The sequence below is a fragment of the Micromonospora sp. NPDC049101 genome (assembly GCF_040648675.1).
Lineage (GTDB): Bacteria > Actinomycetota > Actinomycetes > Mycobacteriales > Micromonosporaceae > Micromonospora.
Genome location: NZ_JBEZED010000011.1, coordinates 1 through 54860, shown reverse-complemented (window position 1 = coordinate 54860; position 54860 = coordinate 1). Strand labels below are relative to the sequence as shown.

Sequence of the window (54860 nt, the reverse complement as noted above, 5' to 3'; positions counted from 1 at the left end):
GCGGCGGCGACGGCACCGTGATGTCCTGCGTCAGCGGGCTTGTCGGCACCGACGTAGCCCTCGCCGTGCTGCCGCAGGGCACCGGCAACCTGCTCGCCGCCAACCTTGGCCTCTCCACCGACCTGGCCGCCGGGCTCCAGGTCGCCGTCGAGCGGGGCCGACGACTGCTCGACGTCGGCGCCGTCGAGGACAAATACTTCACAGTCATGGCCGGCATGGGCTTCGACGCCCAGATGCTCGAGGCCACCAACGAGACCACCAAGGCCCGCATCGGCTGGCCCGCGTACGTGGTGGGCGCCGCCCGGCACCTGCGCGACCGGCCGATGCGGGTGCAGATCCGCATCGACGACCGCCCGCTGCTGCGCCGCCGGGCCCGCTCCGTCCTGATCGCCAACGTGGGCCGACTCCAGGGCGGCGTCACCCTGCTGACCGAGGCCGAGCCGGACGACGGCTGGCTCGACGTCGCGGTGCTCACCCCGCGCAGCCTGCGGCACTGGCTCGCGCTCGGTTGGGCGGTGATCCGCCGCAGCGGCCAGGTGCCCCGGATGGAGGTGTTCCGGGCCCGACGCGTGGTGATCACCAGCAACCGGGCTCAACCCCGGCAGCTGGACGGCGACCTCATCTCCCCGGACCGGCAACTGGAGGCAGAAGTCCGGCCCCAGGCGCTCTGGCTCTGCGTCCCCCAACCCGAGGACGCCCCCGACCTGGCCGACGATGCGCGAAGCGCCGGGAAGCGGGGCGAGCAGCTGATCGAGGAAGCACGCCGTGAGTAGCACCCGGATCGTGCCGGAGACCCGGCTGATGGCCGACGAGGAGCTGTCCGCCGACGACGCCTGGCACACACTGCGGCGGCAGAACACCTGGCACCTGCTGCGGGACGCCTTCATCCGGTTCCGCTACGGCGACGGGTTCAGCCACTCCCGGGCCTTCGCCCTGCAACTCTGCCTCGCCGTGGTGCCGTTCCTGATCGCCCTCACCGGCCTGATCAGCGAGCTGGGCGTCGAGGAGGGCGGTCAGGTCGTCGCCGACACCGTCCTGGCGCTCACCCCCGGCCAGAGCGCGCAGATGGTCGGCGAGCTGCTGGGCGAGGGCGAACGCGTCGAGGACGCGGGCGAGCTGGCACTCACCCTCGGTCTGCTGACCGGCCTGTTCGCGCTGACCACCACCATGGCCCAGATCGAACGGGGGGCCAACCGCATCTACGGCGTCGAACGGGACCGCCCCGCGCTGCGCAAGTACCTCCGCGCCGCGGTGCTGGCCGTCACCGCCGGCCTGCCCGCGCTCGCCGGCTTCCTGATCCTGGTCGGTGGTGGCGCGATGGGCGACTCGGTACGCAAGCACTACGAGTGGGGCGCGTTCGCCAACGGCATCTGGGACGTGGTCCGCTTCCCCCTGAGCCTCGGGCTGACCGTCCTCGCCGTCGCCGTGCTGTTCCGGCACGCGCCACGACGCAACCAGCCCGGCCTGTCCTGGTTGTTCTTCGGTGCCGGCATCGCCACGGTCCTGTGGTGGCTGGCCAGCCTGCTGCTCGCCGCGTACGTGCGCTTCAGCGACGGTTTCGGGCAGACCTACGGCGCGTTGACCGGCATGATGGCGCTGCTGCTCTGGGCCAACCTGACCGGCATGGCGCTCTTCGGAGGGCTGTCCTTCGCCGCCCAACTGGAGGCGCTGCGCATCGGGGTGCGGGAGCCGGCCCAACCAGACCTGTGGGAGCCCGACACGGACCGCGTCGAGCTGCTCGACACCGGGGACATGTCGGCGCTCTAACGGCACCGGCGTGTACGACGAACGCGGATCGGGTAAAGCGGCCCCGCCAGAGCCGAACAAGGAGGTGCGGGGTGACCGCGGTCAAGGAGATGGCGCGACGTCCGATCGGTCACTTCGCCGAGCGGAGCATCGCGGGTCTGGCGGCCGTCACCGGCGCCGGGGTGGCCTTCGGGCTGCTGTTGCTGCTCGTGCGGGTGCGGTGGAGCCCGTTGCAGGACGCCGACCACGCCGTCGCCGAGTGGTTCAACGGGCTCGTCGCCCCGCACCACGCCCTGGTCACCGTCCTGCAGGCGGTGACCGACCTGGGCGGCCGACCGATCTACATCTGGTTGGTCACCGTCGCCGTGGTCGGGCTGCTGATCCGCAAACAGCCACGGCTGGCCGTCTACCTCATCGTCACCGGGGTCGGTGGTCTGATCCTCGACCCGTCGCTGAAGACGCTTGTTGGTCGACTCCGTCCGGTGGTGGACGTGCCGATCGCCAGCGCACCGGGCAACAGCTTCCCGAGCGGGCACGCGCTGGGTTCGATCGTCGCGTACGGGGCCCTGCTGCTGGTGTTCCTGCCGGCCATGGCGCCGCGCTGGCGCAAGCCCGCGATCGTCGGCTTCAGCGTGCTGGTGGCGGTGATCGGCCTGACCCGGATCGCGTTGGGCGTGCACTACATCTCGGATGTGCTGGCCGGCTGGCTGCTCGGCGCGGCCTGGTTGGGCGTCACCGCGTACGCCTTCCGGCTGTGGCGTCGTGAGCGTGGGCGACCGGTGCCGTCGCTGAGCGAGGGCCTGGAGCCGGAGGCCGGGCACGACATCGCCGCCGCCCCGGCCGAGGAGCACGTGCTGGCCCACCCCCGCTCGGCGCTGGCCGAGCTGCTGGTCGGCTGGGTGCTCGTGTTCGGGGCGCTGTACGCCTTTGGCACGTACGTCAGCTACCACGCCAAGGGCACCCTCTTCGACACTCTCGACACCGAGGTGCCGCGCTGGTTCGCCGAGCGGCACACGGACGTGTTGACCGACGTGAGCTGGTGGTGGAGCAAGTTCGGCGACACCCACGCGATCCTGATCATCTCGCTGGTGTTCTGCCCACTGGTGCTGGCGGTCTGGCGGCGCTGGCGTCCGGTGCTCTTCCTGGCGTTGGCGATGGTGGGTGAGTTGACCCTGTTCCTCGCCTCGGCCCGCGCCGTCGACCGACCGCGCCCGCCGGTGGAGAACCTCGACGGGCAGATGCCCACCTCGTCGTTCCCGTCCGGGCACATCGCGGCCACCATCTGCGTCTGGCTGGCGATCACCGTCATCGTGTTCCCGCGTACCGACAGGTGGTGGCGGTGGCTCTTCGTGGCGCTGGCCGTGGTCATGCCGGTCGGGGTCGCCACCTCCCGGATGTACCGGGGGATGCACCACCCGACCGACTTCATGGGCGCGATCCTGCTCTCCGCGCTCTGGATCGGGCTGCTCTACCTCGTCATCCGCCCGAACGCCGACCTGAGGGAAGGCAACCAACCGGCCATCGAGTCGGAGGACGTGGACACCCTCGACGACGAGCTGGCGCGGGCCGGCCGAGCCGACTGAGCGCCCGCCGTGTTGCGGGTGCTGACCTGGAACATCCGCACCGGCGGTCGGGATCGCGGCGGCGCCGATCGGCTGGATCAGGTGGTCCGGGTCGTCGACGAGCAGGCGCCGGACGTGCTGGCCCTCCAGGAGCTGCGCGGCTTCGACCGCGACGGGCTGATGGCCACCGTGGCGGGTCGGGTGGGGATGACGCCGCACCTGGCCCGGTCCTGCCTCGGGCAGCCGGTGGCGGTGCTGGTCCGGCCGCCGTACCAGGTCCTCGACGCGGGGACGCTGCGCCGGCCGTTCCACCACGCCGCCGTCCGCGTCGTGGTGGCGACCACCGCGGGCCCGCTCACCGTGCTCGGCACCCACCTCTACCCGTACTCCGGTGGGCGGCGGCGGATGGAGGCCGACTGGCTGGTCCGGGCGGTGCGGCGGGCCCGGGGCCCGTTGACGGTCGTCACCGGTGACCTCAACTCGCTCGACCCGGGCGTGGACCACACCGAGCGGCTGGCCGGGATGCCGACCCGCTACCGGCGGCGACACCTGCGCCGGGGCGGTGGCGACGTGGACACCCGCGCGATCGCCCGGCTGCTCGACGCCGACCTGGTCGACCTCTGGCCGTCGGTCAACGCCGCGGCGGCCGAGGCCGAGGGCCTGACCGTGCCCACCCGCCTCGGTGGGGCCGAGTTCGCCGGGATGCGACTGGACTACCTGCTCGGCACCCACGCGGTGGCGCGGCGGACGCGGGAGTGCCGGGTCATCCGGGGCGCGACGGCGGACACCGCCTCGGACCACTATCCGCTGCTGACCACGCTCGACCTCGGCCCGGCCGCGACCGACACCTGAGACCTGGCACGGGCCGGCTACCGTGCCCACCGTGACCGACCCCCTGCCGGCCCGCGCGCCGCTGCCCGGCCCGCCGAGCGGGCACCCGGCCACTCCGGCCGCGAACACGGCAGAACCGGCCGCCGTCGCGCTCCCGCTCGTCGCGGCCGTCGCGCGGGGTGTGGCGTTGGTCGTGGTGCTGCCGGTACGCCTGCTCTGGGAGCTGATCGCGGCTGCCGGCCGGCTGGTGTACCGAAGCCTGCTCACCCCCGCCGGCCGGTTCCTGCGCCGCTGGCTGCTGTCCCCGCTGGCCTGGGCGCTGCACCGACTGCTCTGGCTCCCGCTGGTGTGGTGCGCCCGCACCCTGCTCTGGGTTCCGGTGCGCTGGGCGGCCCGAACCCTCGTCTGGCTTCCGCTGCTCTGGCTGGGGCGGGGCCTCGCGTGGGTGGCCCGCACGCTGATCTGGTCTCCGCTGGTGTGGCTCGCCCACCTGGTCCTGCGGCCGCTGCGCTGGCTGGGCGTGGCGCTCGCCCCGGCCGGCCGGCTGCTGTGGCGTGGCGTCAGCGCGCTCGCCGGGGCGGTGAACGCCGCGCTCGCCGGGTTGGGCCGGGGGATCCGGTGGGTCGTCGTGGGGTTCGGCCGGCTGCTCGTCGCCGCGGTGGTCGGTGCGTGGTGGGTGGCCGGACGGGTGCTGCGGCTGCTCTACCGCCTGCTGCTGCGCCCGCTCGGGCAGGGGCTGCGCTGGGTGTGGCGGCACGGCGTGCACCCGCTGCTGCGGGGAGCCCGATGGGTCCTGTCGGTGACTGTCGTACCGGTGGCGCGCGGCGTCCGGGCGACCTGGCGGGCCACCGTCGTGCCCGCGGCCCGGTGGACCCGCCGGGCGGTGCTCGACCCGGCCCGGCTGGTCTCCCGGGAGGTGCTCAACACCCTGGGCCTGCGTCGCTGACCGTGCCGTCGAGGCGAGTACGCCTCAGAGCAGCAGGTTGAGGAGCACGGTGAGCACCACCGAGGCGACGATCGAGAAGAGGATCATCAGGAGGCAGCCGACGCCACCGCCGAGTGGGCGGATCTCCGTGTTACCGAAGCGCATGATGATCACCTGTCCGTGAGCGCGGATCGGGGAGCGAGCAGATGACGGATCGCGGCGGCGACCGCCACCGGTTGGGTCGTCGCCACGTTGTGCGGGCCGCCCGGCACGACCACGAGGTCCGCCTCCGGCACCAGCCGGGTCACCTGGTCCCGCCACCGTGCCGGCGCGATCGGGTCGCGCCCCCCGGCCAGTATCAGGGTCGGCGCGGTGATCCGGACCAGATCCGCCTCGATCGCGTTGCGTACCGAGTGCGACAGCGTCGCGAGGACCCGCCACGGCCGGGCGTTCCAGATGTCCCGGCCCAGCACCGGCGCCTGTAGCGGCGCCTCGCCCAGGGTGTCCAGCAGCCACCTGCCGAACTGGGCCCGACGGGACCGGGCCGCCGGATCGCTGGTCGGCCCGGCCAGCACCAGGGCGCGTACCGCGTCCGGGTGGTTCGCGGCGAGCGAGGCGGCCACCTCGGCACCGAACGAGTGCCCGAGCAGGCAGACCGGCGGCAGCCGGTACGCGGCCAGCCAGGCGGCCAGGTGTTCGGCGTGCCCGCGGACGTCGTACGCGCCCACCGGGTGTTCGGTCAGCCCGAAGCCGGGCAGGTCCGGCACGTACACCGGATGGGTGGCGGACAGCGCGACGGCCAGCGGGGTGAGGTAGCGGTGCGAGACGGCCAGGCCGTGCACCAGCACCACGGGCGGCGCCCCGACCTGCGGGCCCGTGCTGCGCCGGGTGTGGGTGCGCAGCCCGTCGACGAGCCGCCACTCGCTGGTCAGCCCGGCGGCCGGCCGGGGCGCGGCCATGGCGAGCCGCAGCTGCGCCGGGCCGAAGCGGCCGCCGGGCCTCGGCCTCACAACGCCCGCAGCCGGGGCAGCAACTGCTCCTGCGCCCAGTCCAGGAACATCGGCTGGCTCTCCCCGCCGACCTGGATGATCGCCACGTGGGTGAAGCCGGCGTCGACGAACCTGCGGAACGCCTCGACGTGCGCGTCGACGTCCGGGCCACAGGGGACGCCCTCGGCGACGTCCTCCTCCCGGACGAACTGGGTGGCGGCGGCGAAGGACTCCGGGCCGGGCAGGTCGGCGTTGACCTTCCAACCCATGCCGAACCAGCGGAACTGGTCGTGCACGATCTTGCGGCACTCCGCCTCGTCGGGGCCGTAGCAGATGGCCACCTGCCCGTAGCGGGGCTGGCCCGCGCCACCGGCGTCGTCGTACATCTCGATGATCTGCCGGTCGGGCTCGGTGGAGATGATGCCGTTGCCGTACTCGGCGGCCAGCGTCGCGGACTGCCGGCCGGACGCGGCGACGGCCATCGGCACCGGCCGTTGCGGGCGGTCCCAGATGTACGCGTCGGGCACGTCGAAGTGATTGCCGGAGAACGTCAGCGTCTCCCCGTTGAGCAGCGGCCGGATGATCTGCAACGCCTCCTCGAACATCTCGTGCCGCTGCTGCACGTGTGGCCAGCCACCGACCACGTGTTCGTTGAGGTTCTCCCCGGCACCCAGGCCGAGGGTGAACCGGCCGTCCGAGAGCGCCCCGATGGTGCTGGCCTTCTGCGCGACCACGGCCGGGTGGTAACGGCGGATCGGGCAGGTCACGAACGACATCAACTGGGCGCGGGAGGTGGCATGGGCGACCGCGCCGAGCACCGACCAGGCGTACGGGGAGTGGCCCTGCGAGTCCAGCCAGGGATAGTAGTGGTCGGACATCACCAGCTGGTCGAAGCCGGCGGCCTCGGCGCGGACCGCGTGGTCGACCAACTGTTTGGGACCGGCCTGTTCGCCCATCAGGGTGTAGCCGACGCTGACCATCCTGGTTTCCCCTTTCACCGACTGATCGTTCCCGGGATACCCCGTTCGGCCCGGGTCAACCCTCCCGTCCGATTCGCGGAAGGCATTGCTTGACGGATGACGGTGACCTGCCTACCGTCGGTCTTAACCGGTTAAGAGCCGGAGGTGGCGCACATCCTTGTGGTGGGGATGACCGCCCCGCAACGGCCCGTGTCCGCGCGGGCCGTTGCGGCTGTCCGGAGCTCGGGCGTGTCAACTGAACCGGTTGCGAGGGCCAATCCATCGCCCTACGCTGATGCGTGCGCGCCGGGGGTCGGGCGCGGCTGCCGGGCTGCAGCCGCAACCCCCTGTCACGTCCCACCCCTGTCGGGCACCGGGGGTCCCCCCTGAGGGAAGGCCATGAAGACTCGACTCACCGCCGCCGGCGCGGCCCTGCTCGCGTTGCTCGTCGCCGTCCTGGCGATCGGCCAGCCGGCGCACGCCGCGGCTGGTTTCTCCGTCGCGGGCGGCACGTTGTACGACGCTAACGGCACCGAATTCATCATGCGGGGCGTCAACCACGCGCACACCTGGTATCCGCAGCAGACCAGCTCGTTCGCCGACGTCAAGGCGCTCGGTGCGAACACCGTGCGGGTGGTGCTCGCCAGCGGCGACCGGTGGACCCGCAACACCAACGCCGACGTCGCCAACGTCATCTCGGTCTGCAAGGCCAACCGGCTGATCTGTGTGCTCGAGGTACACGACACCACCGGGTACGGCGAGCAGGCTGGGGCCATCACCCTGGACCGGGCCGTCGACTACTGGCTCAGCCTCGCCGACGTTCTCGTCGGCCAGGAACGGTACGTCATCGTCAACATCGGCAACGAGCCGTACGGCAACCAGAACTACGGCTCCTGGGCCACCGACAACGCCAACGCGATCAAACGCCTCCGCGCCGGCGGGTTCACCCACACGATCATGGTGGACGCGCCGAACTGGGGTCAGGACTGGTCCTTCACCATGCGGGACAACGCCGCGTCGGTCTTCGCCGCCGACCCGGCCCGCAACACCGTCTTCTCCATCCACATGTACGGCGTGTTCGACACCGCCGCCGAGATCAGCGACTACCTGGGTCGTTTCCGCGCCGCGGGGCTGCCCATCGTGGTCGGTGAGTTCGGCTTCAACCACTCCGACGGGGACCCGGACGAGGACACCATCCTCGCCTACAGCCAGGCCAACGGGATCGGCTGGCTGGGCTGGTCGTGGAGCGGCAACGGCGGCGGCGTGGAATATCTCGACCTCGCCACCACCTTCAACCCGGCCAACCTGACCACCTGGGGTCAGCGGCTCTTCAATGGCGCCAACGGCATCCGGCAGACCGCCCGGGAGGCCAGCGTCTTCGGCGGCACCCCGCCGCCGACCACGACGCCCCCGCCCACCACGCCCCCTCCGACCACGCCGCCACCGACCACGCCCCCGCCCGCGGGGGGTTGCACGGCGACCTACACGGTGACCAACCAGTGGCAGGGCGGTTTCCAGGGCGAGGTACGGGTAACCGCGGGCGGCGCGGCGGTCACCGGGTGGACCACCCGTTGGACCCTCGCCAACGGTCAGAGCGTCACCCAGTCCTGGAACGCCGCCCTGACCAGCAGCGGGGCGGCGGTGACCGCGCGCAACCTGGACTACAACGGCCGGTTGGCCGCCGGTGCCAGCGTCAGCTTCGGATTCCTGGGCGGCTGGACCGGCAGCAACCCCAAACCGGAGGTGAGCTGTACGGCAGGCTGACCGACGCCAGGTGGCCGGGCCCGCACCGGGGCCGGCCACCGCGCCCGGCTGCGGTCAGTGCTCCCCGGTCAGGTTCACGATGACCACCCCCGCGATGATCAGAGCGATGCCGGCGAGCTTGACCAGCCCGACCGACTCGCCCAGGAACACCGCGCCGATCGCCACGATCGCCGCGGTCCCCAGACCGGACCAGAGGGCGTAGGCGACACCGACCGGTATCTCCTTCACGGCCTGGGCCAACAGGAGGAACGCCAGCGCGTACCCGGCGAGGCAACCCAGCGTCGGCCAGAGACGGCTGAACCCGGCGGTGCTCTTGATCAGGCTGGTCGCCAGCACCTCGGCGAGGATGGCGATCCCCAGCAGCACGTACGCCATGTGTTCCCCCTGGTCGTCGATGAGCTATGAATGCGTCGGGCCGGGTAGATCTTGGACACTTTCCGTTCCGCGCTGACGGAAAGTGTCCAAGATTGCCAGTTAGACCGGGTCATCACGGAGATCGACGGGCTCGGCGGCGAGGCGGGCTGCCCGCATCGTCAGATAGCGCTGTTCGGGCAGGCTGCTCGTGTGGGCGGCGGCGGCCCGGTAGTCGACGATCGCCCGCTCCCGGTCGCCGGCCATCTCGTGCAGGTGGGCGCGGGCGGCGGGCAGCCGGTGGTGCCCGCCCAGTCGGGGGTCGTCGGCCAGCGAGTCGAGGGCGGCCAGTCCGGCCGCCGGTCCGTGCACCATGGCGGTCGCCACGGCCCGGTTGAGCGCCACCACCGGGCTGTCGACGAGCAGCCCCAGCACCTCGTAGAGCGCCAGGACCTGCGGCCAGTCGGTCTGCTCGGTGCTCGGCGCCTCGTCGTGCACGGCGGCGATGGCTGCCTGCACCTGGTACGGGCCGATGGGCCCGCGCGGCAGCGCACGGGTGACAAGTGCGACGCCCTCGGCGATCGCCGCCGCGTCCCAGCGGCTGCGGTCCTGGTCGGCCAGGGAGATCAGCTCACCGGACGGCCCGGTCCGTGCCGGGCCGCGCGCCTCGGTGAGCAGCATCAACGCCAGCAGCCCCGCCGTCTCGCTGTCCTCGGGCAGCAGCGCGTGCAACGCACGGGCCAGCCGGATCGCCTCCGCCGCGAGGTCGATGCGGCGCAGGTCCGGGCCGGCGGTGCTGGTGTGCCCCTCCGTGAAGATCAGATAGAGCACCTGCCGGACGGCGACCAGCCGCTCGGCCCGCTCCGCCTCCTCGGGCATCCGGAACGGCAACCCGGATGCCCGGATGCGCTGCTTGGCTCGGCTGATCCGCTGCGCCATCGTCGCCTCGGGCACCAGGAACGCGCGGGCGATCTCGGCGGTGTTCAGCCCGCCGACGGCGCGCAGGGTCAACGCCACGGCCGACGTCGGGGCGAGCGCCGGATGGCAGCAGAGCATCAGCAGGACCAGGGTGTCGTCCCGCTCGGCGGTCAACTCCTCGTCCGCGGCCGGGGCGTACCGCTGGTCGTCGGGGTTCCGGCGGGCGACCAGATCCTCCCGGCGCCGCCGGGCCTGCTCACCGCGGACCAGCTCGATCATTCGGCGGTAACCGACCTGGACCAGCCAGCCGCGCGGGTTCGCCGGCAACCCTTCGGTCGGCCACTGGGTGGCGGCGGCCAGCAGGGCCTCCTGCACGGCGTCCTCGGCGGTGGCGAAGTCACCGAAACGGCGGGCGAGCACGCCGAGGACCTGCGGCGCCAGCTCGCGCAGCAGGTCCTCGACGCGGGGATCGGTAGTCAGCCCTCACAGCTCCTGCGGTGGGGCGGACATCACCGGGTGCACCTCGATGGGCATGTTCAGCGGACGGCCGCCGGGGCCGGGTGCGGTGGAGATGTACGCGGCCAACTCCACCGCCCGCTGCGGGCTGTCGCAGTCGACGATCCAGAAGCCGGCCAGGAACTCCTTCGTCTCGGCGAACGGCCCCTCGGTGACCACCGGCGCACCGCCCTCGCCGGCGCGGACGATCCGGGCCTGCTGCGGACCACCGAGGCCCTGCGCGTCGACCCACTCTCCGGCGGCGGTGAGCTTGTCGTTGACCTCGCCCATGAAGGCGATGTGCGCCCGGACCTCGTCCTGGGTCCAGGTGTCGATGCTCGGGAAGTCGGTCCCGGCGGCGCTGAACTGCATCAGCAGCATGTATTTCATGGTTCGCTCCTCACACCCGCGCACCGTCGTCGGTGCTCTCACCCTGAGGTAGAAGCCGGCAGCGCCGTTCTCGACACTCCGGCGGAAGAATTTCTAGCCGACCGCGTCGACCTCCAGCACCAGGCTCTGCTCCGGGTGCAACGCGGGCAGTTGCACACCCACCCGGGCCAGTGCCGCCCCGCTGAGGGTGACACCGGAGGCCAGCCACGGTGGCGCGGACCGCTCGATGGTCGCCGGGGCGGGTACGTCCGCCACCTGTCGCACCCGGTACCGCCGGGCCGGGTCGAGGCCGGGCAGCCGGACCGCGCCCGGGGTCTGCGCCACCGAGGTGGCCAGTCGGGCCACCGCGTACACCGCTCGGGTCTTGTCGCCCGCGATCACGCCGTGCGCCCAGACGGCCGGGTCCGGGTGGTCGACCCGGACCATCCGACCGGAGTGCAGCAACGGCCGCAGCCGTTTGTGCAGTGCCACCCAGGCGGCCAACTCGGTCTGCTCGGCGGCGCTGATCGAGGCGATGTCCCACTCGATGCCGTGGTGGCCGAAGAGCGCGGTGGCCGCCCGGAAGCCCAGGTCGTGGACGCGGTGGGTGGTGTGTGAGCGCTCCGGGCCGATGTGCGTGCCGATCAGCTCCGGTGGCAGCAGCAGCCCGGTCCAGCGCTGGATGCTGAGCCGTTCCAGGGCGTCGTTGCAGTCGCTGGCCCAGGCCCGGTCGGTGCGGGCCAGGATGGCCAGGTCCACCCGGGCACCGCCGGACGAGCAGCTCTCGATCTCCACGCCGGGGTGCCGGCGGCGCACCTCGTCGAGGAGCCGGTAGACCGCCAGGGTCTGCCGGTGCACCCCGGGACGGCCGTGGTGCCCGGCCTCGGTGAGGTCCCGGTTCTGGTCCCACTTCAGGTAGCTGATGCCGGGATGGTCGGTGAGCAGCGCGTCGAGGCGTTCCAGCAGGTAGCCGTAGGTCTCCGGGCGGCCCAGGTCGAGCGCCTGCTGGTTGCGCCACGCCGGCGGCAGCCGGCCCGGCACGGCCAGCAGCCAGTCCGGGTGCGCCCGGAACAGGTCGGAGTCGGGGTTGACCATCTCCGGTTCGACCCACAGACCGAACTGCAGGCCCTGTCCGGTCACGTGGTCGATGAGCGGTTGCAGGCCCTCGGGCCAGACGCCCTCGTCGACGTACCAGTCACCGAGGCCGGCGGTGTCGTCGCGCCGGCCGCGGAACCAGCCGTCGTCGAGCACGAACCGCTCCACGCCGATCTGCGCGGCCCGGTCGGCGAGGGCCCGCAGCCGGTCCAGGTCGTGGTCGAAGTAGACGGCCTCCCAGACGTTCAGGGTCACCGGTCGGGGGGAGCGCGGGTGGCCGGGCCGGGCCCGCAGGTGCGAGTGCAGTACGTCGCTGAGCCCGTCCAGCCCGGCGTCGGACCAGACGGCGTAGAGCAGGGGAGTCTCGTAGGACTCGCCGGGGCCGAGCCGGATCTCACCGGGGGCCAACAACTCGCCGCCGCCGAGGGTGGCCTCCCCGGTGGGGCGGCGCTCGGCGACGGTGACGTGGTCGCCGCTCCACGCGGTGTGCACCGCCCAGACCTCACCGTGCCCGAAGCCGAACCCGGCGGTGCCGGCCACCAGCAGCAGCGTGGCGTCGTGCCCGGTCCGTCCGTGTCGGCCCTCGCGGACCCAGGCGCCGTGCGGCCACGGGTGCCGCTGCGGGGACCGTTCCCGGCACCACCGGCCGGTCAGGTCGAGCAGCTCGGTGGCGACCGCCGGCACCGGCAGCACCGGCGTCAGCTCCCGCAGCTCGTACACGCTGTCGCCGTCGTTGCGCAGCCGGTGCGCAATGGTCAGCAACCCGTGCCGGTCCAGCGTGATCTCGCAGGTCAGGGTCAGCCCGGCGGCCGGGTCCGACGCCCGCACGGTCAGCAGCGCCGCGCCGGGCCCGTCGTGCCCACCGTCGGCCGGGAGTACGCTCACCGCCTCCCCACCCGCAGCCGGGTGCCCGGGGTCGGGGTCCTCGTGCAGGTCCAACCCATCGAGGCGGAACGCGGTGGACCAGTCCCGTCCGTCGCGGTGCCCGGCCAGTCCCGGCCGGCCGCCCCAGCCGGCACTCGCCTCCGGCAGGAGGGACAGCAGTGGCGGCTCGTCGAAGCTGCTCGGCACCACCGGCGGCACCGTCGCTTCGGCGAGCTGGCGCAGGGCGTCGTCGTCGAGGTCGCCGACGTCGCCGCCCCAGTGCACGACCCGGGGCAGCCCCGGGCCGCGCGCGTCGAGCACCAGGCTGGTCCGCCCGCGGCGCAGGTGCAGGATCGTCATCCCTTCGAGGCCCCCAAGGTCAGGTGACCGTGAGCACCTATCGGGATCCACCAAGAATCCACATTGGTCAACACGATCGGCCAGTGGGGCCTCAAGTTACCCCTCGGTCAGGCGCTGTACAAGAGGGCAGTTCGCGTCCGGTAACCAGTGGTGATACGCCCGTTACCCGGTAGGCGTGGAAAACGAATCGATGTTGGAATCTGTTGACTTGCCTGGCGCGCGAGGTGCACCCTCAGCTCTCATGCGGCAATGGCACGGAAACGGCATCTCCTTCGGCGGCGACTACAACCCGGAGCAGTGGCCCGAGCAGACCTGGTCCGAGGACGTCGAGTTGATGCGCCGAGCCGGGGTCAACCTGGTCTCGGTCGGCATCTTCTCCTGGGCCCTGCTGGAGCCCAGCCCGGGTCGATTCGAGTTCGATTGGCTGGACCGGGTGCTCGACCTCCTGCACGACGGCGGGATTCAGGTCGACCTGGCCACCGCCACCGCCAGCCCGCCGCCGTGGCTGGCCCGCGCGCACCCGGAGACGCTGCCCCGACAGGCCGACGGCACGATCCTCTGGCCGGGCGGCCGACAGGCGTACTGCCCCAGCTCCCCGGTGTTCCGCGAGCGATCGCTGGAGTTGGTGCGGGCGGTCGCCGGCCGGTACGCCGAACACCCCGCCGTGGTGATGTGGCACGTCTCCAACGAGCTGGGCTGTCACAACTCGCACTGCTACTGCGACGTCAGCGCCGAGGCGTTCCGCCGGTGGCTGCGGGAGCGCTACGGCGACCTGGCCCGGCTCAACGACGCCTGGGGCACCGCGTTCTGGAGTCAGCGCTACGGCGACTGGGCCGAGATCAACCCGCCCCGCACGGTGACGGCCTTCGCCAACCCCACCCAGCAGCTGGATTTCCTGCGGTTCTCCTCCGACGAGCTGCGTGCCCAACTGCGCGCCGAACGCGAGGTGCTGAAGACCCTGGTCCGCCAGCCGATCACCACCAACTTCATGATCGGCATGGGTGTCAAGGACATGGACTACCAGTCCTGGGCCGACGATGTGGACCTGGTGTCCAACGACCACTACCTGACCGCCGCCGACCCGCAGGCGCACCTCGGGTTGGCGCTCGCCGCCGACCACACCCGGGGCGTCGCCGGCGGCGATCCGTGGCTGCTGATGGAGCACTCCACAAGCGCCGTCCAATGGCAGCCGCGCAACGTGGCCAAGCTGCCCGGTCAACTGCGCCGCAACAGTCTGGCGCACGTCGCCCGCGGCGCCGACGGCGTGCTGTTCTTCCAGTGGCGCGCGTCCCGGTTCGGCGCCGAGAAGTTCCACTCCGCGCTGGTGCCGCACGCCGGGCCGGACACCAAGGTGTTCCGCGAGGTCTGCCAACTCGGCGCGGACCTCAAGGCCCTCGCGGAGGTACGCGGCAGTCGGGTGGACGCCGACGTGGCGATCCTGTTCGACTGGGAGGCATGGTGGGGCCTCGAACTGGACTCGCACCCCAGCGTCGACGTCACCTACGCCGACCGACTGAACGCCCTCTACCGCGCGCTCTGGAAGGCCGGGGTGACCGCCGACGTGATCCACCCGTCGGCCGACCTGAGCGGCTACCGGCTGGTTCTGGTGCCGACCCTCTACCTGGTCCGGGACGCCGATGTCGCGGCACTGCACCGCTTCGTCGAGGGCGGCGGCACCGCGGCGGTCACCTACTTCAGTGGCATCGTCGACGCCAACGACCACATCCGCCTCGGCGGCTACCCCGGCGCGTTCCGGGAGCTGCTCGGCGTACGGACCGAGGAGTTCTTCCCGCTGCGCGAGGGCGAGCAGGTCCACCTGGACGACGGCAGCACCGCCGACGTGTGGACCGAGTGGCTGCACCCGGACGGCGCGCAGGTGCTCGCGTCGTACACCGATGGGCCCCTGCCGGGCGTGCCGGCGCTGACCCGGCACCCGGTGGGCGACGGCGCCGCCTGGTATGTCGGCACCCGGCTGGACGAGCCGGCCACCGATCGGCTGGTCGCCCGGCTCGTCGACGAGGCCGGCGTGCGCCCGGCGGCGCCGACGCCGCCCGGGGTGGAGGCGGTACGGCGGCGCGACGGCGAGCGCACCTGGCTGTTCGTCATCAACCACACCGAGGCGGAGACCCGGCTCCCGGCGACCGGTGTCGAACTGTTGACCGGTGCGCGGTGTGCCGGTGAGCTGAGGGTGCCGGCCGGTGCGGTGGCGGTCGTCCGTGAGGATCGGACCTGACGCTGACGACAGTCCACGGCGCGAAGGAGCGTTCCCCATGCTCGCCCAGCAGCGGCAGACCGCCATCCTCGATCTGATCCGTCAGCGTGGCGGCGTACGGGTGAGCGACCTGGTCAGCCGGTTCGGCGTGTCCGACATGACGATCCGCCGCGACCTGGAGGCGCTGGCCGAGCGCGGCCTGGTGGACAAGGTGCACGGCGGCGCGACACTCGCCGGCCCGGGTTCGGCCGAGGAGCCCGGCTTCGCGGCGAAGTCGATCCGGCAGCAGGCCGAGAAGCGGGCCATCGCCGAGCGGGCGGCGACGATGGTGGAGCCGGGGATGGCCATCGCGCTGTCCGCCGGCACCACCACCGCGGCGCTGGCCACCCTGCTCTCCGACGTCCGGGGGCTGACCGTGGTCACCAACTCGATCCCGGTGGCCGACGCGCTCTACCAGGACCCGCGCGCCGTCCAGACGGTGGTGTTGACCGGCGGCATCCGCACCCCGTCGGACGCGTTGACCGGGCCGGTGGCCGAGGCGGCGATCAGCGCGCTCAACGTCGACCTGCTCTTCCTCGGCGTGCACGGGCTCAGCCCACGCACCGGGTTCACCACACCCAACCTGCTGGAGGCCGGGGTCAACAGGTGCCTGATCGGCGCCGCCCGCCGACTCGTGGTGCTCGCCGACCACACCAAGTGGGAGACCATCGGCATCGCCACCATCGCCCCACTGGAGGCCGCCGACATCCTGATCACCGACCGTGGGCTGCCGGCCGAGGCCCGCACCACGATCGACGAACAGGTAGGCGAACTGGTCATCGTCGAGGTCGGTTAGGCGCCCGCCGCCGGCGCTTGATCGACTCGGCTTCCTGAAAACCGGGGGGTCCCGGTCACCCGGACACCGCAGTATCCAGAAACCCGAGTCGATCTAGGGATCGTCTACGGGCGAGCAGGCTTCGTCGTGGTCGGCCTGCCGCGCGCAGCGGCGGCGATCGGGCAAGATTCGGTCGCAGAAGACCCACTGTCGTACGTGCTGCGCGTCCTCCGCCGAGACCGTGATGCCGCCGACGTCGACCTGCGGCGTCCGAGCCAGAGAACCGGCGAGAGCACGGGCCATGGCCAGCGCCCCGGCCAGGTCGGCGACCGCCACCGGCAGGTGGATCACGTGTCGGGGCGGCGGTTCGGTCGACTCGGTGAACGCCAGCACGGCGGCCCGAGGCAGCGGCACGAAGATTCCGCCCGGCGGCTCGTACGGCGGGGTCACGGCCGACGCCCGTTGGGCCCGGCGCCGTGCCAGGCACGCAGCGCCCGCTTCACCCGGGCGTTCTCCGCGCTGAGCAGCGCCAGATCCTGGTGCAGCACGGTCAGGTCGAGCGCGACCCGGTGCAGGAACCGCCGTACCTCCGCCGGATCGAGGCCCCGCCGGCCGAAGCCGACGGTGGCGAAGTGGTGGTCGCGGACGTGCCGCGGATGCAGCCTGCTGCCGTCGTACCGCGTGCTTCTGCTCATGTGTCACCTCTCGACGGTCGATGGGTGAGTCAGGGTCGCGACGGCGCCCCTTCCCGTGGTAGGTATTTCTTCAAGTCGGTTCGGAGCCGGGAGTCGCACCTCCCGACGCTCTAGTGGAGACCCGACGAGATCCGGTATGCGACTGCCACTCGCGAGGCCGTCTCTCGTCACCTTCTCGGCTGTTGGCACAGCCGCGGTTGCCGTGTTTGCACCGGGCTTCCCCGGGGGCCGGCGATCACCCTCACCCGAAGGCCACGTTTCCAGTCGCTTGCAACTGGAGCAATGGTTCCTACACGGGCCTCGCCAACAGATTGAGAGGTGAACCATGCCGCACAAGCCGTTCATCCGGACACTTCGCGCGCAATGGCTGGGTCAGCAGTTGCGGGCTCTGCGCGAGGAGCGAGGAATGACGTTGAAGTTGGTCGCTGAGCATCTGCAACGCGACATGTCCGCGCTTGGTCGCTACGAACGCGCGGACTGGCCGATCCGCAAGGGCGATGTGATCGCGCTACTGGATCTCTACGGATTTCACCACGCAGCCGAGCGAGCGCGTCTGCTGGCGCTTGCCGAGGAGGTGTGGCGCACGGACCGGTGGGACGAGGACTATGGCGACGTCGTGGACGCGTCCTTCATCGAATATCCCTGGCTGGAAGGTCGCGCTGAGCAGGTCTGCTGCTTCCATCTCACCCTGGTGCCGGGGCTGCTCCAGATCCGGGAGTACGCCGAGGCCGTGATCCGTAACGCGGCAGAACCGGGGGTTTCCGAGGCAACGATCAACCGCTGGGTCGAACTTCGGATGACCCGCCAGGAGGTCCTGAGACGACGCCGCCCACTCACGATTTCCGCGGTGATCGACGAAGCGGCGCTGCGTCGGATGGTCGGCGGGCCGGAGGTTTTACGCCAACAACTACGCCACCTCGCGCAGGCGCAACGGCTGGGCAACGTGGCAATCAGGGTCATGCCCTTCGGTGTGGCTCTGCACCAGGGGCTCGACGGCACGTTCTGGATATTCCGACTGCCGGAGCCGTATCCTGCGGTTGCCTATGTGGAGTCATTGGGCGGGCGGCTCTACCTGGAGTCGCCGAAGGCTGAGCGCTTCGTTCGTACCTTCGGTCGTCTGCTGGATTCTGCGCTCAGCGAGAGCGAGTCAACGAAATTGATCACGAGCATCGCGGAGGAGTTGTGATGAGCGAGGACATGTCCGAGGTCGCCTGGCACATCAGCAGTAGGAGTGACAGCAACGGTGGTAGCTGTGTCGAGGCGGGGCCTGTTCTCGATGGTTCTGGTCGGGTGGCGGTGCGCGACAGCAAGGACCGCGCGGCGGCGACCCTCGTCTACGGCGCCCCCGGCTGGACGGCGTTTGTCAACGGGGTCAAGGACGGCACGTTTGCCCGCACCGATCCGTGATCGACTCCGGTTCGCTGATGCGGGGGTGTCCCGGTCGGGCTGATACCCCGATATCGGCGAGGTGGAGTTGATCAGAATTGGGTGGCGGCAGCTACCGGCCGGCGCGCACTCTTCCGGTCGTGCAGACGCACGAGGTGGCGGAGTTGTTCGACCGGGCGGTGCAGCGGCTGCGTCGCGTCGTCGACTCGGGCGGCTCCGACGACTCCGACGACGGGTCCGACCTGCTTCGACACGCGGCCGGCTCGGGCGCTGTCGCCGCGCGGTTGGCGGTCGCGCACCTGGCCGACGCGGACCGTGTGGTGCGCGCGGCGGCGTGCGACCTGCTCGGCTTCGCGAGTAACGTGCACGGGGACGACCTGCGCAGCGACGCCGCGACGGCCCTGATCGCGTTGGCCGACACCGAAGTCGATCCTGAGGTGCACTGGTCGATCGCCCGCGCCCAGGGCGCGACCTGCGATCCCCGTGCCCTGCCCACCCTGGTCGCCCTCGCCGGCAGCCCCGACAGTGATGTGCGGTTCCAGGTCGCGGCCGCGCTGCCGATGGTGCTGATCGACGATCACCCTCCCGAGGACGGTGTGGCAGCGCTGATCGTCCTGAGCGCCGACGCCGACCCCGAGGTGCGCGAGTGGGCCACGTTCTCCCTCGGATGGTTGAGCACCGCGGACGGGAACGCCGTCCGGCAGGCGCTGTGGGACCGCACCCGCGACGTCGAGCCGGGGGTACGGGAGGAGGGCGCCCGAGGGCTGGCGCGGCGGCGGGACGCGCGGGCACTTCCCCTGGTACGCGAACTGCTCGCGCAGGAGGAGGTGCACACGTTCACCTTCCAGGCCGCCGCGTACCTGGCGGACGAGTCGCTGTTGCCGCTGCTGGACGGGTTCGATCCCACCGCCGACGGTGTCTCCGACGCCCTGCGGGAGTGTGACCCGGTGCGCCGTGTCCAGCGCGACGAGTCGGCGTGGCAGATCCTGACCGCCCTGCATCAGCTCCGACCCGATCTGCCGGTCGCGGTCTTCGGCGAGCGGTGCGACCTCGGCCTGTACCTCGACGTCAGCGCCGGTTCCGACATCTCCGGCCACTGGTTTCTGGACGGGTTGCTCAACCGGGCCGGGCACGATCCGGCTCGTGCGGCCGAGCTGGCGATCGCGGATCTCAAGCGCTGATCGACTCGGGTTCACGGAAGTCGGGGTGTCCCGGTCGCGGCGACGCCCCGACTTTCAGGAAATCGAGTCGATCAAGCGGCGGGCGCTTCACAGCCATCTCACAGGGGTGCTGGATAAGGTGCCGGTCGAGTCAACGTCCGACTCCAGCGGAGGAGCGGTCGGCGTCGCACAGGAGTTCCGATGGTCTTCAAGAAGATGTTGAGCGCGTTCGGTGTGGGCGGTCCCAGTGTGGACACTGTGCTGACCAACCCCAACACCCGGCCCGGCCTGACCCTCGACGGGCAGGTCAACCTCGTCGGCGGTGACGCCGAGGCGGCCATCGAGCAGGTGGTGATCGGCCTGGTGACCCGGGTGGAGGTCGAGGGGCACGACGCCGAATACTCCGGCACCCTGGAGTTTCACCGGATGGCGGTCAGCGGCGCGTTCGTGCTCGCCCCGAAGCAGCAGCTCTCCATCCCGTTCCAGCTCCCGGTGCCGTGGGAGACCCCGATCACCGACGTGTACGGCCAGCGCCTACACGGCATGACGATGGGCCTGCGCACCGAGTTGGCGATCGCCCGCGCGGTCGACAAGAGCGACCTGGACCAGGTCGCGGTGCACCCGTTGCCGGTGCACGAGCGGATCCTGGAGGCGTTCCAGCGGCTCGGCTTCCGGTTCAAGCACGCCGACCTGGAGCGCGGTCACATCCGGGGCGTCCAGCAGACGCTGCCGTTCTACCAGGAGATCGAGTTCTTTGCCGCTCCGCAGTACGCGGGCACGATCAACGAGGTCGAGCTGACCTTCGTGACCAGTCAGCGCGGCGTCGAGGTCATCCTGGAGTGCGACAAGCGGGGCGGCTTCCTCAGCGCCGGGCACGACGCGTTCGGTCGCTTCCAGGTGGCGCACACCGACGTCGACCGGGTGGACTGGGCGCAGGTCGTCGACGGTTGGCTGCGCGAGACCACGTCCCGCTACGGCAGCCTCCGCTCCCAGTACGGTGCGAGCCGCGGTCACGGTCATGGCCGTGGGCCCGGAATGGGCGGCATGGTGGCCGGTGCGGCGCTCGGCGTCGCCGGCGGCATGGTCGCCGGCGAGATGATCGAGGATGCGTTCGAGGGCGACTTCGGTGGTGACTTCGGCGGCGACGAGTAGTCGGTACGAACACCACGGCGGCCTCCGGGAGAAGTCTCCCGGAGGCCGCCGTCGACCGTGAACCGGTCAGTGCCGAGCCTTGCGCTCCTCGCTGCTGCGCCAGTTACTGCCGGCCTTCGAGAGGCCACGGCTACCGAGGTAGCCAAGCGTCAGCAGGGTGATCAGGAACCAGGCGTTGTCGGCCCGGAAGATGTCCACCCCAGCGGAGTTCTGACCAACGACCTGCGACGCGCCCAGTACGGCGGCCACCGCGATCAGGTAGATCCAGAACTCGGTGGTCTTGAACGCCTGCTTGGTCTCCGTACCGGGTGCCTGCATGTCGTTGCGACGCCCGTCGTGCATGACCGGCATCTGCTGGGTCGGCATGTCCCGCATCGACGCGGGATTCTGCGGGTCGTTCATGGGCCGGTTCATCGGCCGGGTGGAAGCAGCCTGCGTGCTCATCTGGTCCTCCTCAGGATGCGATGAGTCGTACCTGCATTCCCTCGCCCCGCTACCGCGTGTCGGCCACGGCACGGTTCGCTTGCACGGCGGGGACAACCCCCGACTACCCGAGGCCACGGAGCAGGTAACACCGATCGCCGGCCGGAAAAATCCGGCCGGCGATCGGGTGGACGACTGGGTCAGCGCAGGCCGTTGCGCCTGGCCACGCTCACCAACAGGTCCGGGTCGTCGGTGATGATGCCGTCGACGCCGAGGTCGATGACCCGCTGCATCACCGTCGCGTCATCGACGGTGTACGGGATCACCTTCAGTCCGTCGCGGGCCTGAAGCGTGCGGACGTCCGGTCCGTGGAAGTATGCCGGGTTCTCCCGCAGGTACCAGTCGTCCGAGGCGACAGTGCCCTGCTTCGGGTCGTGCACCTGCCAGTTGGCCGACACCGTGCCCGCACCGGCGGCCCGGGTCAGCTTGCCCAGGTCCTGGTACTTCCACCAGTCCAGTCCACCGGTCCACGGGCTCTTCACCGCCGGGTTGCCGTACACCGCCTGCAACGAGCACTCGTCGGCGAGCGTCGCGCACTCGGCCGGGCCGTACTGCCAGACCAGCGCGACGGTGCCGATCCGCCGGTCGAGCTGCCGGGCGTACGTGATGGTGCGCCAGTCGAACGACTGGATGGTGGCCCGGTTGGTGAAGCCGGCGCGCTGGATGGCGTCGACGAGCTTGCGGGTGAAGCTGCGGTACGGCTCGGTGTCGTTCACCACCGGGCTGATCTTCGTCTCGATGTTCATTCCGATGTCGGCGCGGCCACTCGCCTTCACCAGGGCGAAGACCTCGTCCAGGGTCGGGATCCGGGCACCCGGTGCGGGCACCTGTGCGGGCAGTTCGGGCAGCGTCTTCGTGCCGCAGTCGACGGTCTTGAGCTGCGCCAGGGTCAGGTCGTGCACCGGCTTGCCCACGTACGGGAACTTCGGGTCGCCGTGGCGCACCGGGCGGGTGTCGACGCAGTGCGACCCGTTGACGGTGCGGTCGTGCAGCACCACGAGCTTGCCGTCGGCGGTCACGCCGGTGTCCAGCTCCAGCGTGGAGATGGCCCGGTTGGACAACGCGTTCGCGAAGGCCGGCAGGGTGTTCTCCGGCCGGGTGGCCCGGCCGCCGCGGTGCGCCTGGATGTCGAACGGCGCCGAGTACGCCTTCGGCAGCCGGTAGCCGCGCTGCGCCAGCAGGCCCCGCAGCCGGTCCGGGTAGTCGGTGATCAGGCCGTCCACGCCGTCGTCGATCAGCTTGGCCATGGTCGGCAGGTCGTCGACAGTCCACGGGATCACCTTGATCCCGTAGCGGTGCGCCCGGGCGACCATCTCCTTGGTGACGTACGGCTGGTAGCCGGGGTCGGTGACCGTGCCGTTCTGCGGCATGCCGTGCACCGGCGAGAAGGCGCTGGCGCCGAAGCTGCGGATCGCCCTGATCGGGTCGCCGCCGAAGTCGTCGATGTCCAGCCCGCCCAGCCACGGCGAGGCACCCGGCTGACCGGTCTGGAGGAAGTCGTAGTTGGTCAGGGCGACAAGCGGCAGCTTCGGCTCGACCTGACGCATGCGCATCAGCGCACCCCAGTCGAAGCTCTGGATGGTGACCTGCCTGAGCAGCCCGGCGGCACGGATCTCGGCAGCGGTGACCCGGACGAACTGCTCGCGCGGCGCGGTCTCGGTCGGCGCGCCGGCCTCGACCTTGGTCTCGACGTTGAGCGTCACGTCCTTCGCCCGGTAGCGGTTGACAAGCGCGAAGACCTCACGCAGCAGCGGCATCCGGGCACCGGGGACGGCGAGCTGGCCGGGCTTGTCCGACAGCGTCTTCGAGCCGCAGTCGAGCGAGCGCACCTGGGCCAGGCTGAGCGTGTTGACGTACTTCCCGACGTACGGGAACTCCGGGTCGCCGGGCGTCACCGGGGCGGTGTCGACGCACTTGGCGCCACTGACCTTGCGGTCGTGGGTGACGACCGCCTGACCGTCCTCGGTGATCTGCACGTCCAGTTCGAGGGTGCTCACCCCGAGTTGCAGGGCGTTGCCGAAGGAGGCCAGGGTGTTCTCCACCCGCAGCCCGAGGCCGCCCCGGTGGGCCTGCACGTCGAATGTCCGGTCCGGTCGCGGTTTCGCCTGGGCGGGCACCGCGAGCCCGGTCGTCACCGTCGCGGCCACCAGGGCCGCGACGGCGGTACGGCGTACTGTGCGCACGCTGTCATCCCCTCCTGCCGGCGGGCATCTCCCCCCGGTCGCGGGACAGCATGGACATCTCGGACTGCGGGCAGGCGGCCAGTGGGCGGCGCGACGGTGAACCGCGGTGGACGACCTCCCGGTCAGGCCGGGTTTGGTCGGCCGGTGGCCGGGCACGCAGTCAGTTCCACAGCTTCTGCGAGGTGATGAGCGTGCGTGAGGACGACATGCGGCAGGACGCCGCCCGCGAGGCCGAGGATCGGATCGCCGGCGGCGTGTACGGCAAGGGCGCCCTCGACGAGGTGACGGTGCCCCGCACCGATGTGGACAGTCAGATCCAGCGCGATGACCCGTTCGATCCGGCGAAGGAACGGATTGACCCACAGGTGCTGCGCGACGGTGGCCCGGTGGGCGGGCAGGGCGCGGTGACCACCACCGGTGGCACCGCCGGGCCGGCGAGCGTACGCCGGGTGGCCCGTCAGCCGGAGCGGCACTGGGGCAAGGTGGCCCCGACGACGACCGGCGACGCGACCACCGGCGGCCTGAGTACGCCGATGAGCGGCAACACCAGCGACCAGTCCACGTCGGCACCGGAGCCGGCGAAGACTGTCCAAGACCGCTCCGTTACTGACTAACCGCGATCATGAGGTTGACGTGGCTGTGGAACACCACAGTCCACGTCAACCTCATGATCAACTCAGCGGGCGGCGGTGGGGCGCAGGACGCCCAGGCGCTGGGTGGCGCGGGTCAGGGCCACGTACAGGTCGCTGCGACCACGGGGGGACTCGGCCACCATCCGGTCCGGGTCGACGACCAGCACCGAGTCGAACTCCAGCCCCTTGGCCTGCGCGACTGTCAACACCACCACCCGGCTCTCCAGCTCCGGGTGCTCACCCACGGCGGCCTCCGGCAGCGCGCCGGTCACCGCGGCGCCCAACTCGCCCACCCGGCCGGCCGGCACGAGCACACCGAGCCGACCCTCGGTCAGCGCCGCCGCCTCCCGGGTGGCCTCCGCGACGAGTTCCGCCGCCAACCGCTCGTCGGGCACCGTGCGGTCCCACGGGGGTACGCCACTCTCCCGTACCGAGCGCGGCGGACGCAGCGCCGGGTCGATCTGCGCCAGGACGTCGGCGGCGACAGTCATGATCTCGGCGGGCGTGCGGTAGCTGACCGTCAACTCGGTCAGCCGCCACCGCTGCGCCACGTACGGGGCGAGAGCGTCCGCCCACGAGGGTGTGCCGCTGAGCGCACCGGTCTGTGCGACGTCCCCGACGATCGTCATCGACCGACTCGGGCAGCGGCGCATCAGCAGCCGCCACGCCATCGGGCTCAGCTCCTGCGCCTCGTCCACAATCACGTGGCCGAACGCCCAACTCCGGTCGGCGGCGGCCCGCTGCGCGGTGGTGAGACGGTCGGCCTCCTCCTGCCGTTCCAGCAGCCGGTCCGCGTCGATCAGGTCGGTCACGCCGAGGATCTCACCGCCCTCGGCCTCGTCCTCCACGTCGATCGAGCGGGAACCCCGGGCGATCTCGAGCACGCCCTCGGCGTACTCCCGTTCCATCATCCGGATCCGGTCCCGGCGGGCGGCGGCGGCCCGCTCGTCCTCGCCGAGCAGCTCGGCGGCCTCGTCCAACAGCGGTACGTCGGCCGGCGTCCAACCGCCCGGCTCCCGCCGGAGCAGCGCCCGCTCCTCATCGGTGAGCATCGGCGCGGCGGCGGCGATCCGGTCCGGGTCGGCGTACAGGTCGGCGAGCAGTCGCTGCGGGGTGAGCACCGGCCACAGCCGGTCCAGCGCGGCCTGGATCTCCGTTTCCTCGCGCAGCTCGCGGCGGATCTCGGCCCGGTCCGCCTCGTCGAGCAGGTTGTCCCCGCCCAGCGGGTCGGCGCCGATCCGTTCGGCCACCTGATCGGCGAGCGCGTGCACGACCTCCGTGTCGAACAGCGTCCGGGCCAGGTTGTGCGGCCGGCCGACGCGGCGCACCCGGTCCCGCGCGGCCCGCACGATCTCCGGGTCGAGGGTCAGCGTCTCCCGCTCGACCTCGATCTCCAGCGGCTCGTCCGGCACCCACTGCCGGTCCCGGACGGCCAACGCCAGGACCTCGGCCAACACGGCCCGCCCCTTGAGCGCCGCGGTCTCGGCCGGTTCGGTCCGCTGGGCGCTCACCCCGGGAAAAAGATCACCCTGGGTACGCAGCAGCACGCCGGTCTCGGCCAGCGTCGGCAGCACCTGGGAGATGTAGCGCAGGAATGTCGCGTTCGGGCCGACCAGCAGCACGCCCCGGCTGGAGAGTTCGCGGCGGTGCGTGTAGAGCAGGTACGCCGCCCGGTGCAGCGCGACGGCGGTCTTGCCGGTGCCGGGGCCGCCCTGGACCACCATGACGCCCGGCAGTTCGGCGCGGATGATCTCGTCCTGTTCGGCCTGGATGGTCTCGACGATGTCGCGCATCCGGCCGGTCCGGCCCGCGTTGAGGGCCGCGAGCAGCGACGCCTCGCCGGTCAGCTCCTCGTGGCCGCCGGGGGAGGCGGTGTCGATGTCCAGCACCTCGTCGTTGAGGCCGGTCAACTTGCGCTGCCGGGTGCGCAGGTGCCGGCGGCGGCGGACGCCCTGCGGGTTGGCGGCGGTGGCGAGGTAGAAGGCGCGGGCGGCGGGGGCGCGCCAGTCCATCAGCAGCGGGTCGTAGTCACCGCTGCTGTCGAAGATGCCGATCCTGCCGATGTAGTGGCGGGAGTCGTCGTCACCGTCGAGTCGGCCAAAGCAGAGCCCGTTCTCCACGGCGGAGAACTGCTCGACCTGATCGGCGTACATCGCTACCGAGCTGTCGCGCTGGGAGCGGTCCTGGAGGGTGCCGCCGGTGTTGCGCAGCTCGGCGGTGAGCCGCTGGGCGGCCTGCTCACGCAGCCCGTCCAGCCGGTCGTAGAGCATCGAGACGTACTCCTGCTCGCGACCGATCTCGTCGTCGAGCGGCAATTCGCCGGAACCGCCGGAGTGCCTTGACAAGCCGTCTCCCTAAAGATTAGAATCGCTTGCAGGAACGGCTTTTAGCCGTTCTTTTTTGTGTCCTCGAACTGTTGAAGATAGCGCGTTCCGGCGGTTCTCACCAAGCCAGGCGAGCCGGCGCGCCGGTGATCGCGAGGTGGCGTCGGATGATCCTGCGGGCCGGGCAACGGGTGGTCTTCATCGGCGACAGCATCACCGATTGTGGCCGACGCGACGTCGCCGCGCCCTACGGCTCCGGATATGTGAGCCTCGTCCGTGCGTTTGTCGACGCGCGGCACCCGGAGCTGGAGCTGGCGTGGGTCAACCGGGGTGTGGGCGGCGACACCGTCCGGGACCTGGCCGCCCGCTGGGACGACGACGCGATCGCCGAGCGCCCCGACTGGCTGTCGGTGCTGATCGGCATCAACGACATCTGGCGGCACTACGGCGATCGCCCGCACGAGGCCGTCGGCATCGACGAGTACGAGCGCACCCTGCGCGACCTGCTGCGTCGGGCGGTCGCCGCCACCGGTTGCCGGTTGATCCTCGGTGACCCGTTCCTCATCGAGGCGGACCGCGACGTCCCGCAGCGCGCCGACACCGACCGGTACGCGGCCGTGGTGGCGGGGCTGGCCAGCGAGTTCGACGCGGTGCACGTGCCCAACCAGGCGGCGTTCGACCGGGTGCTGGCGGTCAGCCCGTCGGCGCGCTGGGCCGACGACCGCGTCCACCCGTACCTGCCCGGCCACGCGGTCCTCGCCGACGCCTACCTGAGCGCCCTCGGCGCCTCCTGACCCGGGGCCGCACCGCGAAGCGCCGGGCCGACCGTCAGGTCGACCCGGCGCGAACACCGCTGGATCAGCCGCGAGCAGCCTGGTAGAGCCGCTCCGGAGTGACCGCGCCGGCGAGGACCCGGCCGTCGTCGGTGAGCAGCACACTGAACAGCTTGCCGGTGAGCAGACGACCGCTACCCCAGTCGCCCTTGACCGCCGTCAGGCTGCCGAGCAGCTTCGACACGTCCAGGTCCGGTGCGGCGCCGGCCGATGGCACGGCCGGCTTCGCGTCGGCCGGCTTGCCGCCGAGAGCCCCGTCGAGGCGGGCGACGAGCACCGTCGTCCAGCCGGTGCCCACCGCGCGGACCTGCGGATCGCCCGCCGGCTTGGCGTGGTCGGGCTTGCCCGCACCCGGCCGCTCGGCCTTCTCCTCGGTGACCGTCACACCGGGCGGCGGGTTGAAGGTGAACTGGTCGTCGGCGGGCCGACGGTAGTCGATCTGGGTGAAGGCCATCTCGAACGCCGGCTGGTCGCTGCCCTTCGCGAGCACCTCGAAGCGCAGCGGCACGTGCTGCTTGGCGTCGATGGCGATCCGCAGCTGGTGCACCAGGGAGTCCTTGTCGCGCGGCTGGAGCACCAACTCGTACGCGTCCTGGCCGGCCACCGTCGCCGAGCGGCCGACGTTGACCTCGGTGCTCGGGTCGATCGCGGCCAACGCGAGGTCGGCGGCCTGCTGCGGAGTGGCCGGCAGGCTCGGCCGCGCCTCGGGAGCGGCCTTCGCGGCCTCGGCGTCGCCGAGCGTGCGATGGCGGGCCGTGTTGCTGCGGCTCTCCCAGGTCCAGACGTCCCGGCCGTTGCGGATCACGTCCTGCTCGCCGAGGGTGTCCAGCAACGCGACCCGCTGCCGCTCCGGGCCGGAATACCAGACCCGCAGGGTGTGGGTGCCGGTCAACATGCTGGTCAGCTCGTTGCCGGGGGCCAGCCCGACGATCGGCGGCAGGCCGAGGTCGGCGCGCTGCACGACGGTCCCGGAGACCCCCTCCAGCCGGGAGGTCTGCAGATCGACCAGGAGCTGGGCGGCGGTACGCGGCGGCAGGCTCGGCTCGGCCTCGGCGGCGAACGTGCCGATCGCCGCTCCACCGCCGATGACGGCGACGGCGGCGGTGGCCGGGACCAGCCAACGCAGGACGGGACGGCTTCTCAGAACGGACATGGTGGCACCTCCTGCGACCATCCTCCCCCCTCGGCCCTGAGAACGAGCTGAGGACGCCGAACCGCCGTCGGTTGACCCGGGTGGCACCCTTGAACTGTGCGGTTGCTGGTGGTGGAGGACGAGGCCCGGTTGGCGGCTGCCCTACAACGGGGCCTGGCGGCGGAGGGGTTCGCGGTGGACGTGGCGCGGACCGGCCCGGCCGGGCTGGACGCGGCCCGGCACGGCGAGTACGACGCCATGATCCTCGACGTGATGCTCCCCGGCCTCTCCGGCTACGAGCTGGTCCGCCAACTGCGAGCGGAGCAGCACTGGTTGCCGGTGCTGATGCTCTCCGCCAAGGACGGCGAGTACGACCAGGCCGACGGCCTCGACTGTGGCGCGGACGACTACCTGACCAAACCCTTCTCGTACGTGGTGCTGCTGGCCCGGCTGCGGGCGCTGCTGCGCCGCGGCGCGCCGGAGCGCCCGACGGTGCTGGAGGTCGGTGACCTGCGGCTGGACCCGGCCCGCCGACGGGTGACCCGGGCCGACACCGAGGTGACGCTGACCGCGCGGGAGTTCGCGCTGCTGAACTACCTGATGCGCCGGCCCGGCCAGGTCATCTCCAAGATCGAGTTGCTGGACCACGTGTGGAACGCGAGCCTGGAGACCGCGCCGAACATCGTCGAGGTGTACGTCGGCTACCTGCGCCGCAAGCTCGGCCGGGACCGGCTGGAGACGGTCCGGGGCGTCGGTTACCGGCTGGCGATGTGACAGCCGACGCTCCGGTGCCCGCCCGCCGGGGGTGGGCCGGCTGGCTGCCGGTGCTGGGGCTGCGGGGGCGGCTCATGGCGCTCGGCGTGCTCGGCCTCACCATCGGGCTGGCCCTGGGCGGGGTGGTGCTGCTCGGCGCGCTCGGCTTCGTGCTCCAACGAACTGTCGACACCGAGGCGTTCCGGACCGCCGACGCGGTCGCGCTGCTCGCCGCCGAGGACGCGTTGCCCGACCCGCTTCCGGTGGCCGGCGGGCAGGTCCGCGTCCAGGTCGTCGACGGGCAGGGGCGGATCCGGGCCGCCTCGATCGACGCCGACCGGCTGGTCCCGATGGTCCGCCCCGAGCGGCTGGAGCACGACGGTCGGCAGCGGCTGGAGGTGCCGGCGGAGCGGGTCGGGCTCGTCGGCCCGGTCCGGGTGGTCGCCGTACCCGCCGGCACCGCTGCCGACCCGCTGACCGTGCTGGTCGCCCGGTCGATGGCCGACGTGCGACACAGCACCCACGCGGTCCGGGTCATCCTGCTGGTGGCGTTCCCACTGCTGGTGGCCGTGCTGGCCGGGGTGGCGTGGCGGGTGGTGGGCGCGACTCTGCGGCCGGTCGAGGCGCTCCGTCGGGGCGCCGAGGAGATCACCGGGCGGGCCGGTACCGGTCGGCTGCCGGTGCCCGCGTCGGCCGACGAGATCCACCGGTTGGCGGTCACCCTCAACGGCATGCTGGACCGGCTGGAATCCGGTCGGGTGCGGCAACGGGCGTTCGTCTCCGACGCCGCACACGAGCTGCGCAGCCCGTTGACCAACATCCGGACCGAGCTGGAGGTCGCCCAGCGCCTCGCGGACCGCACGGACTGGACGGCGGTGACCGCCAACCTGCTCGCCGACACCGACCGGCTGAGCCGACTTGTCGACGATCTCCTGCTGCTGGCCCGCCTGGACGAGGCTCCGCCGGCCCGGGGGACCGGCCCGGTGGAGCTGGGCGCGCTGCTGACCGAGGTCGCGGCCCGCTACCCGTCGCCGCCGGTGCGGGTGACGATGCCGCCGGGCCCGCTGTGGACGACCGGCAACGCCGACGAGCTGCGGCGCGTGCTGGCCAACCTGGTCGACAACGCGGTACGCCACGCGTACGGCACGGTGGTGCTCGCCGCCGAGGCGGCGCCGGTGACGCGGCGGACGGTCGGGGCGTACCACCTGGTGACGGTGACCGACGACGGCCCGGGTGTGCCGGCGGCGGACCGGGAGCGGGTGTTCGACAGGTTCACCCGGCTGGACGACGGTCGGGCCCGCGACGACGGCGGCGCCGGCCTGGGGCTGGCCATCGTTTGGGAGTTGGTGCGCCGGGCCGGCGGCAGCATCACCCTGACCGACGCGCCGGAGCAGCACGGGCTGCGGGTGTGCCTGCTGCTGCCGGCCGACCCGGGCCTGAACCCGCCGGCTTCTGCCTGAGTCGGCCGGGTCAGCGGCGGCGGGTGCAGACCTGCTCGGAGTTGGCGACGGTGTCGGTGGACCAGACGACGGCGACGGTGAAGCAGTAGTCGTTGGTGCGGTTGAGCGCGTAGATGACGTAGCTGGTGGTGCCGGCGGGCAGGGTCGCGAAGACGTTGCGGTCCTGACCGGTGCGGCCACCCGCGATGACCACCGGGCCCTCACTGCCGGCCGGATAGGTCCAGTTCAGCGCGATGCTGTCCCGGGTGTCGCGCAGGGTTACCGCGCCGGGCGGGCTGCCGGGCGGTGCTCCGGTGCCGGCCGGCGTGGGCGCTGCGCCGCCCGGGTTGGGCGCTGCGCCGCCCGGGTTGGGCGCTGCGCCGCCCGGGTTGGGCGCTGCGCCGCCCGGGTTGGGCGCTGCGCCGCCCGGGTTGGGTGCGGTGGTGGCCGGCGGGCCGGCGGTGGGGGAGCCGCTGGCCGGCGGCGGCGTCGGCTCGTCGTCGCCGTCGACCCGGGCCACCCCGGCGATCACCGCGGCCGCACCGAGCAGCACCACGACCACACCGGCCACCAGCACCGGCACCAGCCGGTTGCGCGGCGGCGACGGCGCCCGGTGCACGGGGACCGGCAACAACCGGGACGGCGTGTAGGGCTCAAGCGGCGCGTACGGGTCCGGCGGCCGGTACGGGTCGGACGCCGCGTGCGGGTCGGACGGCTGGTACGGGTCGGGCGCTGCATATGGGTCGGACGCCGTATACGGGTCGGACTGCGTGGCGGGGCGGTGCAGCCGGTATACCCCCGGCTGCTCCTCGGTGCCGCCGGCCAGCCCGATCACCGACGGGGGCACCGGAGCGTCGGTGCTGTAGGGCGTGGGCTCCTCCGCCGACTCGGGTGGCCAGGTGGTGCCGGCCGGCCCGGCCGGTTCGTCGGCCGGCGTTCGAGGACTCGGCACCGTCCCGCCGGCTGCCGGCCCGGCCTGGTGTGGCGCGGGTGCCGACGGGTGGCGGTCGAATCCGGTCGGGTCGTCGTCGTGCGGTGGGACGCGGGCGGCCGGCACCGCCGGGGTGTCCCGGGCGGTGGGCGCGTTGTCGGCGCAGGCGTGGTCGGGATTGGCCGCCGCCCGGGCCAGGGCCGCCACCTGCGCGGCCAGCGGGTCGTCGGCGGGCAGGTGCTGCCGGCACAGCTCACGTGCCAGTGCCAGGTTGTCGTGCGCCTCGGTGAACTGCCCGCAGTCACGCTGCATCGCCCCGAGCCGCGCCAGCATCTTGATGCCGCTGGGGTGCCCGTCGCCATAGATCTCCCGGTGCAGCTCCCAGGCGTCCTGGAGCCGGTCCCGGGCAATCGTGCACTGGCCGCGGGCGTACTCGACGGTGGCCAGGTCGGCGTGTGCGGCGAGCACCCGCAGTGACTCCGGGCCATCCTGTGCGGTCAGCTCGATGATGACTTCCTGGTAGAGCCGAGCGGCCCGGGAGTGGCTGCCGACCCGGTGCAACACCGCGGCCAGGGTCGCCGCGGCGGCCACCGTGCGCGGGTCGGAACGGCCGTGCAGGCGGGTGGTGGCCGCGTACGCGAAGGCGGCCCAGCCCCGGGCCGAGTGGGGCTCACCGAGGGCGACCAACACCCGCGCCTGGAGGCTCGCCGCCTCGGCCAACTCGCCGGTGGCGTTGGCGGGACGGGGGTCGGCGTCGGTGAGCGCGTCGGCGAGCAGTTGCTGCGCGCCGGCCAGATCGCCGGCCGACACGAGATGGTGCGCCTGGTCAGTCAGTTCACCGAAGCCGGAAGACACGCCCCATCGTGCTCATTCGACGACGGTTAGTACAAGACCCGCGCCGGTGTCGATTGGTCAGGATCTGCTCAGGTGGTCGGCCAGGGTTTCGCTGATTCGGCGCAGTTGGTCGACCTGGGCGGGGCTCAACGCGTCGAACAGGTGCCGGCGTACCCCTTCGACGTGGCCGGGTGCGGCGGCCGCGAGGGTGGCGAAACCCTCGTCGGTGAGCAGGGCGATCTGCCCGCGCCGGTCGGTGGGGCACTCCTCGCGGCGTACCCATCCGGCCGCCTCCAGCCGGGCCACGGCGTGCGAGAGCCGGCTGCGCGACGACCCCGCCGCCTGCGCGAGTTCGCTCATCCGTAGTTGGCGACCGGGGGCCTCGGAGAGCCGGACCAGGATCTCGTAGTACGCGTGCGGCATGCCCGCCTCGCGCTGTAGCTCGCGGTCGAGCGTGTCCATCAGCATCCGGGACGCGGCGAGGTACGCGCGCCACGTGCGCTGTTCGTCGGGGTCCAGCCAGCGGGTCATGGCGGCCATCATAACGCAGATGGTTGAACGTTCAACCAAAGCGAGCTAGTCTGGGGTCATGGGTATCCACCGGCTCAACCACGCGGTCCTCTACGTCAGTGACCTCGCCCGCAGCGTCGCGTTCTACCGGGACGTGCTGGGCTTCCGTGCGGTGGCGATGACCCCGGACGGATTCCGGGGCGCCACCTTCCTCCAGGCTCCCGACTCCACCAACGACCACGACCTCGGTCTGTTCGAGATCGGCGCCGGCGCCGGGCGGTCGACGGCCGGCCGGGCCACCGTCGGCCTCTACCACCTCGCGTGGGAGGTGGACACGCTCGACGAGCTGGCCGTCACCGCCGAGCGGCTCGCCGCCGCCGGGGCCCTGGTCGGCACCTCCGACCACGGCACGACCAAGAGCCTCTATGGCAAGGACCCGGACGGCCTGGAGTTCGAGATCGTCTGGCTGATCCCCGCCAACCTGCTCGACGACGCCGCACTGAGCGCGCGCAAGCAGATCGGTCGGCTCGACCTGGACGCCGAGCGGCAGCGCTACGGCGGGCAGACCCGCGGCGGGGTGGGGATCTCCGTCCCGGCCTGAGCAGGTCATACGGTAGAACGGACCGATGCCGACCGACCGGACCACCGATTTCCTTCGTGCGCTGCTGGTCCGCCAGCTGACCACCTGGCTGCCCACGGCCCTGCACCGCTCCCGGCGGGCCACCGTCGCACTCGCCGGCACCGACGCGGGCGGCGCGGTGGCCACGCTGCAACTGGTCGGCGCGCACGCCGACCAGTTGCGCGGCCGCCAGGTCACGGTGCTGGTGCTCGCCGACGGGTCGCCCGACCTGCCGGCCCGCCTCGGCACGGTCGAGGCGGAACTGCCCGCCGAGGTCACCGTGCACCTGCTGCCCGGCAACCCGGATCGGCTGCCGGTCGCCGTCAAGGCGGCCGGCGCGGCGGGCTCACCGCTGTTCTCCTTCGTGGACGTGTCAGGTGCGGTGGGCCCGAAGCTGCTCACCGCCGCCGCCAACGGCCGCACCGGCGAGGTGCTGCTGCACGCGGGCAGCAGTGCCCGTGCCGCGCTCGACGCGGCCGGCTTCCCCCTGGTCGCCGAGCTGGCACCGGTGCTGCCGGACGACGAGGTCGCCGGCGTGGTCGCGTTCGGCAGTCGTTCGGACCGGAGTCTGGAGGCGGTGCGTGACGCGCTCTGGTCGGTCGGCGCGGACTTCGGCGTGCGCTACCGCGACCCGGTCGACCCGATGAGCGCACCTGTCGACGTGGCCGGCGACCCCGACGTCACACCGCTGGCCCAAGCGCTGCTGGCCGAGCTGCGTCGCGGCGGTCCACGACCGGTCACCGAGCTGCGCCGGCACACCCTCACCGCGACCGTCTACCGTGCCGCCGACGCGAACCGCGCGCTGGCCGACCTGCTGAACGAAGGTGACGTGCGACGCGACCGCGAGAACGGCAAGCTGGCCGGCGACGAGCTGATCACCCCAGAGCGCTGAGCCCGCCCCGTCCCACCGGGCCGGGCCGGTGCGGAGACTCCGTAGACGCCGAGCGGGGTGCCGGTGACATCACCGGCACCCCGCTCGACTCCCGGGAGGTTACGACCGGGACTTGTCCTGCTTCCAGGACAGTGGACCCGGCAGGTCGACGCGGTGCGCCCGTGCCTTGGAGTTCCAGGACCAGCGCCCGATCTTGATGCTCCAGGAGGAGAAGCCGTTCTCGGTGAAGTTCAGGATGATCGGACCGTACTTCTTGCGCTTGCGAAACATGAGGCCCATCGGAGGACTCCCCTCGTCACCGTTCCCTGCCGTGTCGAGATCGAACATGCCCGGACCGGCAACTTTTGAAACCCACTCAGCGTCCGTCCTGGACGGTCTCGGCCGAGCGCGGCCAATCTCTACTCATCAGATAGGTGTTGCGGCACGGTAAATACTGCTAGGCGCGCTTTTTCCCCTTGGCATCGATGGAATTCTCATCTTCTGGAAGACCGTTGACCGGCCGATCCCGTCCCGGCAACATGAGGTCATGTCGCAGCGGGATGAGCTTCACCTCACCGCTCGTGTGCACGTCGACCTGGTCCGGCACGCGAGCGCGCTCTGTTGAGCCGACCGGTCCATCCGGTTCGACTCCAGCGACGCACGCACACCGCCGGCCCGCTCAACGCGGAGCAGCGTGCCTTCTCACCCTCCTCACTCCCACCGTGGACAGATCAGGAGACTCCGCATGTCCCCACCCCGTCGTGCCGTCCTCCGTCCCCGAGCCGCCGCCAACGCCCCGACCACCGCCGTGACCAGCAACTCCGCCCAACCCCGACCGGCCCGCTCGTACGCGGCGTCGACCCCGGTGTCGGCGTGACCACCGTGGAGCGTCCCGCGCTGGACGCGGCCGAGCTGCGACCGGTGAGCGCGGACCTGTTCCGTGCCCTGCTGCGTCGGCAGGCCACAAGCGTCACCGTGGTCACCGCTGTCGCCCGCGCCACCCACCCGGCCTGCCTGGGTGGGATCGGCGCGCCGATCCGGGCGGGTTTCACCGCCACCTCGTTCACGTCGGTGTCGCTGGACCCGCCGCTCGTCTCGTTCTGCCTCGGGACGGCGTCGTCGAGCTGGCCGGTGCTGGCTCGCGCCGAGCACGTCGCGGTGCACCTGCTGACCGCGGGGCAGCGGGATGCCGCGACGATCTTCGCCACCAGCGGCATCGACCGGTTCGCCGCGTACCCGGACTGGACGTCCGGACCGTTCGGGGTGCCGCTGCTGACCGGCGTGTTGGCCCGGCTCTTCTGCCGGGTGGTGCACCGGGTGCCCGCCGGCGACCACACGCTCGTCATCGCCGAGCCGTTGGCGCTCGGTGACGGCGGCGACGGCGCGCCGTTGGTGCACCACCACGGCGGCTACACCACCGCCGTCGCGCCGGTGCCGCGGTGACGGCGCTGGCCACACCGGGTCTGCTCGCGTTGGACCGGGCCGCCCAGGACCTGCTGTTCCGGGCGGCCCGCACGGCCAACACGTTCACCGACGAGCCGGTCACCGACGCCCAGGTCGCGGCGATCCACGACCTGATCCGGCACGGGCCCACCGCGTACAACGGCCAGCCGCTGCGGGTGCTGCTGCTGCGCAGTTCGGCGGCACGGGCGCGACTACTGCCGCACCTCTCGTCGAGCAACCGGGCGAAGACCGCCGCCGCGCCGCTGGTGGCGGTGCTCGCCGCCGATGTGGACTTCCACGAGCGGCTGCCCGAGCTGTACCCGCACCGCCCGCAGGCCCGCGACTGGCTCGGCGATCGGGCGGCGCGGGCCGAGCAGGCCCGGCTCAACGCGACTCTGCAGATCGGCTACCTGCTGGTGGGCGTTCGCGCGGCGGGGCTGGCCGCCGGCCCGATGGCCGGGTTCGACGCGGCGGGCGTGACCCGGGAGTTCTTTCCCGACGGGCGGCACGAGACGCTGCTGGTCATGAACGTGGGCCACCCCGGCCCAGACGCCTGGCGCGCCCGGCTGCCCCGGCTGAGCACCGAGGACGTGGTCCGGACGCTCTGACCCGCGAGGTGGATCAGCGCGGCTCCCACGCGTCGGGCAGCGCGGTGAGCTTGCGGACGTGGGCGGGCAGCCGACCGTTGACGATCTCGGCGAGGCTCACCTCGTCGACCACGCGCCGCACCGCCGCCCGCACGGCCACCCAGAGGCCGGGCAGGTTCTCCGCCGCACCCTCGTATTGGGTCTCCTCGGGGCGCAGCCCGCGTACCCCGGCCAGCGGGCCGTCCACCGCGCGCAGCACCGCGCCGACGGTCACCTCGCGTGGGGGACGGGCCAGCGTGTAGCCGCCCTCGGCGCCACGCTGGGCGCGGACGATGCCGGCCCGGCGTAGATCCGCCAGGACGGCCTCCAGGAACTTGCGGGGCATGTCCTGCTCCCCGGCGATGGCCTGGGTGGACAGCAGTGAAGGGTACGCGGTGGCCAGGCTCAGCGCTGCCCGTACCGCGTAGTCGCCGCGCGCGGAGATCTGCACCCTGTCATCATGCCCGGCCGGTGCCGAGGGCCGGTCCGGTGGGCGACCCGGACCGCCCGGGGTGGCCGCCGTTGGCTGGTTCGGCGAGGGGGCGGAACCGGCCACCGTTGGCGCCGGTCGGCTCGGCCGGCGCTCGGGGCCGGACCACCCGGCTGGCCGCCGGCTGGTCCCGGGCGGCCCGAAACGCGCCGGGGCTCACCCCGACCTCGCGGGTGAAGAAACGGCCGAAGTTCGTCGGCTCGGAGAAGCCGAGCTGCCGGCCGATCTGGGCGATCGGCTGGTCGGTCGCGGCGAGCAACCGGCCGGCCTGCAACGCGACCCGCTCGTCGATGACCTGCTTGGCGCTGCGGCCGGTGACGGCCAGACAAGCCCGGGTCAGGGTACGCACCGAGCAGCGCAGCCCGGCGGCGTAATCCTCCACCCGCCGGCTGCGCGGGTAGCCGTGCTCCACCTCCTGGCAGAACCGGTGGAACGTCTCGTCCTCGGGCCGGGGCGCCGAGCGGTCGGCACTGGCCAGGGTCAGCCGGAGCAGCAACACGGCCAGTTGGTGACGGAGCAGCGCGCGGGCGGGGTGGCTGTCGGGGTGCCGCTGACAGTCCACCGCCAACTGGCTCACCTCGCTGATCACCGCGTCCTCGTCCTCGCCGGCCAACTGCCGCCACGTCACGGGCGCGTCCAGGTCGACGTCGAAACCGCGCAGCGCCTCGGGAACCCAGGAGACCACCGTGGCGTCGAACTGCGGCCCGGCGCAGCGCAGCACCTGGCCGGCTCGGACCCGCAGCAGCGTGCCGGGCCGGCAGGGCAGGAGGTGGAAGTCGAGCTCCGCGTCGCCGTGCCCCCGTGTGGTGAGGATCAGCAGCTCCTGCTCGACGAGCACCGGCCGACGCCAGCCCGGGTCGCCGGCAAGGTCGGCCAGCGCGAACGTGGCAATCTCGTCGGGCACGGGTGGAGCCGAACCGATCGGTGGCGCGGGGGTGGGACCGGTGGAGACCATCGCCTGCGACGGTAGCCCGAACCGCAGGTCACCGCATCCCAATCGACGCAGGTAGCGGAATCGACGCCGCACACCGGGCTTGTCGCGATCCCGGCGGCCGGGCTACGTTACCCGGCGGTAGCGCTGTCCGGGCCACGGTCCGCCCGGCGCCTCGCCGGCCACCCCACCGGTCGGCGGACCTCGCCGACTCGCGATGGGATGGGCATGACGCAGCTGTTCTCGGTCGAAGGTAAGACGGTCCTGGTCACCGGCGGGTCGCGGGGGATCGGCCTGATGATCGCCCAGGGCTTCGTACGGGCCGGCGCACACGTGATCATCTCGTCCCGGAAGGCCGATGTCTGCGCGGCGGTCGCCAAGGAGCTCTCCGCCGAGGGCCACTGCGAGGCCATCCCCGCCGACCTGGGCGACGACGCCGGGGCCGAGGCGCTGGCCGCCGCCGTACGCGAGCGCTTCGACCGTCTCGACGTGCTCGTCAACAACGCCGGCGCGACCTGGGGCGCCCCGCTGGAAAACTACCCGGAGGCCGCGTTCGACAAGCTCTGGGCCGTCAACGTCAAGGCCGTCTTCCGACTCACCACCGCGCTGCTGCCGGCGCTGCGCGCCGCCGCCAGCGCCGACGACCCGGCCCGCGTGATCAACATCGGGTCGATCGACGGCATCCGGGTGCCGATGATGGAGGTGTACGCGTACTCGGCCACCAAGGCGGCCGTGCACATGCTCACCCGCGGCCTGGCCCACCAGTTGGCCGGTGAGCAGATCACCGTCAACGCGATCGCACCCGGCCCGTTCGAGAGCAAGATGATGGCGTTCGCGCTGGACGACCCCGCCAGCCGGGCCGCCATCGAACAGCAGGTGCCGCTGGGCCGCATCGGACGCCCGGAGGACATGGCCGGCACCGCCATCTACCTCTCGTCGCGCGCCGGCGCGTACCTCACCGGCGCGGTCATCCCGGTCGACGGCGGCATCACCACGCACGGCTGAGCACCGGCTGACCCGGGTCGGGCTGCCCGCGCATCACGCCCCGGGTGTGCCGGGGCCGCGCGGACTCGGCAGATCCGCGCGGCCCCGGGTTGGCCGGTGTTGCCCGTTCGGGCGGTGGTCAGCGACCGGCGAGCAGTCGGGTCACCGCCGTGTCGACGTCCAGGTGCTCGGCCTCACGACCGCGCGGGACGACGACGTAGGTCCGTCGAAGGAAACGCACCAGAACACTGCGCGGCACCTCGAAGAGGGCGTTGCCGTCCGGTGACGAGAGGGCCAGCGCGACGAAGTCGCCGCGCGGTGTGGCCCAGGGCCAGACCCGCACATCACCGATGCCGGCTGGCTCGTCCAGGCCGGTGACCAGCAGTTCGCGGGCGAAGGACCAGCTCACCGCCTCGCCACCGGCAGATTCGGCATGGAACAGGACATGGACCGCATACGGGTCAGCAGGGTCGTAACGCAGACTGGCACGCACCGGCAAGGCCGTGGCGTCAGGTGCGACGAGCCTTAGCGACGTCTCGACCTCTACGGTCGTCGGTCGAATGACACTCATGGACGTTCTCCCCCCGGCACCGCTGCGGAACGCGCGTGTCCCGCTTTTCCCATACTCAGGTGCTACTCCTGGCTACGCTCCGCCATACGCTGACTTCACCCAGTGGTGGGAAGGGGGACGGAAAGGCCGCGTGAATGTGAGCATTCATGTAGGATTTCCGGTTCTGCCCAGTGCGTGATCCCGCCCGGCATCGGGTGGTTCAGTCGTCGACTTACTCCGGTAACGTCCAGTCGACCGTTGCAGTGACGGGCGTGAGCGACACTGGGGGGTGAAATGGTGACGAAGAAATCCTCAGTGGATCCGCCCGCGGCGCCCGGCCCGCCGAAGGTCGCGGTCCGAGCAGCCGAAAAGCGGGGGTACGGAGTGCCGATGGAGCAGCCCGAACGCGCCGATCGGCCGACGCCCGACGCCGATCGTCCCGGCGGTGTCTTGGTCGTCGGAGACCCGCCGCGCCGCCCCCGCTGGCGGGAGCAGGTCTCGCTGACTCTCGACCTCATCCGAGCCAACCCCACCGGCCGGATCGCCCTCAAGATCTTCATTGCCATCGCGGGCGCGATCGTGGTGACCATCGGCATCGCACTCATCCCGCTGCCCGGCCCGGGTTGGCTGCTGGTGATCGCCGGGTTGGGCATCTGGGCGGTGGAGTACCACTGGGCGCGCCGGCTGCTCGGCTTCACCCGCCGGCACGTCTACGGCTGGACGCACTGGGTGACGCGACAGTCACTGCTGGTGCGAATCGTGCTCGGGTCCGTCGGCCTGGTCTTCGTGGCCACCGTGGTCTGGCTGTCGCTCAAGTTCAGCCTCGGCATCGACCTGGTCGCCAAGGTGATGCACTACCTCGCGACGCACTGACCCCGGGTTTCCGGTCCGGTTCCACGATCGGGTAGAGTCAGTGGCGCTGAGGGCGATTAGCTCAGTGGGAGAGCGCTTCGTTCACACCGAAGAGGTCGCTGGTTCGATACCAGCATCGCCCACTCTCAGTTCCGCAGGTCAGAGGCCGCTTCCCGAGTTCGGGAGGTGGCCTTTCTGCTGTCGTACAGCAGCTTTGTGTGCAGCAGCGGTCAGCGGAAGGGTGACGACAAGGCGATGGGATATCCGGCTGTGCTGCTACCTTGCCGGCCGTGACTGATCAGCTGACGTGGATCGACCGGATCATCGACGTGACCGGATGGCGCAAGGTGCCTGAGGACTCTGTCGGCTGGGAGCAGGTGGAAGCCCAGCTGGGCGTTCCGCTGCCGACGGACTTCAAGGAGCTGTGCCGCCGGTTCGTTCCGGGGCGGTTCTACGCCTACCTGGACCTCTTCCGGCCGACCGACGATCATGCCCAAACGCTGTTTCGGGCGTGGGCCTATTCTCGGCAGTGGCCAAGTGAGCCTGACTTCGCGCGGTTGTGGGCCCCCTACGAGATGTACGAGCCCGACAAGGGGACGGGGCTGATCCAATGGGGCAGTGATCAGACCGAAGGGGAGTACTACTGGCTGGCGGACCGCTCTATGGAGCCCGACCGGTGGCCTGTGGTCGCGCGGTGGGACGGCATCGAGCGGTGGCACCAACTCGACATGTCGACGGCCGAGTTCGTCTACCGGGTGATCGCGGATCCGGAGTTCAAGCCGTTTACGGTGGCCGACCCGCCGCGGCGACCGTTCTACCTGCCGCACTGGGGGCCGTTCCCGATGAGCGCTGAGGACTGGGATGCTCTCACCGACCCGAACCGCAAAGGCTGAACTACCCCATGGTGGACGTGGACGTGGCGTCAGGCGACGACGATGACTGTTTTGCCGAGCAGCTTGCCGTTGCTTGCATCCTGGTGGATGGTCGGCAGCTCCTCCAGCGGTCGGCGGTCGGCGATGTGCAGCTTGAGTACGCCGTTGTCGACGCGGGAGACGAGGTCGGCTAGGTGGGAGGCGTCGGGGCCGACCCACACGCCGGCGGTGCGTACCGAGCGTGCGTCGTCGGCCGGCACCGGGCCGGCGGAGCTGACGACGATGCCGCCGTCGGCCACGTAGGGGGTCAGCTTCGCGAGGTCCTCGGGAGCCAGGCGTACGTGGTTCACCACCACGTCGAAGGGACCACCGACGGGGGCCGGGCCTGCGTCGAGGTCCAGCGGGTTGACGACCTTCTCCGCACCGTAGCCGTTCAGGCGGTCGGCGTGCTGGGGGCCGTCGACGGCGGTTACCTTCGCGCCGGCTTCGACGGCGAGCTGGACCACGATGCTTCCCACCGCACCGCCTGCCCCGTTGACGAGAACGGTCTGGCCGGTCTTGATCCCGGCGAGTTCGACGGCTGCTTGGCGTGCGGCCAGCCCGGTCAGGGGTAGTGAGGCGGCGTCGGTCAGGGGGATGCTGCGGGGCGCGGCGGTCACCAGGTCGGCGGCCACGACCGCGTACTCGGCGGCTCCGCCGTGCTCGTGCAGCGGGAACATGGCGATGATCGGGTCGCCGACCTGCAGTCCGCTGACTCCGTCGCCGAGCTCGGCAACGGTGCCCGCGACGTCGAGGCCGGGGGTGATCGGCAGCGGGGTGGGGATCATCTCAGCGAGGACACCCAGCCGGATGTGGTCGTCGACGGGGTTGAACGAGGTGGCCACCACCTTCACCAGCACTTGGCCGGCGCCGGGGACCGGACGCTCCACCTCCTCCTGGCGCAGGACCTCGGTGCTGCCGAACTGGTGGTAGCGAATAGCCTTCACTGCACTCTCCTCATGGTTTCGGGGTGTCAGATCCGTGGCGATCGGGGAATCTCCGGACGCCGCGCCGCGCCGCCGCCGCACTTGCCTGGGCAACTGTGAACGAGTGTGCTTCACTTGCCTAGGCAAGTCAAGGTGCGCGGCATCACAGAGGCCGGCCGGGTCAGCGTCCGCCTCTGAGCAGCGAAAGTCATCTGGGTGCCAGGTTGCCCAGTCAAGTAAGCTGCGCGTATGACCGGCACCCCCCAATGGCTCGACGACGAGCAGCAAAAGCTGTGGCAGGACTTGCGCACCGTGGTCATCGCGCTGCCCACGCTGCTGGACCGCCAGTTGCAGCGGGACGAGGGCATCTCGAATTTCGAGTACAGCGTGATGGCTCGGCTGTCCATGACCGAGACGCACACGATGCGGCTCAGCGACCTGGCCGCGCAGTGCGACAGCACGCAACCACGGCTGTCCAAGCTGATGGTCCGTTTCGAGCAGCAGGGGTGGGTCACCCGGTGCCCCGACCCAGACAACGGCCGGTACACCCTCGCGACCCTGACTGACGCCGGACTGCATAAAGTCGAGGACAGCGCCCCGGCTCACGTCGAGCGGGTCAGGCAACTGGTGTTCGACCCACTCAGCGCTGCACAGCAACGCCACCTCGGCGCCGCGCTCTCCCGCATCGCCGCTCTGGTACGCGAGCAACTCGACGGCCGGTGAACGACGCCCACCGAACTGAGCTCGATACCTCAGCCGTTTCCCCAGGTTTCCGTCTTAGCAACGGCGATATAAGCGGTCGGCATGGCGGAACGGTACGACGACCCTCGGCATCCCCGTGCGGCGGCTGATCGCGACGCTGCGGATTGCCGCCGGCCAGCCGGTGACCGTCGCAGGTCAGAGGTAGTTGACGCCGGTCAGGTCCGAGGCTGCCGCCCACAGCCGCGTGCCGACGGCCGGGTCGGCGGCCTCCGGGCTGAGCCGGGCCTCGGTGACTCTGCCCCGCGTCTCCCAGAGCCCGGACGGGCCGAAGAACTGGCCACCCCGCACACCGGGCTCGGTCGCAGCGCGCAATTGCGGCAGCGCGCCCTGCGCCACCGGCTGGGTTGCCAGCAGGCCGGCCGACGCGATCAGCCGCCCAAATCGGCCACGGTGTTCCCAGGCCCGCGGAGTCAGGTTGGTGCGGGTGAGACCGGGGTGGGCCAGGGCGCTGACGATCGGCGTTCCGGCGGCCCGCAGGCGGCGGTCCAGTTCGACGCCGAAGATCGTGGTGGCGAGCTTGGACCGGCCGTAGGCGGTGGCTGCCCGATAGTCGTGTTCGAACATCAGGTCATTGAAGTCCAGGTACGCGTTCTTGTGGGTGATCGAGCTGAGACTGACCACGCGGGCTTCCCGCGCCGCGGCCAGGTTGCCGAGCAGCAGGCCGGTCAGTACGAAGTGGCCCAGCATGTTGGTGGCGAGGTGCAGTTCGAATCCGTCGGCGGAGGTGCGGCGTGGGCCAAGCAGCACCGCGCCGGCGTTGTTGACCAGCAGGTCGATCGCCGGGTGGTCGCCAGCCAGCTTCGTCGCGAAGGTCCGCACGGAGGCGAGGGAGGCCAGGTCCAACTCGCGTACCTCGACGTCGCCACCGATCCGGCGGGCGGCCTCCTCGCCGGCGGGAGTGTGGCGAACGGCGAGCACGACGTGGGCGCCGTGGCTGGCCAGTTCGGTGGCGGTGACCAGGCCGAGGCCCGAGTTCGCGCCGGTCACGACGGCAACCCGACCGCGCTGGTCGGGGATGTGGTCGGTGGTCCATCCGGTCATCTGCTGCTCCTGAAGGTGTCGGTGGGCTGGCCCGATTGACGTTAGGAACGATGCTGGTGAGTTCAGTCGTTCTCGGTTGCCTAGGTCTGGGGGACCTACCTTCGGCGGTCCGGCCGCTGCACACTTGCGGCATGAACAGCCTTCATCCGTACGCCCGTGAGCTCGGCGACTTCCTCCGCGCTCGGCGTAGTCGGCTGCGTCCGCACGACGTCGGCCTGGAGCCGGGCGGCCGGCGCAAGGTCACCGGGCTACGGCGCGAGGAGCTGGCCCTGCTGGCCGGGCTGAGCACTGACTACTACCAGCGGATCGAACAGGGCCGGGAGGTACGCCCGTCCGACGACGTCCTGGACGCGCTTGCCGGCGCGCTCGGCCTCGACCACGAAGAACGCCGGCACCTGTTCACCCTGGCCCACGCCGCACGCCGGTCGATGCCCGCCCGGGTGAACCGCGATCCGGAGCGGGTGCCGGAGGGCACCCGGCGCCTGCTGCGGGTGATGGACACTCCTGCGCTCATCCTCGGCCGGCATCTCGACCTGCTCGACTGGAACCCGATGGCGCAGGCGCTGCTCGGCGACCCGGACGCCTACCCTGCCGACCGGCTCAACATGCTCCTACTGCTGTTCGACGACACGCTGACCGGCGAGCGTAGCTGCCCGGACTGGGAGCGGCAGGCTCTGGACTACATCGGCATGCTGCGCGCCGCCGTCGCCACCGACCCCACCCACCCACGCGCCGCCGCGATCGTTGGTGAGCTGAGCATCCGCAGCGCCCAGTTTCGGCGGCTGTGGGCCCAGCACGACGTCCGTGAGTCGGTCAGCGGTACCAAGACCTTCCGGATTCCCGGAGTAGGCGACATCGTCCTGGACTGGGACACCTACCCCCTACCGGGAAACCCCGGCTCCGTCATGCTCGTCTTCACCGCCGAGCCGGGCAGCGCCGACGCGGACCGGCTGCAGCTGCTGGCATCGTTGCACGCGACCCGCTCAGCGCTGACCAACAAGCACCCCTCCCAGCCGGCCTGGACCGCGGCCCGCCCCACCCCGAGCGGGACTTCATGATCTGGTGCACGCTCATGCCGCTGACGGGCTGCCACGCTCCCTGACGAGGCGCGGTCGGTTGAACGCGGGGCGAGCCACGCGAGTCTGGCGTGATCCACATACACCCGGAACCGTGGCCCGACTGGCGTAACGGGGACCGCGACCAGCTGCGCAGTCTGCTGGACTGGCTCAGCGAAGGTGTGCTTCCGGACTTCGCAGGGTGAGGTGCGTCGTGGCTCGACGGAGTAGGGGCGGTTGTAGCTCCCAGCGAAAAAGCAACGCTAAGAATCTGGCATTGAATCTTGGTCTGTTCTGGACGGGCGCGGGTGGCAACGTCGAGTTCGACTGTTCTCGCCGTGGTACGTAACCGGTGGGCTTCCCGGTGGCGGTAGCGCAGGTCGCGTAGCCAGGCTTGCTCGACTTCGCCCGCGACACGCATCGGTGATGTCGCCGGCTCGGTGATACAGACAGCCGTGATCTGCTGGGCAGGCTCGGGCCTCTCGTCACGGTCACTTCCCGGATCGAAGGGCACCGGAACAGGTCGCCGGTTCGGCGCCATGATTCGTGGGGTACCTGCCAGAGTGGTTCATGCCCTTGAGCGCGTACCACCTCAGAACCTCGGTCGCCGTGTCCGACATCCAGCAGGCCGTGGCCTTTTACGAAGGCGCGCTGGGCCTGCGGGCGTTGCGGTCCGGCCCCAGCGCCACCATCGCCGACGGCAGCCGCGTCTATGGCTCCGGTGGCGGGCCGGCGTTGAACGTGTACCAGTCGGTCACCGCCGGGAAGACCCCGGCGACGCTGGCGACGTGGTACGTCGACGACATCGACCAGATTGTCGAGGAACTCTCCTCGTCCGGCGTCGAGTTCGTTCGCTACGAACAGCTCGAGCACGACGCCAGGGGGATCACCGCGCGGGCTGGAGGTGGACGTATCGCGTGGTTCCAGGACCCGGACGGCAACACCTTCGCTCTTGAAGCCGATGTGTGACCTCCTGGCTCGCGATCTGGTCCGTCACCACCAGGCCGTCCTCTCCGCTCAGGATCGCGGTGACCGGCGGACGCCGCAAGCCGGCGACCGCCGACGAGCCCTCGGAGTCGAGCAGGGCGCGCCCGCGAGCCGCGGCGGCCGGTCCCGAGAGCTACCTGGTGGGCTCCGGGCGTCTTCCGCGCGGGTCGCTGCCGGACGACGCATCCACTGTGGTAAACCCTATGGCGGGCCCGAAGTGGTCAGCCATGGTGCTTCCGGGCATCAGTCCGGCGACGTTCGCTCATGCCGATGAGCGGTTGGCAGGCGGCGTCGCGAGTATCGGTGATCTCACCGCGTGTTAGGGACTGCGCGGGCGATCTCCCGCCGCAAAAGAGCCGCCTCGTCGTCGCGGTCGCATAGCAGCAGCACCTTGAACTCTGGCTGGCCGAGCGGGAACGCCCAGTGATGAACGGCCTGCGACAGGATCCGGAACAGCGTGTGCCGATCCTCGGCATTGCTGGACAGCAACCGGGGCGCGTTCTCGACAACGATCAGATACCCGTCCGCGGGCAACCAGTTCAGATCACGGAGACAGTCGGACAACGCGTTCCAGTTCCAGCCGAAGTAGCCGGGAAAGAGCAGCGCGTCGGAGAACTCGTAGAAGGCGTGGTCCGCATCCGTCATCCTCGTCCCGTCAAGCCGGGCGACGACGAACCTGCCCGTTGCCGGTAACACCGCCGCCAGTTCGACCAGGGCGCTGCGGGAGCAGACCGCGAGCTGATCAGTGGAGCCGTCCCACCAGCTGCCCATCAATTGACCCCACCACGATCGACGTAGTTCCACGAGCTCAGCGGCCTCGCGCACGCCGTGTCTTCCATGGTCGTCAGTCTGCCCGGGAGCCAGCACTCTGCGACGGGAGGCCTCAACCGAACACCGGATCGGCCGCGACCAGCGCGGCGGCGCACAGGTAACGGGTGGACGCAGCATGGTTCGGCGACACAGACTGAGCTGTGACCCCTCGGGACATTCCGCTGCCGCTAGGCGAGGTCGGTTGGCTGTTCCCCGCCCTGGCAGATCGGAGGGAGCACGACCGCGTTCGTCAGCTTCTGCGGTCCGCCGACGAGACCCTCTTCCGGGTTGGACAGCGACTGGGTGCACGATCCGACGCCCAGCTCTGGGGCGTCACCCTGAACCGCTTCCGCTATCAGCGGCTCGGGCCCGAACCGGAGTTCCCGGTCACGATACTGGCGGGCGAAGGGGGATCGGATCAGATCTGGGTGGACGTCCTCTGCGCCCCGGCGGGCAGCATGCCCTACCACCGGCCCGGACCGCCCTGGCAGGTGCACACCACAGTCTCCCTCAGCTGTGACTCCGACCCCACCGGCTGCAGCGGCCACCAGGTCGACGCCCAAACCAGTACGCCGGTCGAGACCCCGCTCGATGCCGCCACCGAGGTACACGCCGCAACCCAATGGCTGCTACAACGACTCGCCAGCGAGAGCGAGGACTCCCTCCGGAGACACGACAAGAACCGCGGTCACCCGCCCGCACCTCGACGCCACGACTGACACAAGCCGCGCATCATCGCACCGGCCTGCCACAAAGGTGGCCCAACGGATGCGGCGGCCCCACAGGGCAAAGCCGGTGCTCATCGGGGCCCCTAACCTCGCCGTCCGGATCTGCCAGCAGGGTGGGAGCAGTCGGGTGTCCTGAACAGCCTTGAACAGCGTCCAGCGGCGTCGAACGGCGCTCAACTGCACCCACCCCATCCTGCGGCTCCACGTTGCCGCAGGTCAGAATCCGTGCGGCGTCCCTGTTTCCCGCGGAGTGCTCCGCGGTTTCGGCAGGCAGTCGACGGTCCTCTATGTTCCCTGAATGGGGAGTATGCGCAGGTCAAGGGCGTCAACTCTCCCGAAGTGCTCACCGATGGCGGACAGAACGGAGGGCGTTGGCCTGCGGTGATGCGGGCGAGTGGTCCGGCGTGAGCTCCCACCAGGACTGGGCCGGCACGAGTCGCTGGTCAGCTGCGGGCGTCGGCCGGCGCGTGCAGCGTGAGGTGCGCGGACAGGGCATTGAGGAAGTTGGGGGCGTCGAAGGCCGCGCCGGCGGAGACGACGCCGGTTGCCCGGGTCCGGCCGGTGAGGAGGCGGTCGACTGCCTCCACCGCGAGCGGCGCGCTGATGGCGTAGATGTCCTGACCGGTGGCGGCCACGCGGCGTTCCGTGTCGCCGGAGCGGACGAAGACGTCGATGACGAACGTCTGTGCGGAGCGGTTGCGATCGTCGACGGCGGTCGGTGTCGTGGGGTCGGGGGAGAACAGGTCCGAGACCGCCTTGGCGGTCATGTAGGTGCGGACCTCCGGCACGTCCAGGTGGCTGGGGACGGTGACGACGTCGGCCATGGTGAACTCACCGATGACGCTCTGCGGGCCGAGTGGGGGCGGGAAGGACCACTCCAGGGTCGGCAGCGCGTCGTCGTGGTACTGCAGCTGTCCGCCGGTGTAGCGGACCCGGCGGCCACCGCGCCGCTGCGACGAGACCATGCCCGACGCGAGCGTGCCGTCGGTCGGGTGCCAGCTGCTCAGACCGTAGGCGACGTGCACCTCGTCCGCAGCCGTCCAGTCGCCCATCGCGGTAGTGACCAGCAGGTCGCCGAGGCCGCCGAAAAAGGCCATCGCCGGGACCACCACGGTGCCGGCGGCGCGGGCGCGTTCCGCGAAGTGCGCGAACGTATCGACGTTCGCCTCGATCTCGGCCGCCACGTCGACGTACGGGATGCCGGCGCGCAGTGCCGCCTCGACCACCGGCCCGGCGGTGAAGGCGAACGGCCCGGCGGTGTTAATCACCGCGTCCACGCCGTCCAGTGCCCGGTCGAGCGAGGCCGGATCGTCGACCGACGCCTGCCGCGCCTTGAGGTTCGGGTGGTCCCGCACCAGCGCCTGCAGCTTGTCCTGGTCGCGACCGAGCAGCAGCGGGACGTATCCGCGCTCCTGCAGTTCGGCGACCACGAACCGCCCGGTGTGCCCGTACGCGCCGTAGACCGCGACGTTCCCAACTGTTGCCATGTCCTGCTCCCCCGTGCTTGAAGTGATCCGCTGCTAGAGATCTTGGCCGCGTCGGTGTGCCCCTGCCAGTGTCCGGAACGACATGACCCATACAATTCCCGACATGGCTGCTGTCTCGCGCTCCGTCGCTCTCGCCGTCACCGATGGGATGCTGCAATTCGAGCTGGCCCTGGCCTACGAGGTCTTCGACTCAGCCCCGGACGCCGTGCGAGGCGCCTGGTACGACCTGCGCGTGTGCGGCACGCGGCCCGTGCGGGTCGGCAGGTTCCTGCTGGAGCCGGACTGCGGGCTCGACCGGCTGGCCCGCGCCGGCACTGTGATCGTCCCCGCCCTGGCGGACGTCAACGAGGACCCGCCGACCGACCTCGTCGAGGCGGTGCGCGCGGCCCACGAGGCGGGCGCGCGGGTCGTCTCGCTGTGCACGGGCGTGTTCGTGCTCGCCGCCGCAGGTCTGCTGGACGGGCTGCGGGCGACCACGCACTGGGCCCACACCGAGCAACTGGCCGCGCGCTACCCCCGGGTGACGGTCGACCCGGACGTGCTCTACGTCGACAACGGCAGCGTGCTTTCGTCTGCGGGCAAGGCCGCAGCGATGGACCTGTGCCTGCATCTGGTCCGCCGCGACCACGGCTCGGCGATCGCCAACGTGGTCGCCCGCCGTCTGGTCGTGCCGCCCCACCGGGCCGGTGGTCAGGCCCAGTTCGTCACCACACCGGTGCCCGCCCAGGACGGCCACCCCCTGGCCGAGCTGCTCCCCTGGGTGATGCGGCGGCTGGACCAGCCGCTCACCGTGGAGGACCTGGCCCGTCAGGCGAACATGAGCTCGCGCCACCTGGCCCGGCACTTCCACTCGGCAACCGGCACCACCCCGTTGCAGTGGCTGCTGACGCAGCGGATCCGCCGTGCGCAGGAACTGCTGGAGACCACGGACGACACCGTCGACACCATCGCCTCGACCGCGGGCATGGGCACGGCGACGACACTGCGCCGCCACTTCCACCGCACGGTCGGGGTGCCTCCGGACGCCTACCGCCGCACGTTCCGGGCGTGAGGCTGCGGTTCTCGCCCTGACGGCACTCGGCCGTCAATAGCCGACGGGCCACCAGCCTTGCTGGCCGACTCGGGCTCGGCCGCACAGAGCAGCACTGCGACGTGCTTTACGCACGGCCAATCACCCGACCAGGTTTCTGCTCATAGCCGCCGTCCTTGCGCGCCAGTCGGCCGAGAGTCAATGCGCGATTGTTCTTGTGCGGTCGGATGTCGCTGCGACCAGCCTTACGAGACCTATCCGGTTCGGCGCGGCGGCGGTCGGGTGACCGATGGCGGCGATGTTCTTGCGCAGGGCGTCGAGGGTGAGTTGGGGCACTCTCGGCGCCGAACGGCAAATCGCGCTGTTGGCCCTGCAAGCGGCTGGCCATACAGCCGAGGCAGCACTCGCCGAGGTAGAACGGGCCGACCGGTATTTCAAGGGTAAGCTCGGCCGCTGTGACGACACCCCACCCGAATTCCCGGTAACCGCAGGAAGAACCCGTGATCGTTGAGCCCGCAATGGGCACGGCCCTTCAGGTGGTGCTCGGTCTGCTAGCCGACCGCGAGTACGAAACACTCGCTTCCATGACCGGGGGAGAACGCCTGTCGGCCGAAGAAATCCGGACTGCGATCGAGTCATATGGCCGGACCGTTGTTCGACCACCCGGGGGCGCGCTGCCTCCAGATCTCGATGTGATTGAGGTTGACGGCGAGGGTCGTCGCCGGGTAGCCGCGACGATGTCGCTCTGGACAGTCGAGGAGGGATGCTCAGATCTGTCGCTGCAACTTCTTCTCACCGAGATTGCAGACGGGCTGTGGACAGTCCGACTCGACGATATTCGTACCCTGTGAACGGGCGTTATCACGCACGGCGAGCGGCGGACAGACCCGCCCGGTCCCGACTGTGCTCCGGCTACCGATCGCGTCTTGGCGGCGCCGCCCGCCAGCATCCCGTGCCGACGGCCGGCATTCTGGCTTTGGCCCGGGGCGTCGTCGCAGCGCTGATCGTGCGCACCCAAATTGCCGTGACCACGGTCGCCCGGGCACGCAGCCGGTGGGTGCCTGCCCGCTGTGCGCGCTGCGTAGCGCCGATGGTCAACGTTCCCGTGGGTGTTGCCGCACTCACGGGGACCGGACACGCTCGACCGCGAAGTGCCGGCCCGGCGGCTCAGGCCGGGCTGAACTGGATGAGGACCGACGCGGTCGGCAGCTCGTCCGGAGCGGGTGGCGCCTCGGTGCGCCAGGCCAGCCGTACGCTCCATTGGCGGCCCGGCGGAAGGCGGTAGGCGTCGGCGATGCCGCCGGCTGTGCCGCTGGAGAACCCGAGGATGCCCGACTCGAAGACCACCTCGAAGACGTCGCTGCGGTCCCAGCCGGCCGGATCGAAGTCGGCAGGCCCGTCCCAGGTCTCCAGCCGGGTGTCGCTACCCAGCACCACGGCGTCGTCGATGTTCTCGACCACCACGTAGCCCGGCGTCGAGCTGACCCAATGATCGAGCTCGTGCGGCGGAGGTGGCGCGTTGCGCCGGTCGTTGCTGTCGTCGATCATCGCGAACAGTCGATAGTCGACATCGACGTACAGCTCGGCGTGCTCGACCAGCGCTACCAAGCTGACCCCCCGCTCGGTCGACTACGAGGGTAGCGATCTCCCGCCGACCGTGAGTGTCCGCCTACTTACTCCCACTGCATCGACGGATATGTTGGCTGAACTGCTTCTGCCACCACCTGAAAGGGGTTTGGCCCGAGAAATGATCAAATCGTCCGGGATCCGCGGCGGTCGGGATGCCCGTGCTGCGATGCGCGTGATGCGTGTGCTTCAGGGGGTCGGCCCTGCCCTCGCAGCGCACCGTTTATGTCGATGGAACCACGGATCCGCTTGGACCCCACCGACTCGCCCACCTGGCACCGCCCCGAGCGGTGGGTGAGAATCGAGAGATGTTTGTCATTAAGGAGCGGTTCTTCTCGATCGGCGACGACTTCGACGTGCTCGACGAGCACGGCACCAAGGTCTTCCACGTCGACGGCAAGGTGCTCAGTGTTCGCAACAAGGTCGTCATCGAGGACGCCGCCGGCCAAGAGGTCGCTACGCTGCACCGGCACCTGGTGGCGCTGCGTCCCACGTACGAGATCCGGATCGGCGGCGAGAAGGCCGCGGAAGTCCGCAAGAATCTGCTCACGCCGTTCCGCGACAAGTTCACCATCGACGTGCCGGGGCCCGACGACCTGGAGATGAAGGGTGATCTGCTCGACCACGAGTACGTGATCGAACGCGACGGGACTGAGGTGGCCGTGGTCTCCAAGCGGTGGCTGACGATCCGGGACACCTACGCCGTGCAGGTCACTGCTGGCGTCGACCCGCTGCTCATCATCGGCAGCGTCCTCGCGCTCGACCTGGCCACGAATCGCGACAAGAAGAAGGCCGACAAGAAGGGCGACGAGGACTGACCCCCTGGGCGGCAGTGGCATTGCTCGGCGTCGGGCTCGCGGCCGGGGACGTTGGGCCGGCAGTTTCACGATCGGTCGACGGCCCGACGCGAGCCCGGTTCGGGGAAGCAGGTTGGGAACAGTGGGGCGCCCGGAACGGCCTTGAACTGCGTCCAACGGCATCGAACGGCGCTCAACTGCACCCACCCCCCGGTTCGCCCAAGGCCACGTCAGTCGCCGTGCTACAGGTCGATGTGAGCGATGCGGGTGAGCTTGCTGGCGTCCGCCGCGGTTCCGTCATTCGAGACACCGATCCCACGGGCAACGTCCTGAGCAGGCCCTTCAGGCTGGAGACCTCTTCGGCCGCCCCCGAAGGTGTCAGTGTGGTGTTCCCGGCCGTCGATCGGGCGGCGCCCGCTCAGGCCGAACGTCCTATCGCCAACGGCGTCGAGCCCGTCGGAAGCTGGCGCCGATGCGATACGTGGGTCCGGCCTGGGCCACGCGCAGCCGATAGTGGCGCGCAGGTTCCCGTGGTTGTTCGCGGTTCAACGGACGACGAGCGCGTCGGCGACGCGGAGAAATCCGCCGTCGTGGTGGATGTGCTGACCGTGGTCGAACGCGCTGCTGGTTATCCGAAACCGCGACGGTCGGGTGATCTCCTCGCTGGTGAGAGTCCACGGTCCCGCGGGGTCTGCGCCTGGCACCGCGGCGAGGAGGACGGCACAGCCGTGGCGAGGGACGTCGTCGTCGTGGGGCTCGTCGTACCGCGCGTGACGCAGCATGACCGGGCCGAAGCGGATCGCCTCAGGCGGCACCTCGGGCGGTACGTACCGCCACCGTTGTTCAAGCTCCGCGAAGGCCGTCTGGCGCGCCGATCCACGGCGCGCGCCCGCCGCAAGGATGGCGCTACCCGCGTCGGCCGCGACACGGCAGATGCTGACGATCGGTACGCCGGCCGCGAGGTTCGGATAGTGATGCACAAGCCGAGCGTGGAGCATCAACATGACGAGCGCTCGAGTGGCGGCCCGCTGCGGTGCGGTCAGGGTCGACGTCCGTACCGGCTTCCGCCGTTGCGGCCGTGCGTGTGGCGTGGCTAGGTCGGCCGCCTGGCCGGCCGTCGACTCGTACCATCGCGGGTCGTCGGGCCACACTGAAGCCTCGGTCGCCTGCAGGCGACCGCTCCGCCCGATCGTCACGGCTGACCCGGAGCTGGTGCGGCTTACGGCCATGCCGATCCGGTCCTCGGCGTCGAACAGCAAGTCGGTGACCCCGTTGAAGGTGAACCTCAGCGGAGCGGCCGGCCAGGGCATCGGGGATCCGTCCCGCGAGGCACGTCCGGTACTGGGTGTGAACCGCCGTGGCGCGGCCAGGGTCAGATGTACCTGCAATCCCACCTCCGACGGTCGTGCCGTCAGCGAGCGCACGCTGCCGCTGGCGAGGTCGTAGTCGTGGGCTAGCGCATCGATGATCTCCGCGGTCAGTCGGAACGTACCGGGGAAGACGCGCCCTTGGTAGTCCCGATGTACGGAACGCTCTGGCAGTGCGGTGGGAAGCATCCCGTCCAGGCTCGGGTCCAGGTCGACCATCAGCCTCCGCCGGTCGGCCCCGAGGTCAGCCATCCACCGGAGGGCGGCGCTGGCTCGTCTGGATCGAAGTGGCCAGGGAGCACAGGCGGCGCTCACCAGAGGCAGAGTGTTGTTGTCCCAGATGTCGGCGACGCGGCCGATGCGAGTCGCGTCGAAGCTCCGGGCGTCCATGGCCAGAGTGGCGATCTCTCGGATGGAGCGATCGAGCAGCCCGGCGAAGGTTTCCAGCGGCGAACTCACGTCGGCGAGTATGGCAGCCAGGCGAAGAGGAGGGCCGCGTCGATCACGAGGCGACGTGCCGGCAGCTGCGGCGCCACCGCCGCAGCTCGTCTCAGCTGAGCGAACACACCACCTGCCACGTTGACCGACGGGACACTTGCCATGAGCCAGTCACACCTGACGGCGGTGGACAGCCGTAGAAAGAGCGCCAAGTCGGCTCGGCCAAGCCTGGCGGGGCTGCGGTCGTACCACCAGTCGAAATAAGTAGCCGAATTGAGTGCGCCCGCACAACTGTGGAGAGCTGCTGCGTGACGCCAGAAGGTCGGCCTGCTGCCGGGCGTTGTGCGTGGGGGCGGAGAGGGGGCCTCAGCTCAGAAGCTTTTCCGTGAGGTCCATCAACCGCTCGGCGTCGCGGGGGTCGAGGGTCGGGAAACTGGGCGGGAGTCGCTTGCCCCGGTCGACGGCGGTCACCGGCGCGGCCGGCGGCGCATCCAGGAACTGGTGAATCGGCGCCACCGCGTCTGCGACAGGTCGGGCCGCCACTGCCGCCACCGCCAGCAGTCCTCGGACCACCAGCGGGAGTGCGCTTCGATCGCCGCTCTTGGTGAATCCGGGATGGTAGAGCACGTATCGGGCGCGGCTGCCGGACTGTTGGCCGAAGCCCACGCCGAGCAGGTCGTTGGCTCGACCGGCCTGCAGTTGTGCGGCGATGGCCGAGTAGCCCGACGTCAGTTGCGGGTCGGCCCAGTGCACCTTGCCTTTGGTGACCCCGACACCAGCGACGTTCACGATCACCGGCGCGGTAGCCCGGTCCAGGGCCGGACGCAG

The 54860-nt window shown here is 71.0% G+C and carries 56 protein-coding genes, 1 tRNA gene and 1 pseudogene (1 of these 58 running past the window's edge); 33 read left to right on the top strand and 25 right to left on the bottom strand.

Annotated elements, in window-relative coordinates:
- The 5 genes from AB0B57_RS17005 to AB0B57_RS16985 form a co-directional block, all read left to right on the top strand.
- Positions 1-773 carry the 3' portion of a diacylglycerol kinase family protein gene (locus AB0B57_RS17005; RefSeq protein WP_357070054.1) on the top strand. The gene continues 232 nt to the left of window position 1, outside the view, so the window shows 773 of its 1005 coding nt (coding positions 233-1005); the start codon falls outside the window, past its left edge; its stop codon occupies positions 771-773.
- Positions 766-1767, top strand: coding sequence for a YihY/virulence factor BrkB family protein (locus AB0B57_RS17000; protein WP_357070051.1), 1002 nt, complete (start codon positions 766-768; stop codon positions 1765-1767). Before AB0B57_RS17005 ends, AB0B57_RS17000 begins: the two co-directional genes overlap by 8 nt.
- A 71-nt stretch (positions 1768-1838) precedes the next feature.
- Complete coding sequence (locus tag AB0B57_RS16995; RefSeq protein WP_357070049.1) at positions 1839-3329, top strand: phosphatase PAP2 family protein; 1491 nt, start codon at positions 1839-1841, stop codon at positions 3327-3329.
- A gap of 9 nt (positions 3330-3338) precedes the next feature.
- Positions 3339-4160, top strand: coding sequence for an endonuclease/exonuclease/phosphatase family protein (locus AB0B57_RS16990; protein WP_357070047.1), 822 nt, complete (start codon positions 3339-3341; stop codon positions 4158-4160).
- Positions 4161-4191: 31 nt separating this feature from the next.
- Complete coding sequence (locus AB0B57_RS16985; protein ID WP_357070045.1) at positions 4192-5085, top strand: hypothetical protein; 894 nt, start codon at positions 4192-4194, stop codon at positions 5083-5085.
- Positions 5086-5234: 149 nt separating this feature from the next.
- On the opposite strand, the gene AB0B57_RS16980 is transcribed toward AB0B57_RS16985, so the two are convergent.
- Complete coding sequence (locus AB0B57_RS16980) at positions 5235-6023, bottom strand: alpha/beta hydrolase (protein ID WP_357070043.1); 789 nt, start codon at positions 6021-6023, stop codon at positions 5235-5237.
- A 47-nt stretch (positions 6024-6070) separates the two neighbouring features.
- A complete protein-coding gene (locus AB0B57_RS16975; RefSeq protein ID WP_357070387.1) occupies positions 6071-7033 on the bottom strand; it encodes a TIGR03557 family F420-dependent LLM class oxidoreductase in 963 nt (320 codons plus the stop codon).
- 378 nt (positions 7034-7411) lie between these two features.
- Here AB0B57_RS16975 and AB0B57_RS16970 point away from each other — a divergent pair, with 378 nt between their 5' ends.
- Positions 7412-8776, top strand: a complete 1365-nt coding sequence (locus tag AB0B57_RS16970) for a cellulase family glycosylhydrolase (RefSeq protein WP_357070041.1) — start codon at positions 7412-7414, stop codon at positions 8774-8776.
- A 54-nt stretch (positions 8777-8830) separates the two neighbouring features.
- Here the strand turns inward: AB0B57_RS16970 and AB0B57_RS16965 are convergent, their stop codons facing one another.
- The 4 genes from AB0B57_RS16965 to AB0B57_RS16950 all read right to left on the bottom strand — a co-directional run bounded on the left by AB0B57_RS16965 (position 8831) and on the right by AB0B57_RS16950 (position 13228).
- Complete coding sequence (locus AB0B57_RS16965) at positions 8831-9151, bottom strand: multidrug efflux SMR transporter (protein WP_357070039.1); 321 nt, start codon at positions 9149-9151, stop codon at positions 8831-8833.
- Positions 9152-9250: 99 nt separating this feature from the next.
- The gene (locus tag AB0B57_RS16960; RefSeq protein ID WP_357070385.1) at positions 9251-10525 is read right to left on the bottom strand and encodes a sigma-70 family RNA polymerase sigma factor; all 1275 of its coding nucleotides are present in this window, start codon (positions 10523-10525) and stop codon (positions 9251-9253) included.
- A gap of 3 nt (positions 10526-10528) precedes the next feature.
- On the bottom strand, positions 10529-10930 hold the full coding sequence (locus AB0B57_RS16955; protein WP_357070037.1) for a YciI family protein: 402 nt from the start codon (positions 10928-10930) through the stop codon (positions 10529-10531).
- Between the two features lie 93 nt (positions 10931-11023).
- On the bottom strand, positions 11024-13228 hold the full coding sequence (locus AB0B57_RS16950; protein WP_357070035.1) for an alpha-galactosidase: 2205 nt from the start codon (positions 13226-13228) through the stop codon (positions 11024-11026).
- A 241-nt stretch (positions 13229-13469) separates the two neighbouring features.
- On the opposite strand from AB0B57_RS16950, the gene AB0B57_RS16945 reads away from it, so the two are divergent.
- Together AB0B57_RS16945 and AB0B57_RS16940 are read left to right on the top strand one after the other, a co-directional pair.
- A complete protein-coding gene (locus AB0B57_RS16945; protein ID WP_357070033.1) occupies positions 13470-15461 on the top strand; it encodes a beta-galactosidase in 1992 nt (663 codons plus the stop codon).
- 37 nt (positions 15462-15498) lie between these two features.
- Positions 15499-16275, top strand: coding sequence for a DeoR/GlpR family DNA-binding transcription regulator (locus tag AB0B57_RS16940; RefSeq protein WP_357070031.1), 777 nt, complete (start codon positions 15499-15501; stop codon positions 16273-16275).
- 93 nt (positions 16276-16368) lie between these two features.
- Here the strand turns inward: AB0B57_RS16940 and AB0B57_RS16935 are convergent, their stop codons facing one another.
- Together AB0B57_RS16935 and AB0B57_RS16930 are read right to left on the bottom strand one after the other, a co-directional pair.
- A complete protein-coding gene (locus tag AB0B57_RS16935; RefSeq protein WP_357070383.1) occupies positions 16369-16557 on the bottom strand; it encodes a hypothetical protein in 189 nt (62 codons plus the stop codon).
- A gap of 143 nt (positions 16558-16700) precedes the next feature.
- A complete protein-coding gene (locus tag AB0B57_RS16930; protein ID WP_357070029.1) occupies positions 16701-16949 on the bottom strand; it encodes a DivIVA domain-containing protein in 249 nt (82 codons plus the stop codon).
- 325 nt (positions 16950-17274) lie between these two features.
- On the opposite strand from AB0B57_RS16930, the gene AB0B57_RS16925 reads away from it, so the two are divergent.
- The 4 genes from AB0B57_RS16925 (at position 17275) to AB0B57_RS16910 (ending at position 20647) form a co-directional block, all read left to right on the top strand.
- Positions 17275-18135 (top strand): helix-turn-helix transcriptional regulator, encoded by an 861-nt coding sequence (locus tag AB0B57_RS16925; RefSeq protein ID WP_357070027.1) that lies wholly within the window; start codon positions 17275-17277, stop codon positions 18133-18135.
- Entirely contained in the window at positions 18135-18356 is a 222-nt protein-coding gene (locus tag AB0B57_RS16920; RefSeq protein WP_357070025.1) for a DUF397 domain-containing protein, read from the top strand. Before AB0B57_RS16925 ends, AB0B57_RS16920 begins: the two co-directional genes overlap by 1 nt.
- A gap of 119 nt (positions 18357-18475) precedes the next feature.
- A complete protein-coding gene (locus AB0B57_RS16915) occupies positions 18476-19516 on the top strand; it encodes a HEAT repeat domain-containing protein (protein ID WP_357070023.1) in 1041 nt (346 codons plus the stop codon).
- Between the two features lie 180 nt (positions 19517-19696).
- Entirely contained in the window at positions 19697-20647 is a 951-nt protein-coding gene (locus AB0B57_RS16910) for a sporulation protein (protein ID WP_357070021.1), read from the top strand.
- Between the two features lie 66 nt (positions 20648-20713).
- Here the strand turns inward: AB0B57_RS16910 and AB0B57_RS16905 are convergent, their stop codons facing one another.
- Both AB0B57_RS16905 and AB0B57_RS16900 read right to left on the bottom strand, forming a co-directional pair.
- Complete coding sequence (locus AB0B57_RS16905; protein WP_357070019.1) at positions 20714-21091, bottom strand: hypothetical protein; 378 nt, start codon at positions 21089-21091, stop codon at positions 20714-20716.
- 179 nt (positions 21092-21270) lie between these two features.
- Complete coding sequence (locus tag AB0B57_RS16900) at positions 21271-23313, bottom strand: glycerophosphodiester phosphodiesterase family protein (RefSeq protein ID WP_357070017.1); 2043 nt, start codon at positions 23311-23313, stop codon at positions 21271-21273.
- Between the two features lie 191 nt (positions 23314-23504).
- Between AB0B57_RS16900 and AB0B57_RS16895 the strand changes: the two genes are divergently transcribed.
- A complete protein-coding gene (locus AB0B57_RS16895) occupies positions 23505-23927 on the top strand; it encodes a hypothetical protein (protein WP_357070015.1) in 423 nt (140 codons plus the stop codon).
- A 62-nt stretch (positions 23928-23989) separates the two neighbouring features.
- Here the strand turns inward: AB0B57_RS16895 and AB0B57_RS16890 are convergent, their stop codons facing one another.
- Positions 23990-26215 carry an ATP-binding domain-containing protein gene (locus AB0B57_RS16890; protein ID WP_357070381.1) on the bottom strand — a complete coding sequence of 742 codons (2226 nt, stop codon included), beginning with the start codon at positions 26213-26215 and terminating at the stop codon, positions 23990-23992.
- A 221-nt stretch (positions 26216-26436) separates the two neighbouring features.
- On the opposite strand from AB0B57_RS16890, the gene AB0B57_RS16885 reads away from it, so the two are divergent.
- Positions 26437-27063: an SGNH/GDSL hydrolase family protein gene (locus AB0B57_RS16885; RefSeq protein ID WP_357070013.1), complete on the top strand. Its 627-nt coding sequence runs from the start codon at positions 26437-26439 to the stop codon at positions 27061-27063.
- A gap of 64 nt (positions 27064-27127) precedes the next feature.
- On the opposite strand, the gene AB0B57_RS16880 is transcribed toward AB0B57_RS16885, so the two are convergent.
- Positions 27128-28255: a sigma-E factor regulatory protein RseB domain-containing protein gene (locus AB0B57_RS16880; RefSeq protein WP_357070011.1), complete on the bottom strand. Its 1128-nt coding sequence runs from the start codon at positions 28253-28255 to the stop codon at positions 27128-27130.
- A 96-nt stretch (positions 28256-28351) separates the two neighbouring features.
- Between AB0B57_RS16880 and AB0B57_RS16875 the strand changes: the two genes are divergently transcribed.
- Both AB0B57_RS16875 and AB0B57_RS16870 read left to right on the top strand, forming a co-directional pair.
- Positions 28352-29008 (top strand): response regulator transcription factor, encoded by a 657-nt coding sequence (locus AB0B57_RS16875; protein WP_357070009.1) that lies wholly within the window; start codon positions 28352-28354, stop codon positions 29006-29008.
- A gap of 74 nt (positions 29009-29082) precedes the next feature.
- On the top strand, positions 29083-30447 hold the full coding sequence (locus tag AB0B57_RS16870) for an ATP-binding protein (RefSeq protein ID WP_357070379.1): 1365 nt from the start codon (positions 29083-29085) through the stop codon (positions 30445-30447).
- A 10-nt stretch (positions 30448-30457) separates the two neighbouring features.
- On the opposite strand, the gene AB0B57_RS16865 is transcribed toward AB0B57_RS16870, so the two are convergent.
- Both AB0B57_RS16865 and AB0B57_RS16860 read right to left on the bottom strand, forming a co-directional pair.
- Positions 30458-32212: a tetratricopeptide repeat protein gene (locus AB0B57_RS16865; protein WP_357070007.1), complete on the bottom strand. Its 1755-nt coding sequence runs from the start codon at positions 32210-32212 to the stop codon at positions 30458-30460.
- A 57-nt stretch (positions 32213-32269) separates the two neighbouring features.
- The gene (locus tag AB0B57_RS16860) at positions 32270-32731 is read right to left on the bottom strand and encodes a MarR family transcriptional regulator (RefSeq protein WP_357070377.1); all 462 of its coding nucleotides are present in this window, start codon (positions 32729-32731) and stop codon (positions 32270-32272) included.
- A 49-nt stretch (positions 32732-32780) separates the two neighbouring features.
- Here AB0B57_RS16860 and AB0B57_RS16855 point away from each other — a divergent pair, with 49 nt between their 5' ends.
- Both AB0B57_RS16855 and AB0B57_RS16850 read left to right on the top strand, forming a co-directional pair.
- Positions 32781-33302, top strand: coding sequence for a VOC family protein (locus AB0B57_RS16855; RefSeq protein WP_357070005.1), 522 nt, complete (start codon positions 32781-32783; stop codon positions 33300-33302).
- A 25-nt stretch (positions 33303-33327) separates the two neighbouring features.
- Complete coding sequence (locus tag AB0B57_RS16850) at positions 33328-34212, top strand: hypothetical protein (protein ID WP_357070003.1); 885 nt, start codon at positions 33328-33330, stop codon at positions 34210-34212.
- Between the two features lie 99 nt (positions 34213-34311).
- Here AB0B57_RS16850 and AB0B57_RS16845 read toward each other — a convergent pair whose 3' ends face one another.
- Positions 34312-34491: a DUF4236 domain-containing protein gene (locus tag AB0B57_RS16845; RefSeq protein WP_030333600.1), complete on the bottom strand. Its 180-nt coding sequence runs from the start codon at positions 34489-34491 to the stop codon at positions 34312-34314.
- Positions 34492-34738: 247 nt separating this feature from the next.
- Between AB0B57_RS16845 and AB0B57_RS16840 the strand changes: the two genes are divergently transcribed.
- The 4 genes from AB0B57_RS16840 (at position 34739) to AB0B57_RS16825 (ending at position 36242) form a co-directional block, all read left to right on the top strand.
- The gene (locus tag AB0B57_RS16840; RefSeq protein ID WP_350938629.1) at positions 34739-34816 is read left to right on the top strand and encodes a putative leader peptide; all 78 of its coding nucleotides are present in this window, start codon (positions 34739-34741) and stop codon (positions 34814-34816) included.
- Positions 34817-34936: 120 nt separating this feature from the next.
- Positions 34937-35068: a hypothetical protein gene (locus AB0B57_RS16835; RefSeq protein WP_357070000.1), complete on the top strand. Its 132-nt coding sequence runs from the start codon at positions 34937-34939 to the stop codon at positions 35066-35068.
- Positions 35065-35634: a flavin reductase family protein gene (locus AB0B57_RS16830; protein ID WP_357069998.1), complete on the top strand. Its 570-nt coding sequence runs from the start codon at positions 35065-35067 to the stop codon at positions 35632-35634. The genes AB0B57_RS16835 and AB0B57_RS16830 overlap by 4 nt, the downstream gene beginning before the upstream one ends.
- A complete protein-coding gene (locus tag AB0B57_RS16825; RefSeq protein WP_357069996.1) occupies positions 35631-36242 on the top strand; it encodes a malonic semialdehyde reductase in 612 nt (203 codons plus the stop codon). Before AB0B57_RS16830 ends, AB0B57_RS16825 begins: the two co-directional genes overlap by 4 nt.
- Before the next feature lie 13 nt (positions 36243-36255).
- Here AB0B57_RS16825 and AB0B57_RS16820 read toward each other — a convergent pair whose 3' ends face one another.
- On the bottom strand, positions 36256-36711 hold the full coding sequence (locus tag AB0B57_RS16820) for an Rrf2 family transcriptional regulator (protein WP_357069994.1): 456 nt from the start codon (positions 36709-36711) through the stop codon (positions 36256-36258).
- A gap of 7 nt (positions 36712-36718) precedes the next feature.
- Positions 36719-37705 (bottom strand): AraC family transcriptional regulator, encoded by a 987-nt coding sequence (locus AB0B57_RS16815; protein WP_357069992.1) that lies wholly within the window; start codon positions 37703-37705, stop codon positions 36719-36721.
- 204 nt (positions 37706-37909) lie between these two features.
- Here AB0B57_RS16815 and AB0B57_RS16810 point away from each other — a divergent pair, with 204 nt between their 5' ends.
- Positions 37910-38686 (top strand): glucose 1-dehydrogenase, encoded by a 777-nt coding sequence (locus AB0B57_RS16810; RefSeq protein WP_357069990.1) that lies wholly within the window; start codon positions 37910-37912, stop codon positions 38684-38686.
- 118 nt (positions 38687-38804) lie between these two features.
- On the opposite strand, the gene AB0B57_RS16805 is transcribed toward AB0B57_RS16810, so the two are convergent.
- Complete coding sequence (locus AB0B57_RS16805; protein WP_053653619.1) at positions 38805-39236, bottom strand: SsgA family sporulation/cell division regulator; 432 nt, start codon at positions 39234-39236, stop codon at positions 38805-38807.
- A gap of 273 nt (positions 39237-39509) precedes the next feature.
- On the opposite strand from AB0B57_RS16805, the gene AB0B57_RS16800 reads away from it, so the two are divergent.
- The 3 genes from AB0B57_RS16800 to AB0B57_RS16790 all read left to right on the top strand — a co-directional run bounded on the left by AB0B57_RS16800 (position 39510) and on the right by AB0B57_RS16790 (position 40960).
- Entirely contained in the window at positions 39510-40088 is a 579-nt protein-coding gene (locus tag AB0B57_RS16800; protein ID WP_357069988.1) for a TIGR02611 family protein, read from the top strand.
- 50 nt (positions 40089-40138) lie between these two features.
- A tRNA-Val gene (locus tag AB0B57_RS16795) sits at positions 40139-40210 on the top strand.
- A gap of 147 nt (positions 40211-40357) precedes the next feature.
- The gene (locus AB0B57_RS16790; RefSeq protein WP_357069986.1) at positions 40358-40960 is read left to right on the top strand and encodes a hypothetical protein; all 603 of its coding nucleotides are present in this window, start codon (positions 40358-40360) and stop codon (positions 40958-40960) included.
- Positions 40961-40989: 29 nt separating this feature from the next.
- On the opposite strand, the gene AB0B57_RS16785 is transcribed toward AB0B57_RS16790, so the two are convergent.
- Complete coding sequence (locus tag AB0B57_RS16785) at positions 40990-41925, bottom strand: NADP-dependent oxidoreductase (protein WP_357069984.1); 936 nt, start codon at positions 41923-41925, stop codon at positions 40990-40992.
- Between the two features lie 228 nt (positions 41926-42153).
- Here AB0B57_RS16785 and AB0B57_RS16780 point away from each other — a divergent pair, with 228 nt between their 5' ends.
- Positions 42154-42627, top strand: a complete 474-nt coding sequence (locus AB0B57_RS16780; RefSeq protein ID WP_357069982.1) for a MarR family transcriptional regulator — start codon at positions 42154-42156, stop codon at positions 42625-42627.
- Positions 42628-42801: 174 nt separating this feature from the next.
- Here AB0B57_RS16780 and AB0B57_RS16775 read toward each other — a convergent pair whose 3' ends face one another.
- Positions 42802-43707, bottom strand: a complete 906-nt coding sequence (locus tag AB0B57_RS16775) for an oxidoreductase (protein ID WP_357069980.1) — start codon at positions 43705-43707, stop codon at positions 42802-42804.
- Positions 43708-43838: 131 nt separating this feature from the next.
- Between AB0B57_RS16775 and AB0B57_RS16770 the strand changes: the two genes are divergently transcribed.
- Complete coding sequence (locus AB0B57_RS16770) at positions 43839-44765, top strand: helix-turn-helix transcriptional regulator (protein WP_357069978.1); 927 nt, start codon at positions 43839-43841, stop codon at positions 44763-44765.
- A 606-nt stretch (positions 44766-45371) separates the two neighbouring features.
- Entirely contained in the window at positions 45372-45731 is a 360-nt protein-coding gene (locus AB0B57_RS16765; protein ID WP_357069976.1) for a VOC family protein, read from the top strand.
- Positions 45732-46058: 327 nt separating this feature from the next.
- On the opposite strand, the gene AB0B57_RS16760 is transcribed toward AB0B57_RS16765, so the two are convergent.
- Complete coding sequence (locus AB0B57_RS16760; protein WP_357069974.1) at positions 46059-46520, bottom strand: barstar family protein; 462 nt, start codon at positions 46518-46520, stop codon at positions 46059-46061.
- Between the two features lie 200 nt (positions 46521-46720).
- Here AB0B57_RS16760 and AB0B57_RS16755 point away from each other — a divergent pair, with 200 nt between their 5' ends.
- Complete coding sequence (locus AB0B57_RS16755; RefSeq protein WP_357069972.1) at positions 46721-47278, top strand: hypothetical protein; 558 nt, start codon at positions 46721-46723, stop codon at positions 47276-47278.
- Positions 47279-47730: 452 nt separating this feature from the next.
- Here AB0B57_RS16755 and AB0B57_RS16750 read toward each other — a convergent pair whose 3' ends face one another.
- A complete protein-coding gene (locus AB0B57_RS16750; RefSeq protein ID WP_357069969.1) occupies positions 47731-48774 on the bottom strand; it encodes a saccharopine dehydrogenase NADP-binding domain-containing protein in 1044 nt (347 codons plus the stop codon).
- Between the two features lie 103 nt (positions 48775-48877).
- Here AB0B57_RS16750 and AB0B57_RS16745 point away from each other — a divergent pair, with 103 nt between their 5' ends.
- Positions 48878-49825: a helix-turn-helix domain-containing protein gene (locus tag AB0B57_RS16745; protein ID WP_357069967.1), complete on the top strand. Its 948-nt coding sequence runs from the start codon at positions 48878-48880 to the stop codon at positions 49823-49825.
- 479 nt (positions 49826-50304) lie between these two features.
- On the top strand, positions 50305-50655 hold the full coding sequence (locus tag AB0B57_RS16740) for a hypothetical protein (protein ID WP_357069965.1): 351 nt from the start codon (positions 50305-50307) through the stop codon (positions 50653-50655).
- A gap of 316 nt (positions 50656-50971) precedes the next feature.
- Here the strand turns inward: AB0B57_RS16740 and AB0B57_RS16735 are convergent, their stop codons facing one another.
- Entirely contained in the window at positions 50972-51412 is a 441-nt protein-coding gene (locus tag AB0B57_RS16735) for a hypothetical protein (protein WP_357069963.1), read from the bottom strand.
- 200 nt (positions 51413-51612) lie between these two features.
- Here AB0B57_RS16735 and AB0B57_RS16730 point away from each other — a divergent pair, with 200 nt between their 5' ends.
- Positions 51613-52248, top strand: coding sequence for an LURP-one-related family protein (locus AB0B57_RS16730; RefSeq protein ID WP_357069961.1), 636 nt, complete (start codon positions 51613-51615; stop codon positions 52246-52248).
- 524 nt (positions 52249-52772) lie between these two features.
- Here AB0B57_RS16730 and AB0B57_RS16725 read toward each other — a convergent pair.
- Both AB0B57_RS16725 and AB0B57_RS16720 read right to left on the bottom strand, forming a co-directional pair.
- A complete protein-coding gene (locus tag AB0B57_RS16725) occupies positions 52773-54053 on the bottom strand; it encodes a hypothetical protein (RefSeq protein WP_357069959.1) in 1281 nt (426 codons plus the stop codon).
- A 345-nt stretch (positions 54054-54398) separates the two neighbouring features.
- Positions 54399-54860, bottom strand: a pseudogene (locus AB0B57_RS16720) (hypothetical protein); the annotation flags it as partial.

What these genes read in the sequence shown, in the direction of transcription:
- AB0B57_RS16910 (WP_357070021.1), top strand. Translation starts at nt 19,697, where the DNA reads ATGGTCTTCAAGAAGATGTTGAGCGCGTTCGGTGTGGGCGGTCCCAGT.
- AB0B57_RS16860 (WP_357070377.1), bottom strand. Translation starts at nt 32,731, where the DNA reads ATGGCCGCCATGACCCGCTGGCTGGACCCCGACGAACAGCGCACGTGG.
- AB0B57_RS16800 (WP_357069988.1), top strand. Translation starts at nt 39,510, where the DNA reads ATGGTGACGAAGAAATCCTCAGTGGATCCGCCCGCGGCGCCCGGCCCG.
- AB0B57_RS16975 (WP_357070387.1), bottom strand. Translation starts at nt 7,033, where the DNA reads ATGGTCAGCGTCGGCTACACCCTGATGGGCGAACAGGCCGGTCCCAAA.
- AB0B57_RS16845 (WP_030333600.1), bottom strand. Translation starts at nt 34,491, where the DNA reads ATGGGCCTCATGTTTCGCAAGCGCAAGAAGTACGGTCCGATCATCCTG.
- AB0B57_RS16980 (WP_357070043.1), bottom strand. Translation starts at nt 6,023, where the DNA reads ATGGCCGCGCCCCGGCCGGCCGCCGGGCTGACCAGCGAGTGGCGGCTC.
- AB0B57_RS16855 (WP_357070005.1), top strand. Translation starts at nt 32,781, where the DNA reads ATGGGTATCCACCGGCTCAACCACGCGGTCCTCTACGTCAGTGACCTC.
- AB0B57_RS16920 (WP_357070025.1), top strand. Translation starts at nt 18,135, where the DNA reads ATGAGCGAGGACATGTCCGAGGTCGCCTGGCACATCAGCAGTAGGAGT.
- AB0B57_RS16945 (WP_357070033.1), top strand. Translation starts at nt 13,470, where the DNA reads ATGCGGCAATGGCACGGAAACGGCATCTCCTTCGGCGGCGACTACAAC.
- AB0B57_RS16880 (WP_357070011.1), bottom strand. Translation starts at nt 28,255, where the DNA reads ATGTCCGTTCTGAGAAGCCGTCCCGTCCTGCGTTGGCTGGTCCCGGCC.
- AB0B57_RS16810 (WP_357069990.1), top strand. Translation starts at nt 37,910, where the DNA reads ATGACGCAGCTGTTCTCGGTCGAAGGTAAGACGGTCCTGGTCACCGGC.
- AB0B57_RS16775 (WP_357069980.1), bottom strand. Translation starts at nt 43,707, where the DNA reads ATGACCGGATGGACCACCGACCACATCCCCGACCAGCGCGGTCGGGTT.
- AB0B57_RS16925 (WP_357070027.1), top strand. Translation starts at nt 17,275, where the DNA reads ATGCCGCACAAGCCGTTCATCCGGACACTTCGCGCGCAATGGCTGGGT.
- AB0B57_RS16940 (WP_357070031.1), top strand. Translation starts at nt 15,499, where the DNA reads ATGCTCGCCCAGCAGCGGCAGACCGCCATCCTCGATCTGATCCGTCAG.
- AB0B57_RS16835 (WP_357070000.1), top strand. Translation starts at nt 34,937, where the DNA reads ATGTCCCCACCCCGTCGTGCCGTCCTCCGTCCCCGAGCCGCCGCCAAC.
- AB0B57_RS16935 (WP_357070383.1), bottom strand. Translation starts at nt 16,557, where the DNA reads ATGGCCCGTGCTCTCGCCGGTTCTCTGGCTCGGACGCCGCAGGTCGAC.
- AB0B57_RS16905 (WP_357070019.1), bottom strand. Translation starts at nt 21,091, where the DNA reads ATGAGCACGCAGGCTGCTTCCACCCGGCCGATGAACCGGCCCATGAAC.
- AB0B57_RS16840 (WP_350938629.1), top strand. Translation starts at nt 34,739, where the DNA reads ATGTCGCAGCGGGATGAGCTTCACCTCACCGCTCGTGTGCACGTCGAC.
- AB0B57_RS16930 (WP_357070029.1), bottom strand. Translation starts at nt 16,949, where the DNA reads ATGAGCAGAAGCACGCGGTACGACGGCAGCAGGCTGCATCCGCGGCAC.
- AB0B57_RS16955 (WP_357070037.1), bottom strand. Translation starts at nt 10,930, where the DNA reads ATGAAATACATGCTGCTGATGCAGTTCAGCGCCGCCGGGACCGACTTC.
- AB0B57_RS16965 (WP_357070039.1), bottom strand. Translation starts at nt 9,151, where the DNA reads ATGGCGTACGTGCTGCTGGGGATCGCCATCCTCGCCGAGGTGCTGGCG.
- AB0B57_RS16805 (WP_053653619.1), bottom strand. Translation starts at nt 39,236, where the DNA reads ATGAGTGTCATTCGACCGACGACCGTAGAGGTCGAGACGTCGCTAAGG.
- AB0B57_RS16745 (WP_357069967.1), top strand. Translation starts at nt 48,878, where the DNA reads ATGGCTGCTGTCTCGCGCTCCGTCGCTCTCGCCGTCACCGATGGGATG.
- AB0B57_RS16780 (WP_357069982.1), top strand. Translation starts at nt 42,154, where the DNA reads ATGACCGGCACCCCCCAATGGCTCGACGACGAGCAGCAAAAGCTGTGG.
- AB0B57_RS16870 (WP_357070379.1), top strand. Translation starts at nt 29,083, where the DNA reads ATGGCGCTCGGCGTGCTCGGCCTCACCATCGGGCTGGCCCTGGGCGGG.
- AB0B57_RS16815 (WP_357069992.1), bottom strand. Translation starts at nt 37,705, where the DNA reads ATGGTCTCCACCGGTCCCACCCCCGCGCCACCGATCGGTTCGGCTCCA.
- AB0B57_RS16970 (WP_357070041.1), top strand. Translation starts at nt 7,412, where the DNA reads ATGAAGACTCGACTCACCGCCGCCGGCGCGGCCCTGCTCGCGTTGCTC.
- AB0B57_RS16850 (WP_357070003.1), top strand. Translation starts at nt 33,328, where the DNA reads ATGCCGACCGACCGGACCACCGATTTCCTTCGTGCGCTGCTGGTCCGC.
- AB0B57_RS16950 (WP_357070035.1), bottom strand. Translation starts at nt 13,228, where the DNA reads ATGACGATCCTGCACCTGCGCCGCGGGCGGACCAGCCTGGTGCTCGAC.
- AB0B57_RS16770 (WP_357069978.1), top strand. Translation starts at nt 43,839, where the DNA reads ATGAACAGCCTTCATCCGTACGCCCGTGAGCTCGGCGACTTCCTCCGC.
- AB0B57_RS16885 (WP_357070013.1), top strand. Translation starts at nt 26,437, where the DNA reads ATGATCCTGCGGGCCGGGCAACGGGTGGTCTTCATCGGCGACAGCATC.
- AB0B57_RS16760 (WP_357069974.1), bottom strand. Translation starts at nt 46,520, where the DNA reads ATGGGCAGCTGGTGGGACGGCTCCACTGATCAGCTCGCGGTCTGCTCC.
- AB0B57_RS16890 (WP_357070381.1), bottom strand. Translation starts at nt 26,215, where the DNA reads ATGCTCTACGACCGGCTGGACGGGCTGCGTGAGCAGGCCGCCCAGCGG.
- AB0B57_RS16750 (WP_357069969.1), bottom strand. Translation starts at nt 48,774, where the DNA reads ATGGCAACAGTTGGGAACGTCGCGGTCTACGGCGCGTACGGGCACACC.